General features: G+C 74.4%; 50 protein-coding genes and 1 tRNA gene (2 of these 51 running past the window's edge). 24 read left to right on the top strand and 27 right to left on the bottom strand.

The annotated features are described in order from the left end of the window. Together typA and HDA31_RS07770 are read left to right on the top strand one after the other, a co-directional pair. Positions 1-54, top strand: the 3' portion of a protein-coding gene (gene typA, locus HDA31_RS07775) for a translational GTPase TypA (RefSeq protein ID WP_178065783.1). It extends 1,815 nt beyond the left edge of the window; only the last 54 of its 1,869 coding nucleotides appear in the window; the start codon falls outside the window, past its left edge; its stop codon occupies positions 52-54. A gap of 57 nt (positions 55-111) precedes the next feature. Beyond that, positions 112-978, top strand: coding sequence for a serine hydrolase (locus HDA31_RS07770; RefSeq protein ID WP_178065784.1), 867 nt, complete (start codon positions 112-114; stop codon positions 976-978). A 24-nt stretch (positions 979-1,002) separates the two neighbouring features. On the opposite strand, the gene HDA31_RS07765 is transcribed toward HDA31_RS07770, so the two are convergent. Then, complete coding sequence (locus HDA31_RS07765; RefSeq protein WP_178065785.1) at positions 1,003-1,800, bottom strand: tyrosine-protein phosphatase; 798 nt, start codon at positions 1,798-1,800, stop codon at positions 1,003-1,005. A 44-nt stretch (positions 1,801-1,844) separates the two neighbouring features. On the opposite strand from HDA31_RS07765, the gene HDA31_RS07760 reads away from it, so the two are divergent. Further along, a complete protein-coding gene (locus tag HDA31_RS07760; protein ID WP_178065786.1) occupies positions 1,845-2,939 on the top strand; it encodes a mandelate racemase/muconate lactonizing enzyme family protein in 1,095 nt (364 codons plus the stop codon). Positions 2,940-2,971: 32 nt separating this feature from the next. After that, positions 2,972-4,009: a C40 family peptidase gene (locus tag HDA31_RS07755; protein ID WP_246384021.1), complete on the top strand. Its 1,038-nt coding sequence runs from the start codon at positions 2,972-2,974 to the stop codon at positions 4,007-4,009. Between the two features lie 63 nt (positions 4,010-4,072). Here the strand turns inward: HDA31_RS07755 and HDA31_RS07750 are convergent, their stop codons facing one another. Further along, complete coding sequence (locus tag HDA31_RS07750) at positions 4,073-5,071, bottom strand: TerC family protein (RefSeq protein WP_178065787.1); 999 nt, start codon at positions 5,069-5,071, stop codon at positions 4,073-4,075. A 475-nt stretch (positions 5,072-5,546) separates the two neighbouring features. Here HDA31_RS07750 and HDA31_RS07745 point away from each other — a divergent pair, with 475 nt between their 5' ends. Further along, the gene (locus tag HDA31_RS07745) at positions 5,547-5,840 is read left to right on the top strand and encodes an antibiotic biosynthesis monooxygenase family protein (protein ID WP_074474525.1); all 294 of its coding nucleotides are present in this window, start codon (positions 5,547-5,549) and stop codon (positions 5,838-5,840) included. 319 nt (positions 5,841-6,159) lie between these two features. On the opposite strand, the gene HDA31_RS07740 is transcribed toward HDA31_RS07745, so the two are convergent. Both HDA31_RS07740 and uvrB read right to left on the bottom strand, forming a co-directional pair. Further along, on the bottom strand, positions 6,160-7,113 hold the full coding sequence (locus HDA31_RS07740; protein ID WP_074474366.1) for a helix-turn-helix domain-containing protein: 954 nt from the start codon (positions 7,111-7,113) through the stop codon (positions 6,160-6,162). A gap of 100 nt (positions 7,114-7,213) precedes the next feature. Further along, the gene (gene uvrB, locus HDA31_RS07735; RefSeq protein WP_178065788.1) at positions 7,214-9,322 is read right to left on the bottom strand and encodes an excinuclease ABC subunit UvrB; all 2,109 of its coding nucleotides are present in this window, start codon (positions 9,320-9,322) and stop codon (positions 7,214-7,216) included. A 312-nt stretch (positions 9,323-9,634) separates the two neighbouring features. Here uvrB and HDA31_RS07730 point away from each other — a divergent pair, with 312 nt between their 5' ends. Next, the gene (locus HDA31_RS07730) at positions 9,635-11,434 is read left to right on the top strand and encodes a hypothetical protein (RefSeq protein ID WP_178065789.1); all 1,800 of its coding nucleotides are present in this window, start codon (positions 9,635-9,637) and stop codon (positions 11,432-11,434) included. Positions 11,435-11,468: 34 nt separating this feature from the next. Here the strand turns inward: HDA31_RS07730 and coaE are convergent, their stop codons facing one another. Both coaE and rpsA read right to left on the bottom strand, forming a co-directional pair. Beyond that, positions 11,469-12,653: a dephospho-CoA kinase gene (coaE, locus tag HDA31_RS07725; RefSeq protein ID WP_181019395.1), complete on the bottom strand. Its 1,185-nt coding sequence runs from the start codon at positions 12,651-12,653 to the stop codon at positions 11,469-11,471. A gap of 298 nt (positions 12,654-12,951) precedes the next feature. Then, entirely contained in the window at positions 12,952-14,445 is a 1,494-nt protein-coding gene (rpsA, locus tag HDA31_RS07720) for a 30S ribosomal protein S1 (protein ID WP_074474370.1), read from the bottom strand. 400 nt (positions 14,446-14,845) lie between these two features. On the opposite strand from rpsA, the gene HDA31_RS07715 reads away from it, so the two are divergent. From HDA31_RS07715 to HDA31_RS07700, 5 genes are all read left to right on the top strand, one after another. Continuing rightward, positions 14,846-15,664 (top strand): class I SAM-dependent methyltransferase, encoded by an 819-nt coding sequence (locus HDA31_RS07715; protein ID WP_074474526.1) that lies wholly within the window; start codon positions 14,846-14,848, stop codon positions 15,662-15,664. A gap of 118 nt (positions 15,665-15,782) precedes the next feature. Then, positions 15,783-15,965 (top strand): hypothetical protein, encoded by a 183-nt coding sequence (locus tag HDA31_RS32035; protein ID WP_246384024.1) that lies wholly within the window; start codon positions 15,783-15,785, stop codon positions 15,963-15,965. Positions 15,966-15,968: 3 nt separating this feature from the next. Then, positions 15,969-16,421, top strand: coding sequence for a Uma2 family endonuclease (locus HDA31_RS32030; RefSeq protein WP_311774383.1), 453 nt, complete (start codon positions 15,969-15,971; stop codon positions 16,419-16,421). A 41-nt stretch (positions 16,422-16,462) separates the two neighbouring features. Then, positions 16,463-16,684, top strand: a complete 222-nt coding sequence (locus HDA31_RS07705; protein WP_178065790.1) for a hypervirulence associated TUDOR domain-containing protein — start codon at positions 16,463-16,465, stop codon at positions 16,682-16,684. Between the two features lie 49 nt (positions 16,685-16,733). Next, positions 16,734-17,021 carry a DUF3140 domain-containing protein gene (locus HDA31_RS07700; RefSeq protein WP_221487095.1) on the top strand — a complete coding sequence of 96 codons (288 nt, stop codon included), beginning with the start codon at positions 16,734-16,736 and terminating at the stop codon, positions 17,019-17,021. 99 nt (positions 17,022-17,120) lie between these two features. Here the strand turns inward: HDA31_RS07700 and polA are convergent, their stop codons facing one another. From polA to HDA31_RS07660, 8 genes are all read right to left on the bottom strand, one after another. Further along, entirely contained in the window at positions 17,121-19,829 is a 2,709-nt protein-coding gene (gene polA / locus HDA31_RS07695) for a DNA polymerase I (protein WP_178065792.1), read from the bottom strand. Between the two features lie 121 nt (positions 19,830-19,950). Further along, positions 19,951-20,661, bottom strand: coding sequence for an ABC transporter ATP-binding protein (locus tag HDA31_RS07690; protein ID WP_074474374.1), 711 nt, complete (start codon positions 20,659-20,661; stop codon positions 19,951-19,953). After that, positions 20,651-21,556: an ABC transporter ATP-binding protein gene (locus HDA31_RS07685; protein ID WP_260422173.1), complete on the bottom strand. Its 906-nt coding sequence runs from the start codon at positions 21,554-21,556 to the stop codon at positions 20,651-20,653. Before HDA31_RS07685 ends, HDA31_RS07690 begins: the two co-directional genes overlap by 11 nt. 7 nt (positions 21,557-21,563) lie before the next feature. Beyond that, on the bottom strand, positions 21,564-22,718 hold the full coding sequence (locus HDA31_RS07680) for a branched-chain amino acid ABC transporter permease (RefSeq protein WP_178065793.1): 1,155 nt from the start codon (positions 22,716-22,718) through the stop codon (positions 21,564-21,566). Further along, positions 22,715-23,665 (bottom strand): branched-chain amino acid ABC transporter permease, encoded by a 951-nt coding sequence (locus tag HDA31_RS07675; RefSeq protein WP_074474376.1) that lies wholly within the window; start codon positions 23,663-23,665, stop codon positions 22,715-22,717. Before HDA31_RS07675 ends, HDA31_RS07680 begins: the two co-directional genes overlap by 4 nt. 94 nt (positions 23,666-23,759) lie before the next feature. Further along, positions 23,760-24,929 carry a branched-chain amino acid ABC transporter substrate-binding protein gene (locus HDA31_RS07670; protein WP_074474377.1) on the bottom strand — a complete coding sequence of 390 codons (1,170 nt, stop codon included), beginning with the start codon at positions 24,927-24,929 and terminating at the stop codon, positions 23,760-23,762. A 265-nt stretch (positions 24,930-25,194) separates the two neighbouring features. Beyond that, positions 25,195-26,544 (bottom strand): hypothetical protein, encoded by a 1,350-nt coding sequence (locus HDA31_RS07665; RefSeq protein WP_178065794.1) that lies wholly within the window; start codon positions 26,542-26,544, stop codon positions 25,195-25,197. 120 nt (positions 26,545-26,664) lie between these two features. Further along, positions 26,665-27,285 (bottom strand): ANTAR domain-containing response regulator, encoded by a 621-nt coding sequence (locus tag HDA31_RS07660; RefSeq protein WP_074474379.1) that lies wholly within the window; start codon positions 27,283-27,285, stop codon positions 26,665-26,667. Between the two features lie 94 nt (positions 27,286-27,379). Between HDA31_RS07660 and HDA31_RS07655 the strand changes: the two genes are divergently transcribed. Then, positions 27,380-27,454 (top strand) — tRNA-Leu (locus tag HDA31_RS07655). A gap of 35 nt (positions 27,455-27,489) precedes the next feature. Beyond that, positions 27,490-28,239 (top strand): transcriptional regulator, encoded by a 750-nt coding sequence (locus HDA31_RS07650; RefSeq protein WP_178065795.1) that lies wholly within the window; start codon positions 27,490-27,492, stop codon positions 28,237-28,239. Between the two features lie 64 nt (positions 28,240-28,303). On the opposite strand, the gene HDA31_RS07645 is transcribed toward HDA31_RS07650, so the two are convergent. Continuing rightward, positions 28,304-29,482, bottom strand: a complete 1,179-nt coding sequence (locus HDA31_RS07645; RefSeq protein ID WP_178065796.1) for a trans-sulfuration enzyme family protein — start codon at positions 29,480-29,482, stop codon at positions 28,304-28,306. A 102-nt stretch (positions 29,483-29,584) separates the two neighbouring features. Between HDA31_RS07645 and HDA31_RS07640 the strand changes: the two genes are divergently transcribed. The 3 genes from HDA31_RS07640 to HDA31_RS07630 all read left to right on the top strand — a co-directional run bounded on the left by HDA31_RS07640 (position 29,585) and on the right by HDA31_RS07630 (position 32,822). After that, a complete protein-coding gene (locus tag HDA31_RS07640) occupies positions 29,585-30,064 on the top strand; it encodes an Lrp/AsnC family transcriptional regulator (RefSeq protein WP_074474382.1) in 480 nt (159 codons plus the stop codon). Between the two features lie 192 nt (positions 30,065-30,256). Continuing rightward, positions 30,257-31,840, top strand: a complete 1,584-nt coding sequence (locus HDA31_RS07635; RefSeq protein ID WP_178065797.1) for an MFS transporter — start codon at positions 30,257-30,259, stop codon at positions 31,838-31,840. Continuing rightward, the gene (locus HDA31_RS07630) at positions 31,812-32,822 is read left to right on the top strand and encodes an LLM class flavin-dependent oxidoreductase (RefSeq protein ID WP_074474384.1); all 1,011 of its coding nucleotides are present in this window, start codon (positions 31,812-31,814) and stop codon (positions 32,820-32,822) included. The genes HDA31_RS07635 and HDA31_RS07630 overlap by 29 nt, the downstream gene beginning before the upstream one ends. A gap of 223 nt (positions 32,823-33,045) precedes the next feature. Here HDA31_RS07630 and HDA31_RS07625 read toward each other — a convergent pair whose 3' ends face one another. After that, positions 33,046-35,328 carry a rhamnogalacturonan lyase family protein gene (locus HDA31_RS07625; protein ID WP_178067659.1) on the bottom strand — a complete coding sequence of 761 codons (2,283 nt, stop codon included), beginning with the start codon at positions 35,326-35,328 and terminating at the stop codon, positions 33,046-33,048. A gap of 223 nt (positions 35,329-35,551) precedes the next feature. Here HDA31_RS07625 and HDA31_RS07620 point away from each other — a divergent pair, with 223 nt between their 5' ends. Then, entirely contained in the window at positions 35,552-36,970 is a 1,419-nt protein-coding gene (locus tag HDA31_RS07620; protein WP_246384028.1) for a pyridoxal-dependent decarboxylase, read from the top strand. Between the two features lie 4 nt (positions 36,971-36,974). Here HDA31_RS07620 and HDA31_RS07615 read toward each other — a convergent pair whose 3' ends face one another. Next, positions 36,975-38,069, bottom strand: coding sequence for a sulfite exporter TauE/SafE family protein (locus tag HDA31_RS07615; RefSeq protein WP_246384030.1), 1,095 nt, complete (start codon positions 38,067-38,069; stop codon positions 36,975-36,977). 121 nt (positions 38,070-38,190) lie between these two features. After that, positions 38,191-38,661: an RrF2 family transcriptional regulator gene (locus tag HDA31_RS07610; RefSeq protein ID WP_074474387.1), complete on the bottom strand. Its 471-nt coding sequence runs from the start codon at positions 38,659-38,661 to the stop codon at positions 38,191-38,193. 233 nt (positions 38,662-38,894) lie between these two features. Between HDA31_RS07610 and HDA31_RS32020 the strand changes: the two genes are divergently transcribed. Both HDA31_RS32020 and HDA31_RS07605 read left to right on the top strand, forming a co-directional pair. Continuing rightward, a complete protein-coding gene (locus HDA31_RS32020) occupies positions 38,895-40,214 on the top strand; it encodes a serine/threonine-protein kinase (protein WP_246384032.1) in 1,320 nt (439 codons plus the stop codon). Next, complete coding sequence (locus HDA31_RS07605; RefSeq protein ID WP_246384034.1) at positions 40,211-41,998, top strand: vWA domain-containing protein; 1,788 nt, start codon at positions 40,211-40,213, stop codon at positions 41,996-41,998. Before HDA31_RS32020 ends, HDA31_RS07605 begins: the two co-directional genes overlap by 4 nt. Positions 41,999-42,030: 32 nt before the next feature. Here the strand turns inward: HDA31_RS07605 and HDA31_RS07600 are convergent, their stop codons facing one another. The 3 genes from HDA31_RS07600 to HDA31_RS07590 all read right to left on the bottom strand — a co-directional run bounded on the left by HDA31_RS07600 (position 42,031) and on the right by HDA31_RS07590 (position 45,008). Continuing rightward, on the bottom strand, positions 42,031-42,915 hold the full coding sequence (locus HDA31_RS07600; protein ID WP_178065799.1) for an acyl-CoA thioesterase: 885 nt from the start codon (positions 42,913-42,915) through the stop codon (positions 42,031-42,033). Continuing rightward, positions 42,912-44,360: a pyruvate kinase gene (gene pyk / locus HDA31_RS07595; RefSeq protein ID WP_178065800.1), complete on the bottom strand. Its 1,449-nt coding sequence runs from the start codon at positions 44,358-44,360 to the stop codon at positions 42,912-42,914. The genes HDA31_RS07600 and pyk overlap by 4 nt, the downstream gene beginning before the upstream one ends. Positions 44,361-44,651: 291 nt before the next feature. Further along, positions 44,652-45,008 carry a YciI family protein gene (locus HDA31_RS07590; RefSeq protein WP_221487087.1) on the bottom strand — a complete coding sequence of 119 codons (357 nt, stop codon included), beginning with the start codon at positions 45,006-45,008 and terminating at the stop codon, positions 44,652-44,654. Positions 45,009-45,183: 175 nt separating this feature from the next. On the opposite strand from HDA31_RS07590, the gene HDA31_RS07585 reads away from it, so the two are divergent. The 3 genes from HDA31_RS07585 to HDA31_RS07575 all read left to right on the top strand — a co-directional run bounded on the left by HDA31_RS07585 (position 45,184) and on the right by HDA31_RS07575 (position 50,226). Then, complete coding sequence (locus tag HDA31_RS07585) at positions 45,184-47,640, top strand: GAF domain-containing SpoIIE family protein phosphatase (RefSeq protein WP_178065802.1); 2,457 nt, start codon at positions 45,184-45,186, stop codon at positions 47,638-47,640. A gap of 54 nt (positions 47,641-47,694) precedes the next feature. Then, entirely contained in the window at positions 47,695-49,287 is a 1,593-nt protein-coding gene (locus HDA31_RS32890) for a GMC family oxidoreductase (RefSeq protein WP_178067663.1), read from the top strand. A gap of 66 nt (positions 49,288-49,353) precedes the next feature. Next, on the top strand, positions 49,354-50,226 hold the full coding sequence (locus HDA31_RS07575; RefSeq protein WP_074474394.1) for an aldo/keto reductase: 873 nt from the start codon (positions 49,354-49,356) through the stop codon (positions 50,224-50,226). Positions 50,227-50,264: 38 nt separating this feature from the next. Here HDA31_RS07575 and HDA31_RS07570 read toward each other — a convergent pair whose 3' ends face one another. The 3 genes from HDA31_RS07570 to HDA31_RS07560 form a co-directional block, all read right to left on the bottom strand. Continuing rightward, on the bottom strand, positions 50,265-51,119 hold the full coding sequence (locus HDA31_RS07570; protein ID WP_178065803.1) for an esterase/lipase family protein: 855 nt from the start codon (positions 51,117-51,119) through the stop codon (positions 50,265-50,267). A gap of 239 nt (positions 51,120-51,358) precedes the next feature. Further along, the gene (locus HDA31_RS07565) at positions 51,359-51,784 is read right to left on the bottom strand and encodes an effector-associated constant component EACC1 (RefSeq protein ID WP_178065804.1); all 426 of its coding nucleotides are present in this window, start codon (positions 51,782-51,784) and stop codon (positions 51,359-51,361) included. 14 nt (positions 51,785-51,798) lie between these two features. Continuing rightward, positions 51,799-53,967, bottom strand: coding sequence for a M48 family metalloprotease (locus HDA31_RS07560; protein WP_178065805.1), 2,169 nt, complete (start codon positions 53,965-53,967; stop codon positions 51,799-51,801). A gap of 362 nt (positions 53,968-54,329) precedes the next feature. Between HDA31_RS07560 and HDA31_RS07555 the strand changes: the two genes are divergently transcribed. Beyond that, entirely contained in the window at positions 54,330-55,094 is a 765-nt protein-coding gene (locus tag HDA31_RS07555; RefSeq protein WP_178065806.1) for a class I SAM-dependent methyltransferase, read from the top strand. Here HDA31_RS07555 and HDA31_RS07550 read toward each other — a convergent pair. Both HDA31_RS07550 and HDA31_RS07545 read right to left on the bottom strand, forming a co-directional pair. Continuing rightward, positions 55,015-55,299 carry a hypothetical protein gene (locus HDA31_RS07550; protein ID WP_178067664.1) on the bottom strand — a complete coding sequence of 95 codons (285 nt, stop codon included), beginning with the start codon at positions 55,297-55,299 and terminating at the stop codon, positions 55,015-55,017. The genes HDA31_RS07555 and HDA31_RS07550 overlap by 80 nt on opposite strands. Positions 55,300-55,355: 56 nt before the next feature. After that, positions 55,356-55,631 (bottom strand): hypothetical protein, encoded by a 276-nt coding sequence (locus HDA31_RS07545; protein ID WP_246384038.1) that lies wholly within the window; start codon positions 55,629-55,631, stop codon positions 55,356-55,358. Between the two features lie 78 nt (positions 55,632-55,709). On the opposite strand from HDA31_RS07545, the gene HDA31_RS07540 reads away from it, so the two are divergent. Next, entirely contained in the window at positions 55,710-55,925 is a 216-nt protein-coding gene (locus HDA31_RS07540) for a helix-turn-helix transcriptional regulator (RefSeq protein ID WP_219824937.1), read from the top strand. A gap of 945 nt (positions 55,926-56,870) precedes the next feature. Here HDA31_RS07540 and HDA31_RS07535 read toward each other — a convergent pair. Beyond that, positions 56,871-57,100, bottom strand: the 3' end of a protein-coding gene (locus tag HDA31_RS07535) for an SAM-dependent methyltransferase (RefSeq protein ID WP_178065807.1). The gene runs 604 nt beyond the window's last position; the window shows 230 of its 834 coding nt (coding positions 605-834); its start codon lies beyond the right edge, outside the window; its stop codon occupies positions 56,871-56,873.

Here is a 57,100-nt window from a genome sequence, read left to right as displayed (position 1 = left end):
CTCGACCAGACCCAGCGCGCCCGCGCCACGGCCCGCCGCAAGCACGCCGGCTGACCCCCTGCCGATCCGGCCCCCGGACGTCCGGGGGCCGGATCGGCTACCGTCACCCGCATGATCTGGGACGAGCTCGACGCCCGCCTGGACGCCCTGCCGGGCACCGTGTCGGCGTACGCGGGCCGGGTCGACGCCCCGGCGACCTGGACCCGGCAGCCCGACACCACCCACTACGCGGCCAGCACCATGAAGGTCGCCGTGCTGCTGGCCCTGCACCGGGCCGCCGAGGCCGGCACGCTCGACCTCGACGCCCCCGTCGAGGTGCGCAACGAGTTCGACTCCGCCCGGCCCGACGCCCCCCGGTTCGCGTGCGCCCGGCACTACGACAACGACGGGGCCGTCTGGGAGCGGGAGGGCGGGCACGCGCCCCTGCGCTGGCTGGCCGAGCGGATGATCGTGCGCTCCAGCAACCTGGCCACCAACCTCTGCCTGCGCCACGTCGGCCTGCCCACCGTCGCCGAGGCGTGGGCGGCCGCCGGCGCCCGGCACAGCGTCACCGGGCGCGGCATCGAGGACTTCGCCGCCCGCGAGGCCGGCATCACCAACCTGGTCACCGCCGCCGACCTGGCCGCCCTGCTCGGCGGGCTGGCCGTCGGGGCGACCCGGCCCGGCCCGCTCGCCTCCCCCGCCGGCTGCGCCGCCATGCTGGACGTCCTGTTCGCCCAGGAGTTCCGCGAGGACCTCGCCGCCGGCCTGCCCGACGGCGTCCGCATCGCCCACAAGAACGGCTGGGTACGCGGCGTGCGGCACGGCGCCGGCGTGGTCTACCCGGCCGACGCCCCGCCGTACGCGCTGGTCGTCTGCACCACCGGCGACCCCGCCGGCGGCGGCGCGGCGGACGGGGACGCCTGCCTGCTCCTCGCCGACATCTCCGCCCGGGTCTGGGCGGCCCGCCACGACCTGCGCCCGGCCGACGCCGCCTGAGGCCGGGCCCGGCGACGACGGGGCTCAGTCCAGCAGGTTGTCCCGCAGCGCCGCCAGGTGCGCCCCCGTCAGCCCCAGCCCGTCGCGCAGGTACGCGTCGAACGAGCCGTGCACCCGCCGGACCTCCGCGTACGCGGCGTCCAGGTACTCCCCGCGCACCTCCATCAGCGGCCGGATCGCCGCCTCCGCCAACTCCGGCTGGCGGGCCCGCATCGCGGCCAGGACGACCTCCTTGAGGCTCTCCGTCTGCGCGTTGGTCCGCAGGTAGTCCGCCCGGATCGCCGCCTCGTCCACCCCCAGCGCGGTGAGCAGCACGACCGACAGCCAGCCGGTGCGGTCCTTGCCGGCCGAGCAGTGGAACAGCAGCGGCAGGTTGCCCGCGTCGGCGGCCAGCCGGACCGCCCCGCCGAAGCCGGCCCGGGCCGCCCCGCCGGTGACGAACCACCGGTAGATCTCCGCCATCGCCGCCGGGGTGCCCTGGAGGGCCAGCGCCGTCTCCGCGCGCAGGTCGTGCCCGAGCAGCACCTCCGACACCGCCGTGAAGACCGGGTGGGCCGGGTCGTACACCGGCAGGCGCACCACCCGGGGCGCGCCGGGCAGCCGGTCCGGCGGGGCCGTCGCGATCTCCGAGTCGTCGCGCAGGTCGACCACGCAGGCCGGGGCGATCCTCCCCAGCACCGGCAGGTCCTCGTCGGTCAGCCGGCCCAGCGCCGGGGTGCGGATCAGCCGGCCGGCCCGCACCCGGCGGCCGTCGAGCCCCACCATGCCGCCGAGGTCGCGCGCGTTCGGCGCCCCCACCAGCTCCCAGTCCCGCCCGCCCATTCGGCCTCCCCTGTCGTCGCCGGGTCGCGTATAGGGTGCCGCACATGACGATCACCGCGGTACGCACCCACCGGCTTTCCGCGCCCCTGCACACCCCGTTCGTCACCGCGCTGCGCCGCACCACCACCACCGACACGCTGATCGTGGAACTCGTCGACGACGACGGGCGGTCCGGCTTCGGCGAGGCCCCGCAGGTGTGGCAGGTGACCGGGGCGTCGCTGGCCGGGGCCGAGGCGTGCGTGCGGGAGATGCTCACCCCGGGGCTGATCGGCCGGGACGCCGACGACCTCGTGGCCCGGTGCGCCGAGGTGCGCCGGGCGGTGGCCGGCAACGAGGCCGCCAAGGCGGCGGTGGACACCGCGCTGCACGACCTGGCCGCGCGCCGGCTCGGCGTACCCCTGGTGCGGTTGCTCGGCGGCACGGCCCGGCGCGTGCCGACGGACGTCACCCTCGCCGCGGGCGACGCCACCGACCTGGCCGCCGCGGCCCGGCAGCGGCGCGGCGAGGGGTTCTCCGTGCTCAAGCTGAAGGTCGGCACCGACGCGGCGGGCGACCTGGAGCGGGTCCGGGCGGTGCGGGCGGCCGTCGGCCCCGACGTGCGCATCCGGCTCGACGCCAACCAGGGCTGGACCCCCCGCGAGGCGGTCCGGGTGATTCGCGGCATCGAGGACGCCGGCCTCGGCGTCGAGCTGGTGGAGCAGCCGGTGTCGCGCTGGGACCTCGACGGGCTGGCCTGGGTCAGTGACCGGGTGGGCCTGCCGGTCCTGGCCGACGAGTCGGTGTTCGGCGTGCGCGACCTGGTCGAGGTGATCCGCCGACGCGCCGCCGACATGGTCAACGTCAAGCTGGCCAAGTGCGGTGGCCTGCACGCCGCCCGCACGCTGCTGGACCTGGCCGCCGAGCACGGGATCGGCACCGTCGTCGGCTCGATGATGGAGAGTCAGGTGGGGCTCGGCGCGGCGGCCAGCCTGGTCGCCGCCCACGGCACCAGCGCCGTCTCCGACCTCGACGCCGCCTGGTGGCTGGCCTGGTCGCCGGTGCGGGGCGGCATCCGGTACGACGGCGCGACCGTGGTGCTGCCGGACGCGCCCGGCCTCGGCATCACCTCCATTGAAGCAAAGATTCAACCGGATGGTTGATGGGTGGCGCTTTCTTTCCTAGGGTCGCTGTCGTGAGGGCGCGGCAGGGAAGCCGTGAACTGGGGGTGGACGTGGAGCTGCAACCGGGCCGCGAGGCCGTCGTCCGGGTCGCGGTCGCGACCCTCTGGTCCTGCCCCGAGGCGGTGCGCCCCGTCGACCGCCCCGCCCTCGACGCGCCCGCCGACGTCGCCGCCTGGATCTCCGGCATGGACGCCGACCAGCAGGTCGGCGAGTGCGTGCTGAGTCAGCTCCTGCTCGGCGAACGGGTGCTGGTCACCGCCCTGCGCCCCGACGGCTGGGCGCACGTCGTGGCCGTCGAGCAACCGGCGGCCCGGCTCGACCCGCGCGGCTACCCCGGCTGGCTCCCGGCCGCCCAGCTCGCCCCGCGCCCGGCCGACGCCGCGACCCCGCCCGCCGACGCCGCCCGCTCCCCCGCCGACGCCGCCCCCGCCCCGGCCGACGCCCCGGCGCACCCGGTCGCCCCGGCCGCCCCCTGGGTCGTCGACGCGACGCTCACCGCCCTGCGCGCCGCCCCGGCCGGCGAGCCGGTCGTGGCCGGGGTCGTCCTCGGCACCCGGCTGACCCCGGCCGGCCCCCCGGTGGACGGCTGGCGGCCGGTGCGCGCCCCCGGCCACGACCGGCCGCTCTGGCTGCCCGACGCGCACCTCGTGCCGGCGCCCGCCGCGCCCCCGTCCCCGGCGGAGGTGCTGGCCGTCGCCGCCCGGCTGCGCGACGTGGCCTACGTGTGGGGCGGGGTGTCGGCGTACGGGATCGACTGCTCCGGCCTGGTGCACCTGGCCTGGCGGCGGTTCGGGGTGGTGCTGCCCCGCGACGCCGCCGACCAGGCCGGCGCGACCACCCCGCTGCCCCTGGGCACCGAACGCGTCGGCGACCTCTACTTCTTCGCCCGCCCCGGCCGGCGGATCCACCACATCGGCTTCGTCAGCGCCGCCCCGGGCGGTGGCGCCGACCGGCGCATCCTGCACGCCTGCTACCGCCACCGCCGCGTCCTGGAGGAGGCGATGCCGGCCGAGCGGGCGGCCACCCTGGTCGGCGCGCACCGCGTCTGAGCCGCCCGGGACGGCGGAAGGGGCGCTCCCGGTGCCGGAAGCGCCCCTGCTCGCGTGGTCGGGTCAGCCGCGCGCCGACGCCAGCTCGCGCCGCCGGTCGCGGGCCGACTTGACCAGGCTGGCCACGGTCGCCACCGCGAGGGTGCCGAGGATGACCGTCAGGGACAGCCAGATCGGGATGTGCGGGGCCCAGGCCACCGGGTCGCCGCCGTTGACGAACGGCAGGTGGTTGTCGGCCAGGGCCTCCAGCACCAGCTTGACGCCGATGAAGCCGAGCACCACCGCCAGGCCGTAGCTGAGGTAGATCAGCCGGTCCAGCAGCCCGCCGAGCAGGAAGTAGAGCTGGCGCAGGCCCATCAGCGCGAAGACGTTCGCGGTGAAGACCAGGTACGGCTCCTGGGTGATGCCGAAGATCGCCGGGATCGAGTCCAGCGCGAAGATCAGGTCGGTGGTGCCGATGGCGATCATGACGATCAGCATCGGGGTGAACAGCCGCCGGCCGGCCTCGTGCGTGGTCATCTTCGCGCCGTCGTAGTCCCGGGAGATCGGCAGCGCCTTGCGGCTCCACCGGATCAGCAGGTTCTCGCTGAACTCGTCCTCGTCCGGCTCGCCCTGCCGGGCCAGGTTGACCGCCGTGTAGATGAGGAACGCGCCGAAGATGTAGAAGACCCAGGAGAACTGGGAGATCAGGGCCGCACCGGCGGCGATGAAGCCACCGCGCATGAGCAGCGCCAGCACGATGCCGATCAGCAGCACCTTCTGCTGGTACTGCCGGGGCACCCCGAACCGGGCCATGATGATCACGAAGACGAACAGGTTGTCCACCGAGAGGCTGTACTCGGTGAGCCAGCCGGTGTAGAACTCACCGGCCACCCCGGGACCGGAGAAGATCCACAACCCGGCGCCGAAGAGCAGGGCCAGCCCGACGTAGAAGCTGACCCACAGGCTCGACTCACGGACGCTCGGCTCGTGTGGTCGCCGGCCGATGATCAGCAGGTCGACGACGAGAACCGCAGTCAGTGCGACGAGGGTCCCCGCCCACACCAATCCGGACACGTTCAATCCCATCCTCCGGCAGACACACGGCGTCGGGCACACCGTACGCCCGCCGGGGCGGGTGGGTGTGGCGACGCGGACACTGGTGACTGTCGGAGGTCTCTTCCGTCGCCGACCCGCGAGCGGGCCGACAACCTACGGAGCCGGGTCGCGCCGCCCGGGGGCGGTCGACCGTGCTGACGACTCCGTCGCGGGGGAATACTCCCCTCCTTCGCGCCCATTCTTCACCATCGCGAGGCCGGAGCGCATCTCCTGCTTTTGTGCCGGGGCTCTCAGCGGGCGCCCAGTGACGGATCTCTCCACCGGCCTCGCCCCCCTGGCCCCCTCTTCACGCAGGTCCCCCATCACGTAGGTCCCTCACCACGCGTAGAGCGTCCTAGGAGGCCAGCTCGCATCGATGCCGGCGCGAGTCGCCGTCCCTGCGGTGGACACGGCCACCCCGGCGGCCCGGGCCCGGCCGGCGTCGTGCGAGGCTCTCGGCATGGTGCTTGAGGTTGCGCTCATCGACGTGACGCCCGGACACGAGGACGACTTCGCCGCCGCGTACGCGCGGGGCCACGAGATCCTGGCCGGCACGCCCGGCTGCCGCTCCGTCCGGATGACCCGCGGCGTGGAGTCGCCGACGCGGTTCGTCCTGCTGGTCGAGTGGGACTCCGTGGCCGCCCACGAGGAGAACTTCCGCGAGACCGAGCGGTTCGACCAGTGGCGGGCGCTGATCGGCCCCCACTTCGCCGGCCCGCCGCTGGTCGAGCACTTCGTCGACGTCCCCGCCTGAGCCGACGCCCCTGCCTGAGCCGACGTCCCGGCGTCGCCACCGCGGCCCGACCGGTCCCCGCCCCGCCGGAGTGTCACACCCCCCGGCTACCGTGCGCTCGCGCGCGGCCACCGGCCCCGGCGGGCTCGGGGTCGCCGGGGCCGGCGGCCGCGCGGGCAGCACCGGGCGGGTCACCGGCTCCGGGGCGGCTTCGAGCGCTGCGCCGGGTCGGTGAGTGGCGGAGGTTGCCGGTCACGCGGCACCGCCGCCGGCAGGCCCGCCCGCCGCCGGAGAACGGGCCCGGCGCGACACGGCGGGCCGACGGGCCGGGGCCGCGCCGTCAGTCCTGCGGCTGGCGGGGCCGGGGCAGCGCCGCGCCCTCCGGCCGGGACCGCACCGACGGCTGACCGCCGAGGTCGACCGCGGCCGGCAACGACGGGTCGTCGGCTAACCGGCCCAACAGCGCCGCCGTCTCCGCCGCCGGGAGCGCGGCGTCGAGCAGCCGGTCGATCACCGCGTCGTACCAGCCGAGGTCCGCCGGAGAAACCAGCCGCACATCGGTGGTCAGGGCTTCCAGCATCACCGTGCGCGGGTCGGCCGGGTCGGGGAACGAGTAGCGGGTGAACGGGGTCAGCGGATGCGCGCCCCCGGCCGTCGCCCCCGGCGGGACCACCCGGATGGTCACGTTCGGCCGGCCCGCCAGGTGGACCAGGTGCCGCAGCTGCTCGCGCCAGATGCCGTCGGGCACGCCGCCCGGGTCACAGGCCGCGAGCTCCAGCAGCGCCGTGTAGCGGGGCGGCTCCGGCCGGTGCAGCACCTCCTGCCGGACGAGCCGGGCCCGCACGTCGGCCTCCACGTCCACCTCGGGGTGCAGCAGCCGGGCGACCCCGAGCCGCAGCCGCGCGTACGCCGGGGTCTGCAACAGCCCCGGCACGACGGCGGGCTGGTATTCCACCACGGTGGCGGCGCCGGCCTCCAACTCGGCGTAGGCGCGCTGCCGCTCCCCCATCCCGCCGAGCGTCTTCCACCAGCCGCGGCCCGTCGCCGCGTCCCGGGCGATGACGATCAGCGCGTCGCGCTCGTCGGGCCCGACCCGGTAGACGTCCAGCAGGTCGAGCACGTCGGCGAGATCCGGCCGGCTCTGCCCCAGCTCGATGCGGGACAGCTTCGAGGTGGACGCCCAACCCAGCCGGTCACAGACCTGCTCCAGCGTCAGCTCCTCCCGCCTGCGCAGTTGGCGCAACTCGGCTCCGAGTCGCGCCCGTCGAATCACCGGACTCGTTGGCAACGGCATCCCCGCCTCCCCAGGACGGAGAGTACGCAGATCGATCACTCGCTGCAATACCTTGCTTGCTTACGGCGACGACATCCGACGCCGCGGAGAGGCACGACGGTCACTTCACGCCCGCCGCGTCCATCCCCCGCAGCTCCTTCTTCAGGTCGGCGACCTCGTCGCGGATGCGGGCGGCCAGCTCGAACTGCAACTCCCGGGCGGCGGCCAGCATCTGGTCGTTGAGCTCCTGGATGAGCTGGGCGAGATCGGCCCGGGCCATCCCCTCCCGCGACGGACCGGCCGCGCCGGCCCGGCTGCGGCTGCGGGTCTCCTTGACCGGCGCCTTGCCCCGCGACAGTTGCCGCGCCGCACCGCCGACCCGGGAGCTCTCGGTGTCCTCCGCCTCCCGGTAGATGTCGTCGAGAATGTCGTGGATCTTCTTGCGCAGCGGCTCGGGGCTGATCCCGTGCGCCTCGTTGTGGGCCACCTGCTTGGCCCGGCGTCGGTTGGTCTCCCCGATCGCCTCCGCCATCGACGGGGTGATCTTGTCGGCGTACATGTGCACCTGGCCGGAGACGTTTCGCGCCGCCCGGCCGATGGTCTGGATCAGCGACCGGCCGCTGCGCAGGAAGCCCTCCTTGTCCGCGTCGAGGATCGCCACGAGGGACACCTCGGGCAGGTCCAGGCCCTCGCGGAGCAGGTTGATGCCGACCAGCACGTCGTATTCGCCCTTGCGCAGCTCGCGCAGCAGCTCCACCCGGCGCAGCGTGTCGACCTCGGAGTGCAGATAGCGCACCCGGATGCCGTTCTCCAGCAGGTAGTCGGAGAGGTCCTCGGCCATCTTCTTGGTCAGCGTGGTGACCAGGACCCGCTCGTCGCGCTCGGTGCGCAGCTTGATCTCGTGCATCAGGTCGTCGATCTGCCCCTTGGTGGGCTTCACCACCACCTCGGGGTCGATCAGGCCCGTCGGGCGGATCACCTGCTCGACGAACTCGCCCTGGGCCTGCTCCAGCTCCCAGGAGCCCGGGGTGGCGGAGAGGAAGACCAGCTGCCCCACCCGCTCCAGGAACTCGTCGAAGCGCAGCGGCCGGTTGTCGGCGGCGCTGGGCAGCCGGAAGCCGTGGTCGATGAGCATCCGCTTGCGGGAGGCGTCGCCCTCGTACATGCCGCCGATCTGCGGGATCGTCACGTGCGACTCGTCGATGACGGTGAGGAAGTCGTCGGGGAAGTAGTCGAGCAGACAGTGCGGCGGGCTGCCCGGCAGCCGGCCGTCGATGTGCATCGAGTAGTTCTCGATGCCGGAGCAGAAGCCGACCTGCCGCATCATCTCCAGGTCGTAGGTGGTGCGCATCCGCAGCCGCTGGGCCTCCAGCAGCTTGCCCTGCCGCTCCAGCTCGGCGAGGCGCTCGGCCAGCTCCGCCTCGATGTCGCGGGTGGCCCGCTCCATCCGCTCCGGGCCGGCGGCGTAGTGGGTGGCCGGGAAGATCATCAGGCTGTCGACCTCGCGGACCACGTCGCCGGTCAGCGGGTTGAGGTAGTAGAGCTTCTCCACCTCGTCGCCGAACAGCTCGACCCGGACGGCGAGCTCCTCGTACGCCGGGATGATCTCCAACGTGTCGCCGCGGACCCGGAACGTGCCCCGCTGGAACGCCATGTCGTTGCGGGTGTACTGGATGTCGACGAGCCGGCGCAGCAACTGGTCGCGGTCGAGCTCCTGCCCGACGGCGACCCGGACGGCGCGGTCGAGGTATTCCTCCGGGGTGCCCAGGCCGTAGATCGCCGAGACGGTGGCCACCACCACCACGTCTCGGCGGGTCAGCAGCGACATCGTCGCCGAGTGCCGCAGCCGCTCGACCTCCTCGTTGATCGAGGAGTCCTTCTCGATGTAGGTGTCGGTCTGCGGGATGTAGGCCTCGGGCTGGTAGTAGTCGTAGTAGGAGACGAAGTATTCCACCGCGTTGTGCGGCAGCAGCTCGCCGAACTCCTTCGCCAGCTGCGCGCAGAGCGTCTTGTTGGGGGCCAGCACCAGGGTGGGCCGCTGCAGCCGCTCGACGAGCCAGGCCGTCGTGGCGCTCTTGCCCGTGCCGGTCGCGCCGAGCAGCACGGTGTTGCGGTCGCCGCGCCGCACCCGACGCTCCAGGTCGTCGATGGCGGCCGGCTGGTCGCCGGCCGGCTGGAACTCGCTGACGACCTGGAAACGGCCGTCGAGCCGGGGAATGTCGAGCGCCATGACACCCACCGTACGCCCGGGGTCCGACAGCGCGGCACGACTACCGTCGGTCCGTGATCGGCTTCGATATTCGCATTGTGTGGCGGATTTCACCGCGCTAGGGTATGGCCGTAGGCCGCTCGCGGCGGCCGTCCGGGCCGGCGGCTCGGCCCTCGACGGCCGACACGCCCCCGGCACAGGGGTCGCAGCACCTGGGACATCACCCGGCGTGCGCACCCGACGTGGTCGCGCGCAGGCGCAGACCGGCCGCCGCGAGCGCCCCACGCAACCGGCGGGCGTCACCTGTCCCGCACGCCGCACGTTCATCCTCGCGTGGAGAACTCCCCCGGGCCGACGCCCCGGCCCGCCCGGCCGACGCACCCGCGCGCCGAGGGTCCGGCCCGGTCCACGGCGACGCTCCCCCTCGTCGTCGCGCCCGTCCGGGGCCGGCGCGGCGACCGGGGTCCCGCCGCGCACCGCGCCCGGCCGGGCCGCGGGAGCCGGGGCAGGGGCGGCCGCGGCGGCGGGGACGGGGACGGGCCCGCCGGGCGGCGACGCACCGCCGTGGTCGTGCTGGGGGTGGTCGCCGCCGCCGCGGCAGCGGCCCTGGTCGTCGGGCTGCTGACCTGGGTGCCTGCGGCACCGGAGCCGTCCCGGCCGCTGACCCCGGCGGAGGCGGAGCGCCTCGCCGCGGTGCGGGTCACCAACCACCGGGACGTCCGCTCCGGCGTGCGCCTGACCGTCGGCGAGGCCGGCGCGCGCACCGACGTCGTGGGCTGGGTCGACTGGTCCCGGCCGCTGGCCTACCTGGACGTGGGCGGGCCCGGGGCCGGCCCGGACCGCGGGCTGGTCCAGGCGGTCCCGGGGCTGCTGCTGACCCGGCCCGACCCGACGGCGGTGCCCGCCCCGGCGTATCCGCCCCTGGTGCCGCCGGCCGACGGCTGGCGGGTGGGCGACGTGGCCGCCGCCCGGCCCCTACGCCCCGCGGTCGACCTGCTCCTCGCGCTCGCCGCGCCCCGGCCCGAGCCGGCCGGGGACTTCCCGGCCGACGACGCCCGGTGGCTGGCCCCGGCCGAGGCAGGCGGGCTGCCGGTGGACGTCTTCCAGTCCCGCCTGCCCGGTCCGACCCCCGGGCCGGTGCCGGGAAGCGTGACACCGACGACAGGGCGGCGGAGCGCGTCGACGGCGGCGGGACGGAGCGCCCCGACGACGGCGCGGCAGGGCGCGCCGGGGAAACCGGGACGGAGCACGCCGGCCGGGTCGGGGCCGGCGGCGTCGACCCCGGGCGCGTCGGGTCCGGCCGGGTCCTGGCCCGGGCCCGCGATCAGCCTGCCGGCCGCGGTCCGCCCGCCGGCCGGGCCGGCGCTCGACGGGGCCGCCCGCTGGTGGGTCGACCGGGACGCCCGGCTGCACCGGCTGGAGGGACGCCTGCGGGGCGGCGTGCCGGTGACGCTGGAGTTGCAGCGGGCCAACCGGCCGGTGCTGTGGCCGGTGGCCGCGCTCGGCGGCCGCGCGGGGCTGCCCCGGGCGCTCACCGGCGCCGAGGAGGACCGGCTGGCCCGGGTGGCCACCCGGCTGCGGGCCCAGGGCGGTGCCGCCGCCACGCTCACCGCGCCCGTGGCCCCGGGCCGGGCCGTGCGCGGCACCGGCTGGCTCGACTGGACGGCCCGGGCGGCGTACCTGTCGGTCGGCGGCACCGGCGCGTGGCCCGGCCGGACGCTGCGCCGCTACGACGCCGCCGGGGTCTGGTCCGCCGCCGCCACCGGCGACCCGACCGCCCCTCCGCCGCTGCCGCCGCCGCGCACCGGGTACGCCTGGCACCACCGCCCGCCCGGGGCCGACGGCGCGGACGACATCGACCTGCTGCTGGCCGCCGCGCTGCGCGCCGGCGCGGCGACGAAACGGACGGCCCGCCCGGCGAGCCGGATCCGCGGGGACCGCCTCGCCGACCGGGCCGTCGACGTGATCGAGGTGGACGCGGGGCGCGGCCCGCTGCGCTACTGGATCGACCGGTCCGGGCTGCTGCGCCGGCTGGAGCTGCGCACCCGGCTCGGCACGTACGCCCAGCTCGACCTGTCGCCGGAGGCCGTGCCGGCGCTGCCGCCGGTGGCCCCGGCGCGCGCCCCGCGCTGACCTTGGCGGGACCGGTCCGTGGCCGGCAGCGGGCTCAGGGCCGCCAGCCGGTGCGCGCGGCCCACTCCTCGGCCCGGTGGTGTTCCTCGTCGAACCACGGGTCGCGCGCCGTGGCGTTGGGTGACCCCCCGTCCGGCGCGCTGGCCGCCAGGTCACCCTTGAGCGTCAGGTACGCCGCCCGCCGGGCGGGGTCGGCGCGCAGGTGGTCGCGCATCAGCAGCGCGTACCGCCAGCCGGGCGAGCCCTCCGGCCGCAGGTGCAGGCGCACCGGGCGGCCCGGGTCGGCGTTGCCGTGCAGCCGCTTCTCCCAGCGGCCGCTGCCCGCCGGGCGGGGGCTGTCCCACCACTGACCGGGCACGCGCGGGAAGCCGGCCGCGGCGAGCCGCTCGGCGAGCGCGCCGTCCGCCTCCGCGAGACTCGGCACGGTCACCTGGATGTCGACGACGTCCCGGGCGGCGAGGCCGGCGACGGCCGTCGAGCCGACGTGGTCGATCCGCGGATCGGCCGGGGCGAGCGCGTGCCGGAGCCGGGCGGCCAGCCGGGCGTACTGCTGCGGCCAGGTCGGGTCGGGGCCGGTCAGGGCGGCCCCGTCGGGTTCGGCCGCCCGGCGGAGCCGGACGTTCTCCTCGTACGGCAGCAGCCGGTCCCGCCACAGCCCGTCCACCTGGACGTGCAGCTCGTCGAGGGTGGCGTCGTTGCGCAGGACCACGTCCGCGGCCGCGTCCCGGCGGGCGTCGTCGGCCTGCGCGGCGATCCGCCGCTCGGCCTCCGCCCGGCTCATCCCCCGGTCACGCGCCAGCCGGGCCAGCCGCACGGCCACCTCCGTCTGCACCACGACCACCAGGTGGTACGTCGGCGCGAGCCCGACCTCGACCAGGAGCGGCACGTCGTTGACCACCACGGCGTCGGGCGCCGCCGCGGCGGCCAGCTCGGCGGTCCGCGCGCGGACCCGGGGGTGGGTGATCGCCTCCAGCCGGCGGCGGGCCGCCTCGTCGGCGAAGACCAGCCCGCCCAGCGCGGCCCGGTCCAGGGCCCCGTCGGGGCCGACGACCCGGTCGCCGAAGGCGGCCACGACCTCTCTGAGCCCTTCGCTGCCCGGGGCGACCACCTCGCGGGCGATCCGGTCGGCGTCGATCACCACCGCGCCGAGCGCGGCCAGCCGGGCCGCGACGGCGCTCTTGCCGGAGCCGATCCCGCCGGTCAGTCCCACCATCAGCACCGCAACAGTCAACCGGATCGACGCCCGCACCGCCAAACCGGCCGTCGACGCCCGTCGGGGCGGGGCAGGCGGGGCCGCCGGGCGAGGCACGCGGTGCGGTGCGGCATGCGGTGCGGGGCGGGTCCCGCCGGGCGGTGCGCGAAGGAGGGACCGGGCGGGACCGGGCGGGCGGCAACGACGACGGGCCCCGCCCGGCGGCCCGGTGGAACCGGATCGCGGGGACAGGGCCCGTCGTCGTCAGCGGCGGCTCCGGACCGGGGGCGTCGTCGAACGCGCCCGGCGGGGAGTCGTCACGGGGTCACTTGCCGCCGGCGAGCTTCTCCCGCAGCGCGGCGAGCGCCTCGTCGGTGGCCAGGGTGCCGGCCGGCTCCTCGGCCTGCCGGCTCGGGGCCGTGCTGGTCGAGGTGGTGGTGCCGCTGGTCGACACGGCCGGAGCCGGGTTGGCAGCGGCCTCGGCGTCGGCGGCCCGGGAGGTCTGCACCTGCTTGGTGTGGGCCTCCCAGCGCTGACGGGCCTCGGCGTACTGGTTCTCCCAGGTCTCGCGCTGCTTGTCGTACCCCTCGAGCCACTCGCCCGTCTCCGGGTCGAAGCCCTCCGGGTAGATGTAGTTGCCCTCGGCGTCGTACGTCGCGGCCATGCCGTAGAGGGTCGGGTCGAAGTGCTCCTCGCCCTCGACGAAGCCCTCGTTGGCCTGCTTGAGCGACAGGGAGATCCGGCGGCGCTCCAGGTCGATGTCGATGACCTTGACCATGACCTCGGAGCCGACCTGGACGACCTGCTCCGGGATCTCCACGTGGCGCTCGGCCAGCTCGGAGATGTGGACCAGGCCCTCGATGCCGTCGTCCACCCGGACGAAGGCGCCGAACGGCACCAGCTTGGTGACCTTACCCGGCACGATCTGCTGGATCGCGTGGGTGCGGGCGAACTGCCGCCACGGGTCCTCCTGGGTCGCCTTCAGCGACAGCGAGACCCGCTCGCGGTCCAGGTCGACGTCCAGGACCTCGACCTCGACCTCCTGGCCGACCTCGACGACCTCGGACGGGTGGTCGATGTGCTTCCAGGACAGCTCGGAGACGTGCACCAGGCCGTCCACGCCGCCCAGGTCGACGAACGCGCCGAAGTTGACGATCGAGGACACGACGCCCTTGCGGACCTGGCCCTTCTGCAGCTTGTTGAGGAACTCGGTGCGCACCTCGGACTGCGTCTGCTCCAGCCAGGCCCGGCGGGACAGGACCACGTTGTTGCGGTTCTTGTCCAGCTCGATGATCTTGGCTTCGAGCTCGCGGCCGACGTACGGCTGCAGGTCACGCACCCGCCGCATCTCGACCAGGGACGCGGGCAGGAAGCCGCGCAGCCCGATGTCGAGGATGAGACCACCCTTGACCACCTCGATGACCGAGCCGCGGACGACGCCGTCCTCGTCCTTGATCTTCTCGATCGTGCCCCAGGCCCGCTCGTACTGCGCCCGCTTCTTGGAGAGGATCAGACGACCCTCCTTGTCCTCCTTCTGGAGGACCAGGGCCTCGATGTGGTCACCGACCGAGACGACCTCGGCGGGGTCCACGTCGTGCTTGATCGACAACTCCCGAGAGGGGATGACACCCTCGGTCTTGTAGCCGATGTCGAGCAGGACCTCGTCCCGATCGACCTTGACGACGGTGCCTTCGACAATGTCGCCGTCGTTGAAGTACTTGATGGTCTCGTCGATCGCGGCGAGGAAAGCCTCCTCGGAACCGAGATCGTCGTGGGTGACCCGGGTGGCGCTCGAGGGGGCCTCGATGCTGCTCGTCATGTGGGCGGTTGCTCCGGTCGGATGGGTTGTCACAGCAGGCTGGTGTCGCGGTGACCTGTTCGCGCCAGCGGATCCGTCGCCGGGCACACAGAAGATCACTAGTGAGGTCCTGATGTGGCTCCGTCTGGAACTCCGCGACCGCGCGCCTTCTCCCTGCCGAGGCACGCGACCCGCGAGCGCATCGTCTAGCCTACCGTGCGCATTACCACAGCGTGCAAGCCCCGGGAGAAGTGATCCAGCCCGCTTTCGCGACGGACTGCACCTTTCGTGCCCGAACCGGGGGTTTACGGGCGGGGACCCGGCGGCCACCCCGCCCCCACCGGCAGTCGCGCCGCAGCGGGCCGGCAGCCGGGGCCACCACTAGACTGCCGCGGTGACCGACGACCTGGCCAACCTCACCGTGAGCGCCGAGCCGGACGCGGCGCCGGGGGTGCTGCGACGCCCGGTGACCGACGCCGACGCCCGGCGGGCCAGCCGCGGCTGGTGGGACTCCGACGCCGACGACTACCAGGCCGAACACGGCGCGTTCCTCGGCGACGTGGACTTCGTCTGGTGCCCCGAGGGGCTGCGCGAGGCCGACGCCCGGCTGCTCGGCGACCTCGCCGGACGCCGGGTGCTGGAGGTGGGCGCGGGGGCGGCCGCCGCCGCCCGGTGGCTGGCCACCCAGGGGGCCCGCCCGGTGGCCCTGGACCTCTCCGCCGGCATGCTGCGGCACGCGGCGGACGCGGCCGGGCGCAGCGGCGTACGGGTGCCGCTGGTGCAGGCCGACGCGCTCGCGTTGCCCTTCGCCGACGCGGCCTTCGACACCGCGTGCACGGCCTTCGGGGCGATCCCGTTCGTGGCCGACTCGGCGGCGGTGATGCGCGAGGTGTTCCGGGTGCTGCGCCCCGGCGGCCGGTGGGTGTTCTCGGTGACCCACCCGATGCGGTGGATCTTCCTCGACGACCCCGGGCAGGGCGGGCTCACGGCGGTGCACTCGTACTTCGACCGCTCCCCCTACGTGGAGCAGGACCGCACGGGCGCGGCGACGTACGTCGAGCAGCACCGCACCCTCGGCGACCGGATCCGGGAGCTGGTCGGCGCGGGGTTCCGGCTGGTGGACCTGGTGGAGCCGGAGTGGCCCGAGGGACACGAGGGGATCTGGGGCCAGTGGAGCCCGCTGCGCGGCCGGCTCTTCCCCGGCACGGCCATCTTCGTCGCCGAGAAGCCGGCGGGCTGAACCCGGGGACCACCGACGCACCGGGCCGCGAACCGGCCGGGTGGCCGGGACACTGGTCGGTCGGCACGTCGCACCGCCGGTGCGACGCCCCGGCCGGCGGGTGGCGTTAGCTGACCGGGTGAGCGCCGAGCCGATCCCGACACCACCTGACCCCTGGTGCCCGGACCCGATCCGGCAACAGCGTGCCGACTACACGCTGGAGGACCTGCCCCACCTGCCGGACGACGCCCCCCGCGTCGAACTCGTCGACGGAGTCCTCCGACTCATCCCCTTCCCCACTCTGGGCCACCAGGACATCTGAAGCCTGCTCACGCTGTGGCTGCGCGCGCACGCCCCCGATCACCTGCGGGTCACACAGGCCGTCGGGGTCGCGCTGGACGCGAAGAACACCCGGCAGCCGGACGTGCTGCTGCGCCGCGCGGACGTGCGCGCCGACCGGTCCCTGCTCCAGCCAGAGGACGTGGTCCTCGCGGTGGAGGTGGTCTCCCCCGGCACCCGGCGGATCGACCGGTTCGCCAAGCCCGCCGAGTACGCCGCCGCCGGCATCCCGTTCTACTGGCGCGTCGAGTTCTACTGGCGCGTCGAGTTCTACTGGCGCGTCGAGCAGGACCCGGTGCACGTGTACGCGTACCGGCTCAGCGACCGGCTCAGCCTCGGCGGCGAGCGGCAGTACGAGCTGGTCGCCGACAGCGCGGAGCTGATCGCGCTGGCCGAGCCGTTCGAGATCAAGCTGCCGGTCGCCGAGCTCGCCGGCTGACCCGGCCCGTTTCGCCGCACCCGCCCCGGGTAGCCAGGCGCATGGCCGAGCAGAGGGAGTTCCGCGCGGGCGACCACGTGTCCTGGGCCAGCCACAGCGGCCGGGCGCACGGCGTGGTCGAGGAGAAGCTCACCGAGCGCACCCACGTGCGGGGGCACACCGTGAACGCGTCCCCCGAGCAGCCGCAGTACCGCATCCGCAACGACGACTCGGTGCGCGACGTCGCGCACCGGCCGGAGGTGCTGCGCCGTGAGCGGGACTGACGACGACCGGCGCGGCGAGACGTACCGGGAGTTCACCGAGGCGGTGAACATGCGGCCCGGCGAGCTGTCGACGTGGCTGGAGACCGACGAGTCGAAGCACGTCGGCTGGCGGAAGAAGGGCACCGCGGGCGGCGAGTCGGTGGGGCACTCGTCCGGCCGGCGGATCATCGACCTGCTGCGCCGCAGACGCGCCGAGCTGACCGAGGCCGACTACCGGCACATGCGCAAGGTGATCGGCTACGTGCACCGGCACCTGGCGCAGCGCCCCTCGGGCGACGTGCGGGACACCAGGTGGCGCTGGTCGCTGATGAACTGGGGCCACGACCCGCTCCGGTGAGCGGGCCACGGCCCCGGCCGCCACCCGGCCGCCGACACCACCTCGGGACACGCCGCCGGCACAGCCCGGCACGCGGGGCATGGCGGCCGGGCGCGCCGGTCAGTGGTCGGCGCTGTTCCAGTCCCGGCCCTCGCCGACGGAGACCTCCAGCGGCACCGACAGCGGGTACGCCCCGCCCATCTGGCCGCGCACCAGCGCCTCCAGGGCGTCGCGCTCGCCGGGGGCGACCTCGAAGACCAGCTCGTCGTGCACCTGGAGCAGCATCCGCGAGCGCAGCCCCGCCTCGCGCAGCCCGGCGTCGACGCGCAGCATGGCGACCTTGATGATGTCGGCCGCCGAGCCCTGGATGGGGGCGTTGAGCGCCATCCGCTCGGCCATGTCCCGCCGCTGCCGGTTGTCGCTGACCAGGTCGGGCAGGTAGCGGCGGCGGCCCAGGATGGTGGAGGTGTAGCCGTCGTGCCGGGCCCGGGCCACCACCTCCTGGAGGTAGTCGCGGACCCCGCCGAACCCCGCGAAGTAGTTGTCCATCAGGCCGCGCGCCTCCTCGGCGGTGATGCCGAGCTGCTGGGACAGGCCGAACGCGCTCAGCCCGTACGCCAGGCCGTAGTTCATCGCCTTGATCTTGCGACGCTGGTCGGCGGTGACCTCGGTGACCGGCACCCCGAACACCGACGAGGCGGTGGCGGCGTGGAAGTCGTGGCCGGAGTTGAACGCCTCGATCAGCTTGGCGTCCGACGACAGGTGCGCCATGATCCGCATCTCGATCTGGCTGTAGTCGGCGGTGAGCAGGCACTCGAACCCCTCCCCCACGACGAAGGCGCGGCGGATCCGGCGGCCCTCCTCGGTGCGGATCGGGATGTTCTGGAGGTTGGGGTCGGTGGAGGAGAGCCGGCCGGTGGCCGCGACGGTCTGCTTGAACGTGGTGTGGATGCGGCCGTCCTCGGAGACCGACTTGAGCAGGCCGTCGACGGTCGTCTTCAGCTTCGCCACGTCCCGGTGGCGCAGCAGGTGCTCCAGCACGGGCAGCGGGTTCTGCGCGTAGAGCCACTGGAGGGCGTCGGCGTCGGTGGTGTAGCCGGTCTTGATCTTCTTGGTCTTGGGCAGCCCCAGCTCGCCGAAGAGGAGCTCCTGGAGCTGCTTGGGCGAGCCCAGGTTGAACTCCCGCCCGACTGCGGCGTACGCGCCCTGCGCGGCGGACTTCACCTCGCCCGCGAAGTGGGCCTCCAGCTCGTGCAGGTAGTCCAGGTCGGCGGCGATGCCGACCCGCTGCAGGGCGGCGAGCACGTCCGACAGCGGCAGCTCCACCTCCGCCATCAGCCGGGCGGACTGCTCGCCGTCGCGGGACAGCTCGGCGTCGATCGCGTCGGCCAGGTCGAGGGTGGCCCGCGCCTGGAGCATCAGGTTCTGCTCGGCCTCGCCCTCGTCGCCGAGCCCCTCGAAGGTGAGCTGCCCGGTCTCGGGGGCGTCGACCCGCAGCTCGCGGTGCAGGTAGCGCAGCGCCAGGTCGGTCAGGTCGTAGGAGCGCTGGTCGGGGCGGGCCAGGTAGGCGGCCAGCTCGGTGTCCCGGGCGACGCCGGCCAGCGACCAGCCCCGGGCGGCGAACGCCAGCCGGGCGTGCTTGCTGTCGTGCAGCACCTTCGGGCGGGCCGGGTCGGCCAGCCAGGCCGCGAGGGCCCGCTCGTCGGCCTCGGCCAGCGCCGCCGGGTCGAGCCACGCCGCCGGGCCGGTGGACAGCGCGAGGGCCAGGGCGTCGAGCTGCGGCTCGTAGCGCTCGCGGGGGGCGGTCGGCTTGGCCGGGGTCTTCACCGCCACGCCGACCTGGGCGCCGGCGGGGGCGTGCCGGTCGAGCCAGGCGACGACCGCCCCCGGCTCGGTGAGCCGCTCGGCGGTCAGGTCGAACCCCGCCTCGGCCTCCGGCTCGACGGCCTCCAGATACTGGTAGAGGCGGTCGCGCAGGATGCGGAACTCCAGGGTGTCGAAGACCTGGTGCACGGCCTCGCGGTCCCAGCCGGTCCAGCGGGCGTCCTCGGGACGGACCGGCAGCTCCAGGTCGGAGACCAAGCGGTTGATCTCGTAGTTGCGGATCACGTCGGCGAGCCGCTCGCGCAGGCTGTCGCCGGCCTTGCCCTTGATCTCGTCGGCGCGGGCCACCACGCCGTCGAGGCCGCCGTAGAGGTTGATCCACTTGGCGGCGGTCTTCGGGCCGACGCCCGGCACGCCGGGCAGGTTGTCGCTGGTCTCGCCGACCAGCGCCGCCAGGTCGCGGTAGCGCTGCGGGCCCACGCCGTATTTCGCCTCGATGGCGGCGGCGTCCATCCGGGCCAGGTCGGAGACGCCCTTGCGGGGGTAGAGCACGGTGACGTGGTCGTCGACGAGCTGGAAGGCGTCCCGGTCGCCGCTGGAGATCAGCACCGACATGCCCTGGTCGCGGGCCTGGCAGGCGAGGGTGGCGATGACGTCGTCGGCCTCGTAGCCCTCCTTCTCCACCACCGGCACGCGCAGCGCCGCGAGGACCTCCTTGACGAGGCTGACCTGGCCCTTGAAGTCGGCCGGGGTCTCGCTGCGGCCCGCCTTGTACTCCGCGTACTTCTCCGTGCGGAAGGACTGCCGGGAGACGTCGAAGGCCACGACGATGTGGGTGGGCTGCTCGTCGCGCAGCACGTTGATCAGCATCGAGGTGAAGCCGTAGACGGCGTTTGTCGGCTGCCCCGTCGTGGTGGAGAAGTTCTCCACCGGCAGGGCGAAGAACGCCCGGTATGCCATGGAGTGTCCGTCGACGAGGAGCAGGCGCGGCGTCGTAGCTGTCACGGCAGCGACTCTAGCCCGTACGGCTGACATCCCCGCCGCACGGCACGGCGACGGCCCCGGCACGGCCACGAACGCCGGCGGCCGGCCGCCCGCGAGGGACGACCGGCCACCGGGGCGCGCGTCAGGCCACGCCGAGGTACGCCTCCTTGACCGCCGGGTCGTGCAGCAGCTCCTGGCCGGTGCCCTCCTTGACGATCCGGCCGGTCTCCAGCACGTAGCCCCGGTGGGCGCGGGACAGCGCCTGCTGGGCGTTCTGCTCCACCAGCAGGATCGTGGTGCCCTGCTCGTTGATCCGGGTGATGATCTCGAAGATCTGCTGGATCAGCTTCGGCGCGAGACCCATCGACGGCTCGTCGAGCAGCAGCAGCCGGGGCCGGGCCATCAGCGCCCGCCCCACGGCCAGCATCTGCTGCTCGCCGCCGGAGAGGGTGCCGCCGGCCTGCTTGCGCCGCTCTGCCAGCCGGGGGAACAGGTCCAGCACCATCGCCATGTCCTTGGCGATCTCCGCCCGGTCCCGGCGGGTGTACGCCCCCATCTCCAGGTTCTCCAGCACCGTCATCCCCGGGAACACGCCCCGGCCCTCCGGCGCCTGCCCGATGCCCCGGGTCACCCGCAGGTCGGCCCGCATCCGGGTGACGTCGGTGCCGTCGAAGACGATCGAGCCCCGGGCCACCGGGCGCAGCCCGGAGATCGCCCGCATCGTGGTGGTCTTGCCCGCGCCGTTGGCGCCGATGAGCGCGACCACCTCGCCCTCGTTGACCACCAGGCTGATCCCGTGCAGGGCCTGGATGCGCCCGTAGAGCAGGGTCAGGTCCTTGATCTCAAGCAGCATCGGTCGGCACCCCCAGGTACGCGGCGATCACCTTCGGGTCGTCCCGGACCTCGGCCGGCAGCCCCTCGGCGATCTTCTTGCCGAACTCCAGCACGACGATCCGGTCGGTCACGCCCATCACCAGCCGCATGTCGTGCTCGATCAGCAGCACGGTCGTGCCCTTGTCCCGGATCTCGCGGATCAGGCCGAGCAGCTCCTCCTTCTCCGCCGGGGTGAAGCCGGCGGCCGGCTCGTCCAGGCAGAGCAGGGCGGGGTCGGTGGCCAGCGCGCGGGCGATCTCCAGGCGGCGCTGCTCGCCGTACGACAGGTTGCGGGCCAGGTCGTTCGCGCGCCGCTCGATGCCGACGAACCGCAGCAGCTCGCGCGCCTTCTCCCGGCCCTCCCGCTCCTCGCGGAAGTGCCGCGGCAGCCGCAGCATGGCCGAGATGACGCTGGTCTTGTGGTGGACGTCCGCGCCCACCATCACGTTTTCCAGCGCCGTCATCTCGGGGAAGAGCCGGATGTTCTGGAACGTCCGGGCGATGCCGGCCTTGGTGATCCACGACCGCCGCTTGCCGTTGGTGCGCTGCCCCTTGAACCGGATCTCGCCCTCGGTGGGCCGGTAGACGCCCGTCATCGCGTTGAAGCAGGTGGTCTTGCCGGCGCCGTTCGGGCCGATCAGGCCGAGGATCTCCCCCTTGTAGAGGGTGAAGTTGACCTTGTCGAGGGCGACGACGCCGCCGAAGCGCAGCGTGACGTCGTCGACCTCCAGCAGCGGTTCCCGCCCCGCGGCGTCGGGCCCGGCCGGGCCGGCCGCCGTCGGCGCGCCGGAGCCGGGCTCCGGCGGCACGCCGACCGTGCTGCGGCCGTCGGCGGTGATGTCGCGGTCGCTGCTGGCGTCGCGTTCGCTCTTCATCTGCGGATCACTCACTGGGCACCTTCTCCTGCGGAACCGCCTCCTGCCGCCGGTCGGCGAACTCCGCCGCCCGCCGCCGGTTGGGCACGATGCCCTGTGGACGGAAGATCATCATGACGATGATGACCACACCGAACACGAGGATCCGGTATTCGGCCGCGTCGAACTCCACCCCGACCAGGTCGCCGACGCCGCGCAGCCACTCCGGCAGGTACCAGGTGACCGCGCCGCCGACGATCGCGCCCTTGATGTTGCCCGCGCCGCCCAGGATGACCGCCGCGAGCACCAGGATGGAACTCTCCAGCACGAACTGGTCCGAGTTGATGAACGTCTGCTTGCCGGCGAAGACGGCGCCGGTGAGGCCGGCCACCGCCGCCCCGATGGCGAACGCCCACAGCTTGTACTTGAACGTGGGCACGCCCATGACCTCGGCGGCGTCCTCGTCCTCGCGGGTGGCCACCCAGGCCCGGCCGACCCGGCTGTTGGCCAGGTTGCGCACCAGCACGATCACCAGCAGGATCAGCGTCAGCATCAGCCAGTAGTAGGGCCGGGCGTCGACCACGCCGAACAGCGGCTTGCCGTCGGAGCCGGTGCCCGGCGGGTGCGGGATCGCCGGGATGCCCCGCTGCCCCTGGAGCACGCCCTCGTTGCGGGCGGCGTAGAGCCGGATCATCTCGGCGAAGCCGAGGGTCACGATGGCCAGGTAGTCGCCGCGCAGGCGCAGCGTCGGGCCGCCGAGGATCACGCCGGAGACCATCGCCACCATGACCGCGATCGGCACCGCCGCCAGCCACGGCCAGTTCGTCCCCAGCCGGCTCTCCGGCGAGGTCAGCAACGCCACCGTGTACGCGCCGAGCGCGTAGAAGCCGAAGTAGCCCAGGTCGAGCAGGCCGGCGAAGCCGACCACCACGTTGAGCCCGACGGCCAGCAGCACGAACACGGCGGTGTCGAAAAGCACGCCCGCGAAGTCCGAGCGGGTGGTGTAGAAGGCGAAGTACTCGCTGCCGACGGGGAAGCCGAGGTACTCGTAGAACCACCGGTTCGGCAGGATGTAGAGCAGGACGATCAGCGCCGCGATCGCGGCCCAGCGGACCTGCTTCGGCATCGCCGCCCAGCGGCCCTTGAGGGCCGGGGCGCGGCCCTTGTCCACGGTGGCGGTCATGCGCGCGCCCTCCCGAGAGATTCGCCGAGCAGGCCGGTGGGCCGGAACATCAGCAGCACGATCAGCAGCACGAAGCCGGTGAAGTCCTTCCAGTCTCCACCGAACAGGCCGGCGGCGTAGTTCTCCGCCACCCCGAGCAACAGGCCGCCGAGCAGGGCGCCGCGCAGATTGCCGATGCCGCCGAGCACCGCCGCCGCGAACGCCTTGAGCCCGATCAGGAAGCCCACGTTGAACTTCGTGTAGCCGTAGCGGACGTTCCACAGCAGCGCCGCGACGCCGGCCATCAGGCCGCCGAGCACGAAGACCAGCAGGATCACCCGGTTCTTGTTCACGCCCATCAGGGCCGCCGTGTCCGCGTCCTGGGCCACGGCCCGGATGCCGCGGCCCAGCCGGCTGCGGTTCACGAACTGGTCCAGGCCGACCATCATCACCAGCGTGACGCCGAGGATGAGCAGCTGGATGTTGGTCACGGCCGCGCCGAACACGGTGAAGGCCGTCTCCGAGGGGATCAGCACGGGCATGCCGAACGGCGCCCGGGCGGTGCCGATGCCGAAGGACTCGGCGAGCACGAACGACGCGCCGATCGCGGTGATGAGGAAGGCCAGCGGCGGCGCGTTGCGGCGGCGCAGCGGCCGGTAGGCGACCAGTTCCACGGTCACCGCGGTCGCCGCCGAGGCGACCGCCGCCACGACCAGGCCGGCCACCAGCGCGAGGATCAGCGGGCCGATGGCGGGCGAGGGGGAGTTCTGGTCGTAGCCGAGGGCCTCCCAGGTCCACAGGGCGGTGAACGTACCGACCATGAAGACCTCGGAGTGGGCAAAGTTGATCAGGCGCAGGACGCCGTAGACGAGGGTGTACCCGAGGGCGACGAGCGCGTAGATCGCGCCCTGTTCCAGCCCGGTGATGGTCAGGGCCGGGAAGTTCCCGAACAGCTCATCGAAGTTCAAGTGGGGGCTCCAACTGTGCGGTCAAACGACGCGGCCGGGAGGAACCACTCTCCCGGCCGCATCGTCTGTGTCCCTGGCGGGACCGGCGAACCGGTCAGGCCTTCGGGATCTCGATGTCGGGGACGACCTGGCCCGCGTTGACCTTGAACGCCCAGACCAGCACCTGGGCCGGGTCCAACTCGCCGTTGGACTCGAACTTGTACGTCACACCGGTGGCGGTGCCCGCCTTGTTGTAGGCCTTCACGAAGGCGAGCAGGTCGGCGCGGGTGGACTTGCCGGCCTTGATGCCCTCGAGGAAGATCTTCGTGATGTCGAACGACACGTCGGCGTAGGTGCCCGGCTCGGCGTTCTCGAAGGCCGCCTTGTAGTCGGTCACGAAGGAGCCCTTGGCCGCGGTGGCCGGGGCGCAGGGGCAGGTCAGCACGGTGCCCTCGGCGACCTGCTGGCCGGCGACCTTGATGAAGTTGGCGTCGTTGACGCCGTCGCCGGCGACCATCGTGCCCTTCCAGCCGGCGCCCTTGAGCTGCTTGAGCAGCAGGCCCGCCTCGGTGTAGTAGCCACCGAAGAACAGCACCGTCGCGCCGCTGCCGACGATCTTGGTGACGACCGCGGAGAAGTTGGTCTGCTTGACCTGGACCTTGTCCTCGCCCGCCACCGTGCCGAGGACCTTCTTGACCTCGTCCACCAGGCCCGCGCCGTACGCCGACTGGTCGTCGACGACGTAGACCTTCTCGGCCTTCAGCACGTTCTTGATGTACCGGCCGGCCGCCGGGCCCTGCGAGGTGTCGTTGCCGACGCCCCGGTGGAAGATCTTCCAGCTCTTGGTGCTCAGGCTCGGGCGGGTCGCCGACGGGGTGATGATCGGCAGGCCGGCCTCGTCGAAGATCGGGTCGGCCACCTCGGACTCGCCGGAGAACGCCGGGCCGATGATGCCGACGACCTTGGTGTCGCCCACCGCCTGCTGGGCCAGCGCCGGGGCCTTGGCCGGGTCACCCTGCGAGTCGTACTCCGCGAGGTTGACCTTACAGTCCGCGTTGTCCTTGTTGTACTGGTCGATCGCCAGCTTCGTGCCGTTGCGCATGTGGATACCGAGACCCGCGGCGTCGCCGGTCAGCGGGCCGAAGAAGCCGATCTTGAGGTCGCAGGCCGCCTTGTCGCCGCTGCCACCCTCCGTGCCACTGTCGGCCTTACACGCGGCCGCGCCACTGATAACGAGCGCGCTGATGGCCACGCCACCCAGCACCCGTGCGAGCTTCTGCCTCACGGCTCGTACCCTCCTCAGTCCGAAGGCCCGAACCACCCGCCGCGACTTGCGAATTGGACCTTGCAGGGGGTGGACGAACCGACCGCGTACCCGGTCTGGGCCGGGACGTTATCCCACAGGTAGGGCACGCCGTAAGACCTAGAAAGCGGGGTTGACCTAACCGTTACGTTGAGTGGCCAGATCCGCCGAAGTGCTGTAACACACACCCCGGCGCAAGGACGAAATCGGACATCCGACACCGACCGGAAACAGACCGGTGGCACGCTCAGCCGGGCCCGCCCGGCAGCCGCGCCGACCACAACCGGGCCTCCTCGGCACCGCCGTCCACCAGCAACAACAGCCGGTCACCCGCCCCGGCCACCGCGACCGACCGGTCCGGCGCCGACGCCAACGCCACCGGCAGCGGCACCGACGCCCACCCCCCGCCGTCCGCCGAGAACCACGCCGAGGAGCCCGCGGCGGCCACCACCACCGCCACCACCCCGCCGTCGACCGCCGCCAGGCCCGCCACCTGCCCCGACCCACCCGTCGCCGGCCCCAACGCCCCGCCCGGCCGCCACTGCGCCACGCCCGGCCCCGCCGGGGCGCTCCCCACGCCGCCCGACTGCCCGCCGGCCGCCGCATCCCGCACCCACGCCGCCAGGGCATCGCCGCGCCGACCCACCGCCACCAGCCGCTCCCCCGCCCGGACCACCCGCTGGAGGTCACCCGCCGCGCCCCCGGCCGTCAGGACCAGCCGCCGCCAGTCCACACCGTCCGGCGACACCCACACCGCCGGGTCACCGCCCGGTCGCCCCGGGGCACGCACCGACCCCACCAGCACCCACCCCGACGCCGCCGCCGTCACGTCCGCCGCCCACGTGCGCCCCGCCGCGTCCGACGCCAACTCGGGAACGCCGCTGACCAGCCGGAACTCCCGCCCGTCGGCCGACGACCAGGCCGCCGCCCCGGTGCCCCGGTTGCCGGCGACCACCCACCCCGCCGGGCCGCCCGCGATCCGCCCCACGTTCACCGCGTCGGGGCCGCCGAACACCTCGAACTCGGCCGGCACCTCCACCACCGAGCCATCGGCGAGCTGCCGCCACGTGCTGACCCGGGGATTGCCGTGCACCCCGCCGCTCTTCGCGCCCACCGCCGCCAGCCGGCCCCCGCGGCAGCCGGCCGCCGTGAGCACGTTCTCCGCGCCGTACGCGGTGCGCGACGCCAACCTCAGCGGCGACCACGCGAACCCGACGCCGCCCGGAGCGGCCGACGCCGCCGGGGACGACCCCGCCGAGACCGGGCTGGACCACGCCGCCGGCCGCGTCACGCCCGCCGCGTCGACGACCGCGCCCACCACGAACCAGCGCCCGCCGCACGCCGCCGCGTCCCGCAGCAGCAGCCGGCCCGGTGCCCCCGGCGGCGTCGGCAGGGTCAGCGCCCGCCAGTCGGGGCGCGGCGGCTCAGGGACGGGCGCGGAACTCCCCGGGGCGGGCGTGCCGCCCCCCGGCGCGGGCGCGACGCGCTCGGGCGACCGGCAGCCCGCCAGCAGCACCGCCAGGCCGGCCGCCACGCCGAGCAGGACACGCAACGCCCGCGACGGTCCCGACGCCAGGCGCGGACGGTGACGAGGCATGCATCCGATCGTATCGATCAACCGGGACGCCGGGGACCCCGCGCGCCCGTCCCCCGACGACCGCGGCCCCGGACGGGCACCACCCACGCGGCGCGCCCGAGGGCACCCGGACCGGGCCCGTCAGGACGCCGGCTGGGTGACCTCGCCGCCGGCCGTCTCGGCGAGGATCCGCTCGGCGACCTCCTTCATGGTCATCCGGTGGTCCATCGCCGTGCGCTGGATCCACTTGAACGCCTGCGGCTCGGTCATGCCGTACGTCGTCATCAGCGCGCCCTTGGCGCGCTCCACCGTCTTGCGGATCTCCAGCCGGTCGGTCAGGCCCGCGACCTCGGCCTCCAACGCGGCGATCTCCGAGTAGCGCGACAGGGCGATCTCCACGGCCGGCACCAGGTCGCTCTTCTGGAAGGGCTTCACGAGGTACGCCATCGCGCCGGCCGCCCGGGCCCGCTCCACCAGGTCCCGCTGGCTGAAGGCGGTCAGGATGATCACCGGGGCGATCCGGGCGCCGGCGATCCGCTCGGCGGCGGCCAGCCCGTCCATGATCGGCATCTTGATGTCGAGGATGACCAGATCGGGCTTCAGCTCCTCGGCGAGCCGGACGGCGGTCTCGCCGTCGCCGGCCTCCCCGACGACCTCGTAGCCCTCCTCGACGAGCATCTCGGCCAGGTCGAGCCGGATGAGCGCCTCGTCCTCGGCGATCAACACCCGCCTGCGCTCGGCATCCGTCTGCGTCTCGGCCACGAGCCACTCCCACCAGTCTGCGCCCGACACCCGCCGTGCCGGGTGTCGCCGTCCCTAGCGTAGTGGGTAGTCTGTCAGGGCCGAATCATGGAAGGCCCTCGTAGCCCAACCGGCAGTAGGCAATGCACTCAAACTGCATACAGTGTGGGTTCGAATCCCACCGAGGGCACAAAAACTGTCATACAGGCGTTCGAAGATAAGCGGGTGCACCCGCCTGAGATCCGCGCCCGCGTCCGCGCGCTCCACCTGTCCGGCTGGAGCATCGCCGAGGCCGCCCGCAGCGTCGGGTTGCCTTACACGACGGTCCGCCACTGGTGCAGGGACCGGCCCGAGAGCAGGCAGCAGGCCAGCGCCCTGCGGTGTTTCCGCTGCCGCCCGGGCGTCGACAATCCGACAGATCCGGGTGCCTACGCCTACCTCCTCGGCCTCTATCTCGGCGACGGCCACCTCGTCACCACTGCGCGGATCCCGGTGCTGCGCGTCTACTGCACGACGTCCTGGCCGGGGCTGATCGACGCCTGCGAGACCGCCATGAGGGCGGTCCTGGCCAACAGCGTGCAGCGGGTCCGGAAGCAGGGCTGCGTGGCGGTCCAGAGCTACGGCCTGCACTGGCCGTGCCTGTTGCCGCAGCACGGGCCGGGCAAGAAGCACGAGCGGCCGATCGTCCTCGCCGACTGGCAGCGCGCGCTGGTCGCCGCCCGCCCCGGGGACTTCGCGCGCGGCCTGTTCCACTCCGACGGCTGCCGGGTGACCAACCGGGTGACCGTGCGCTGCAGGGGCTACGTCTACCCGCGCTACCTGTTCAGCAACGAGTCCGCCGACATCATGGGGCTCTGCCAGTGGACGCTGGGCCTGCTCGGCGTCGCCTGGCGGATGAACCGCCCCAACTCGCTGTCAGTGGCCCGGCGCGAGGCGGTCGCGGTGCTGGACCGGCACGTCGGCCCGAAGTCCTGACCGGCCGGGCGGGGCGGCGGGGTCCGGCAGCGGCAGCAGTCAGCGGCAGCGGTCAGCGGCGGCGTCAGCCGAGCGCGGCGAGCGCCTGCGCCAGGTCCGCCCGCAGGTCCTCCGGGTCCTCCAGGCCGACGGAGAGGCGCAGCAGCCCGCCGGCGGGCCGGGCGTCGCCGGCGACGGGCCGGTGGGTGAGCGAGGCGGGGTGCTGGACGAGGGTGTCGACGCCGCCGAGGGAGACGGCGTGGGTGATCAGCCGGCAGGCGGCGGCGACGGTGGCGGCGGCGGGCGCGCCGCCGCGTACCTCGAAGGCGAGCAGGCTGCCGGTGCCGGTCATCTGCCGGCCGACGAGCCCGGTGGGGTCGTCGAGGCCGGGGTGGTGCACGCGGGCGACGGCGGGGTGCCGGGCGAGCCAGGCGGCGAGTTTCTCGGCCCCGGCGGACTGGGCGCGCACCCGCAGGGGCAGGGTCTGCAGGCCGCGGTGCAGCAGGTACGCGCCGAGGGGGTGCAGGATCGCGCCGGTGAGGGCGCGGACCTGGCGCAGCCGGGCGGCCCAGTCCTCGCCGCAGGCGACGACGCCGGCGAGGACGTCGCCGTGGCCGCCGATGCTCTTGGTGGCGCTGTGCAGGACGAGGGCGGCGCCGTGCCGGGCGGGCCGCTGGAGCACGGGGGTGGCGACGGTGTTGTCGACCAGCAGCGGGGTGTCGCCGGCTGCGGCGGCGAGGGCGGCGATGTCGACGAGGTCGAGGGTGGGGTTGGCGGGCGTCTCGACGACGACGAGGGCGGTGTCGGGGCGGATCGCGGCGGCGACCTGGTCGGGGCGGGCCCAGGTGACGTCGGTGTGGAGCAGGCCGGTGGCGAGGACGTGGTCGGTGCCGCCGTAGAGGGGGCGGACGGCGACGACGTGGCGGTTGCCGTCGCGGGTGGCGGCGAGCAGGGTGGCGGTGAGGGCGGCCATGCCGCTGGCGAAGGCGACGGCGGCGGGGGTGTCTTCGAGCTCGGCGAGGGCGGTCTCGAAGCGGGCGACGGTGGGGTTCCAGAGCCGCTGGTAGACGGCGCTGTCGCCGGGCGGGAGGGCGTTGCCGGTGGCGAGGAGCTCGTAGGCTTCGCCGCCGGTGGCGACCGAGGGCAGCGGGTTGGTGGTGGACAGGTCGATGGGCGGGGCGTGGACGCCGAGGGCGGCGAGGTCGGCGCGGCCGGCGTGCACGGCTGCGGTGTCGACGTTGCGGGGGTCCACGGCGCTGGGCATGACCGGAAGCGTCGAACATAGTGGCGGATCCGGGCAACAGATCCGCAGAAGATTCTGTGAGTCGGCCTTCAGTTACGCGGTGATTCGGAGCAGGATGGGTGGATGCCCGTTGCACCGAATGATGTGCGGCCCTTCGCCGCCCTGGACGACGTCGACCGCGCGATCCTGACCGAGCTGGCGGCGGACGGCCGGCTGCCGAACAACGCCCTCGCCGAGCGGGTGGGGGTGGCCGCGTCGACCTGTCTGACGCGCACGAGGGCGCTGCGGGAGTGCGGGGCGATCCGGGGGTTCCACGCGGAGGTGGACCCGGCGGCGGTGGGCCTGCCGTTGCAGGCGTTGGTGTCGGTGCGGTTGACGGCGCACGAGCGGGCGGCGGTGGACGCGTTCCGGGCCCGCTCGGTGCGGCTGCCGGGGGTGGTGTCGGTGTTCCACGTGGCGGGCGCGGAGGACTACGTGCTGCACGTGCGGGCCGCGTCCGGGGACGCGTTGCGGGACTTCGTGCTCGACCATCTGGCGGTGGATCCGGCGGTGCAGCACACCCAGACGAGCCTCATCTTCGAGCAGGTGCGCGGCGCGGGCTGAGGGCCGAACCGGGCGGGGGCCGGCGGGCCGGCGCGGCAACAGGTTGGCAGGTCGGTTCGGCAACAGACCGGCGGGCCCGTACGCCAATGGGCCGGCGGGCCGGTGACGTGACCGGGCCGGCCGCGTTGTACGGGGTGAGGCGCACCGGCCCACCGGCCGTCGCGCGGGGCCGGGAGAGACACGGGTGTCGGCATGCGCAGATGGTTTCCCCTGACGGCGGTCTGCCTGGGCACGTTCATGCTGCTGGTCGACGTGACGGTGGTGACGGTCGCGCTGCCGGACATGGTGCGGGACCTGGACGCGTCGTTCGGCGCGGTGCAGTGGGTCGTCGACGCGTACGCGCTGGCCCTCGCCGCGCTGGTGCTGGGGGCGGGCGCGGTGGCCGACCGGGTCGGACACCGGGTGACGTACCTGGCGGGGGTGGTGGTGTTCGCGTCGTCGTCGCTGGCGTGCGGGCTCGCGCCCGGCGCGGGGGCGCTGGTCGCGGCGCGGGCGGCGCAGGGCCTCGGCGCGGCGGCGATGTTCGCGACGACGTTCGCGCTGCTCGACGGGGCGTACGCGGGTCGGGACCGGGGCACCGCCTACGGGGTGTGGGGCGCGGTGTCGGGGGCGTCGGCGGCGGTGGGCCCGGTGCTGGGTGGGCTGCTCACCGAGGGCGTGTCGTGGCACTGGATCTTCTTCGTGAACCTGCCGGTCAGCGCGGTCGCGCTCGGGCTGGGCGCGCGGACGCTGCCGGCGGGCCGCCCGGCGGCGGGTGGGCGGGTGGACGTCGGCGGGGTGGTCGTGTTCGCCGTGGCGGCGGGCTGCGCGACGTACGCGCTGATCCGCGCGGCCGGGGCGGGCTGGTCGGACGCCGTGGTGTGGGTGTCGGCGGGCGCGGCGGCGGTGCTGCTGGCGGGGTTCGCCGTGGTGGAGCGGCGGGTCCGGCAGCCCCTGTTCGACCTGGCGCTGCTGCGGGACGGGGCGTTCGTGGCGGTGCTGCTGGCGGGGCTGCTGTTGACGTTCGCGGCGTTCGCGCCGCTGGCGTACTCGATGATCTGGTTGCAGTCGGTGCTGGGGTTGGGGCCGGTCGGCGCGGGGCTGACCGGGCTGCCCATGTCGGTGGTGGCGTTCGTGGTGTCGGCGGTGTCCGGGCGGGCGCTGCACGGCCGGCGGCCGGGCCTGGTGATCGGTGGGGGGCTGCTGTGCGTGGGGGTGGGCAGCGCGGTGACGGCGGTGCTGGCGCGGGGGGCGGCGGGCTGGCCGGTGCTGGTGCCGGGTGGGGCGGTGATCGGCGTGGGGGTGGGGCTGGCGACGCCGGCGCTGGGCGCGGTGGCGATGTCGCTGGTGCCGGCGGCGCGGGGCGGGATGGCGGCCGGCGCGGTGAACACCTGCCGGCAGCTCGGGTTCGCCTTCGGCATCGCCGCGCTGGGCAGCGTCTTCGCGGCGGGGGCGCGGGGCGTCCTGCACGCGCGGGGGGTCGCCGACGCGGCGGGGGTCGCCCACGCCGTCGCCGGTGGGCGGGCCCCGGGCCTGCTGGGGGCGGTGCCGCCGGAGGGGCGGGAGCTGCTGGCGGGGGCGACGCGGGCGGCGGCGGTGGGCGGGGTACGGGCGAGCTTCGCGGTGGCGGCCGGGGTGGGCATCGGGGCGGGCCTGCTCGTGCTCGGGCTGCTGCGGGGCGGGGCGGGCGGGCGGCTCCCGGACGCCGGGGCGGGCGGGGGCGGGGCGGGCGGGAACAATCCGGGTGCCGCCGGGGTTGGTTCCAGCCGTGATCAACGTACCTCTGTCAGTCCTTGACGTCGCCCCGGTCGCCGCCGGCTCCACGGCCGGCGAGGCCCTGCGGCACACCACCGAGCTGGCGCGGCGGGCCGAGGAGCTGGGCTACCGGCGGTTCTGGGTGGCCGAGCACCACAACATGCCGGCGATCGCGAGTTCGGCGCCGGCGGTGCTGATCGCGCACCTGGCCGCCCACACGAGCACGATCCGGCTGGGCTCGGGCGGGGTGATGCTGCCCAACCACGCGCCGCTGGTGGTGGCCGAGCAGTTCGGCACGTTGGAGGCGCTGCACCCGGGCCGGATCGACCTGGGCATCGGCCGGGCGCCGGGGACCGACCAGGTGACGGCGCTGGCGTTGCGCCGGACGATGGAGGGGCTGTCGGCCGAGGGGTTCCCCCGGGAGCTGGCCGACCTGATGGGCTACTTCACCGGCGAGCACGCGGGCCCGATCGTGGCGACGCCGGGGCGGGGCGAGCAGCCGCAGGTGTGGCTGCTGGGCTCCAGCGGGTTCAGCGCGCAGCTCGCGGGGCTGCTGGGGCTGCCGTTCTCGTTCGCGCACCACTTCAGCGCGCAGCACACGCTGCCGGCGTTGGCGCTGTACCGGCAGCACTTCCGGCCGTCGCGGTGGCTGTCGCAGCCGTACGCGATGGTGGCGGTGAACACGATCTGCGCGGAGACCGACGAGCGGGCGCAGTGGCTGGCGGGGCCGTCGGCGCTGGCGTTCCTGAAGCTGCGTTCGGGGCGGCCGCAGCCGTTGGCGTCGCCGGAGGAGGCGGCGGCGTACCCGTACACGGCGGCGGAGCGGGAGTTCGTCGTGCAGCGGCGGGAGGGGCAGGCGATGGGCTCACCGGAGACGGTGGGCCGGCAGTTGACGGAGTTGCTGGCGCGGACCGGCGCGGACGAGTTGATGCTGACGTCGATGGTGTACGACGGGGCGGACCGGGTGCGCTCGTTCGAACTGGTCGCCGAGAAGGTGGCGGGCGGGTTGCGCCGGCAGGGGTGAACCCGGTGGGCCGGTAGGGGTGGACCCGGTTGGAAACGCCCGAAACACGATCTTCATACCGGCGTCACCGGTGCGTTGCGGTCGCCGCGTAACTTTGGTTCCGGTGGTGGTACGGCACTCCCCGGTCGGGACGGGTCGGGGGTGCTGCGGTGTGGTGCACCGGGCCGGAGCTGTGCGGATTCCGCGGCTGCGGCCCGGTGCCTGCCACCTTACCTAAGCGCGGTCAGCGCAGGTAGATGTTGGGCGTGGGCGGGTTGCCCATGCCGTCTCCGATGAAGAACCCCGGATGCGGCGGCTGGTTGTAGGCCGTGTTCTGCCAGGCGATCGCGGCGCGGTACTGCGGGTCGTGCATGAGGGTGTAGATCCGGGTGCTGGTCTGGGTCGGGGTGCTGTAGATGCGCAGGGCGCGGCTGTCGCCGGTGCGCCAGATCACCTCTTCCCGCCAGTCGCCGAGGATGTCGCCGGAGAGCGCCGGGGTGGCCTTGGTGCCGTTGTTGGCGGCGACGTCGCTGCCGGTGAGCAGCCGGGTCTCGCCGGAGGTGCCGTACTTGTCGATCTTCGTGGCGTCGAGGAGCTCGCGGACCGGGTCGCCGTCCCACCAGGCGAGGAAGTTCGTCGACGACGGCTTGCGGCCGACGTTCTGGCCCCGGGTGTTGGCCAGGTAGCTCACCGCCGCCGACCAGGACTCGGCGCCGGGGCTGCCGGCCCAGATGTCGCCGGAGACGCCGCGGCCGTTGTCGCCGGACGCGGGGGTGGACCAGATGACCTGGCCGGTGCGGGCGTCGGCGAAGTAGGAGCTGGGCTTGCTGCCGTCCTCGTCGACCTTGAAGACCTCCAGGCCGGAGCGGCTCGGGTCGAGGTCGCCGACGTGCAGGGCGTCGCCGTGGCCGTTGTTGGTGGAGTACAGCAGGCGGCCGTTGTCGTCGATGGTGGCGGCCCCGTAGACGATCTCCTGCCGGCCGTCGGCGTCGACGTCGGCGACGGACAGGTTGTGGTTGCCCTGGCCGGCGGCGGCGGAGTTGCCGGAGGAGTTGGAGTCGAACGTCCACCGCTTGGTGAGGGCGCCGTTGCGGAAGTCCCAGGCGGCGATGACGGCGCGGGTGTAGTAGCCCCGGGCCATGACCAGCGAGGGACGCTGGCCGTCGAGGTACGCGGTGGCGGCGAGGAACCGGTCGACGCGGTTGCCGTAGCTGTCGCCCCAGGAGGAGACGGTGCCGCGCGGCGGGTCGTAGTTGACGGTGGACACCGCGGCGCCGGTGCGGCCGTCGAACATGGTGAGGAACTCGGGGCCGGACAGGACGTAGCCGCTGGAGTTGCGGTAGTCGGCCGACGACGAGCCGATCACCTGGCCGGTGCCGGACCGGGTGCCGTCGGCGGTCTTCATGGCCACCTCGGCGTCGCCGTCGCCGTCGTAGTCGTACACCTGGAACTGGGTGTAGTGGGCGCCGGCACGGATGTTGCGGCCGAGGTCGACGCGCCACAGCCGGGTGCCGGTGAGGGTGTACGCGTCGACGTAGACGTTGCCGGTGTAGCCGGACTGCGAGTTGTCCTTGCTGTTGGACGGGTCCCACTTGAGGACGATCTCGTAGTCGCCGTCGCCGTCGAGGTCGCCGACGCTGGCGTCGTTGGCCGAGTAGGTGTAGGCCTCCCCGGTGGGGGTGGTGCCGCCCGGCGGGACCTGCAACGGCACGTCGAGGTAGCCGTTGGCGAACTGGAGCGCCGGCGCGGACGCCGCCTGCTCGGCACCGCCGACGACGGCCCGCACGGTGTACGCGGAGCCGGCCGCCGCCCCGGCGTCGAGGTAGTTGGTGGCGCCGGTGATCGGGCTGGCGTTGACCTTGGTGGAGCCGCGGTAGAGGTTGAACGACACCCCGGAGGTCTCGGTGCCCAGCAGCCGCCAGGAGACGAGGTTGCCGCTGCCGGAGCGGACGCTGATCAGCCCCCGGTCGAGGTCCTCCAGCTGCTTGGCCCCGGCGGGCGGGTCGGTGGGGGGCGGGGTCGTCGGCGGCGGGGTGGTGGGGGGCGGCGTCGTCGGCGGCGGGGTCGTCGGCGGGGCGCTCGTCGGGGGCGTGGTGGTGGGGGCGGTGCCGCCCGTGCAGGTGGTGCCGTTGAGGGCGAAGCTCGCCGGCACGGGGTTGCTGCTGTCGTTCCAGGAGGCGTTGAAGCCGAAGTTCGCGGCGCCGTTGGTGCCGAGCGCGGCGTTGTAGCCGGCGTCGCGGGCGGTGACCTGCGCGCCGGACTGGGTGACGGTGGCGTTCCACGCCTGGGTGACCTGCTGGCCGGCGGTGTAGGACCAGGTGAGGGCCCAGCCGTTGATCGGGTCGCCGAGGTTGGTGACGGTGACGTCGGCGCCGAAGCCGCCGCCCCACTGGCTGCTGATCTTGTAGTCGACGCGGCAGCCGGCGGCGGCGGCCGAGGCGGCCACGGTGCCGAGTGCGCCGGCGGCGAGGGTGGTGGCCGCGACGGCGGCGGCCAGGAGGGTGCGGCGGGATGCGGTCAGGTGCACGGGGATGCCTCCGGGGGAGGTCGGGCGGGCGCGGCGACGCGTCGGCCCCGGCAGCCTGCCCTTGGCCGCCGGGTCGCGTCCGCCGCGCTGGCGGCGGTGATCGGACATCGCATCGACGTCCATGGTTCGGCTCGCGCCTCTGGGATGCTAGGACACCGCTTTCCCCGCCGCAACAACGTCCCGGTCCCTTGCGTCCGCCCGGGCGAGTTGGTCGACTCGTCGGATGGCTGAGCACATGGACCCCGAGGAGTTCCGCCGCGCCGGGCACGCCGTGGTCGACTGGATCGCGGACTACTGGGCCACCCTCGGGCAGCGCCCGGTGACCTCGCAGGACCCGCCCGGCGCGGTGGCCGCCGCGCTGCCGGCCGGCCCGACCGCGCACGGCGAGCCGGTCGCCGCGCTGCTGGCCGACCTGGACGCGCTTGTCGCGCCCCGGCTGACCCACTGGCAGCATCCCGGCTTCTTCGGCTACTTCCCCGCCAACACCTCCGGCCCCAGCGTCCTGGGCGACCTGGTCAGCTCGGGGCTCGGCGTGCAGGGCATGCTCTGGGCCTCCGCGCCGGCCTGCACCGAGCTGGAGACGGTGATGCTGGACTGGCTGGCGGGGCTGCTCGGCCTGCCCGAGCGGTTCCGCTCCACCGGCCCCGGCGGCGGGGTGATCCAGGACTCGGCGTCCTCGGCGACGCTGGTGGCCACCCTCGCCGCGCTGCACCGGGCCAGCGGGGGCCGCTGGCGGGAGGTGGGGGTCGACCGCCGCTACCGGGCGTACACGTCCACCGAGGGGCACTCGTCGATCGAGAAGGCGGCCCGCATCGCCGGGCTGGGCCGCGACGGGGTGCGGATGGTCGCCGTCGACCCCGGGACCCTCGCCATGGACCCCGACGCGCTGCGGACGGCGATCCGGGCCGACCTCGCGGCCGGCGACGTGCCCGCGATCGTGGTGGCCACGATCGGCACCACCTCCACCACCGCCGTCGACCCCGTGCCGCAGATCGGCGCGATCTGCGCGGAGTACGGCGTCTGGCTGCACGTCGACGCCGCGTACGCGGGCGCGGCGGCGGTCTGCCCGGAGCTGCGCTGGTCGCACGCCGGCCTGGAGCACGCCGACTCGTACTGCTTCGACCCGCACAAGTGGCTGCTCACCGGCTTCGACTGCGACGCGTTCTGGGTGGCCGACTCGGCGGAGCTGGTGGCGGCGCTGACGGTGCTGCCGGAGTTCCTGCGCAACGCGGCGAGCGACTCCGGGGCGGTCGTCGACTACCGCGACTGGCAGGTGCCGCTGGGCCGGCGGTTCCGCGCCCTGAAACTGTGGTTCGTGCTGCGCTGGTACGGGGTGGAAGGGCTACGGGCGCACGTGCGCTCGCACGTGGCGCTCGCCGACCGGTTCGCCGCCCGGGTCCGCGCCGACGACCGGTTCGTCCTCGCCGCGCCGCACCCGTTCTCGCTGGTCTGCTTCCGGCTCGCCGCCGGCGACGAGGCGAGCGCCGGGCTGCTGGAGAAGGTCAACGCCACCGGCCGGGTGTTCCTCACCCACACCCGGGTCGCCGGCCGGTTCACCCTGCGCCTGGCGATCGGCTCGCCGCTGACCACGCAGGCCCACGTGGACGACGCCTGGGAGCTGATCGCCTCGGCGGCGGGGTGAGCCGTCAGCCGGCCACCGGGGCGGCGGCGGGCTGGTCGGTGGTCGGCTGAGTCGGCTGGGCCGGTGCCGACGGGACCGGCTGGGTCGGGATCGACTGGGCCGGAGCCGGGGCCAGCGGGGCCGGGGTCGACTGGTCGGCGACGGGCTGCTCGGCGACGGGCTGGTCGGCCACGGTCTGCTCCAGGGGGTGCTGGTCGGCGACGGACTGGTCGGCGAGGGCCGCCGCGACCGTGGCGCGGGCCCGGCGGGTGCGGCGCAGCGCACGGACGGCCAGCACGACGGCGGCGACCCAGCCGGCGGCCAGCAACGCGTATACCGTCCACTGGACGCCGCCGGGCAGCTCGCCGGCCCGCACCAGGGTGCGGGCGTTGGTCAGCACGATGACGCCGCCGATGACCGCGCCGAGGAGCTGGGCGGGGACGATCCGCACCAGCCAGGCGGCGATCGGGGCGGCGATGAGGCCGCCGATGAGCAGGGCGGCGACGGTCGGCAGCAGGAAGCCCTCGGTGCCGAGGCCGATCAGGAAGCCGGCGCTGGCCGCGCCCGCGACGACGAACTCGGAGGTGTCGACCGAGCCGATGACCTTGCGGGGCTCCATCCGGCCGGAGACCAGCAGCGCCGGGGTGGCGACCGGGCCCCACCCGCCGCCGCCGGTGGCGTCGACGAAGCCGGCGACCAGGCCGAGCGGGCCGAGGAAGCGGGCGCGCAGCGGCCCGGCGGCGCGGCTGGCGCGCAGCGGCCGGGAGAAGCGCACCAGCAGGTACGCGCCGAGGGTGAACAAAATGGCGGCCATCCAGGGCGCGGCGGCCTCGGTGGAGATCGAGCTGAGGAAGGTGGCGCCGGCGAACGCGCCCACCGCGCCGGGCAGCGCGATGCGGGCGACCACCCGCCAGTCGACGTTGCCGAACCGCCAGTGGGCCACCCCGGCGGCGAGCGTGGTGCCGATCTCGGCCAGGTGCACCGACGCCGACGCCGCGGCCGGGGCGACCCCGGCCACCAGCAGCAGGGTCGACGAGGTCAACCCGTACGCCATGCCGAGCGAACCGTCGACCAGCTGCGCGACGAGCCCGACGAGGGCGAGGACCAACAGCTTGCGCACGAGCGCCCCCTGACTTTTCGGCATCTCCTATCGACTTGGTCGACAATGCGGCACGAGACGGCCTCGGGTCAAGTCCCTATCGGTTAAATGTCGGGACGCTTGCGACGGGTGGGGTCGCGGGTCAGCTCCAGGCGCCCGGGTCGGCCGCCAGCTCGCTGACCCGCTCGGGCAGGGTGCCGTTGGCCACGTCGGCGACGGTGACCAGCTCGAGGATCTGCCGCTCGCTGGCCCGCAGGGCGATCCACACGTCCTGCAACGCGCGGGCCGCCCCCCGGTAGCCGAGCTGCTCCGGGCGCTGCCCGCGCACGTGCGCCAGCGGCCCGTCGATCACCCGGATCACCTCGGCGAGCGAGATCTCGGCGGCGGGCCGGGCCAGCCAGTAGCCGCCCTCGGGGCCGCGCTGGGCGTGCACGACGCCGCCCCGGCGCAGCTGCAACAGGATGCTCTCCAGGAACTTCGGCGGGATCTCCTGGGACTTGGCGATCTGCTCGGCGGTCACCGGGCGGGACCGCACGGCGCCCCCGCCGTCGGCGACCGCCGCCAGCTCGGCGGCCGCGCGGAGGGCGTAGTCGACCCGGGCGGAGAGACGCATGCCGGTCAGGTTAGCCGCCCGCCCGCCCGGCCGGGCTGCCGCCCCTCATCCGAACGGGGGAACCGGGGCCGCCAGGGCGTCCCACGCGCCGTCCCACGGGGCGGACCGCCGGCCCACCGGCCCGCTCCGACGGTGGCGCGGGCGTGGCACCATACCCGTGTCGACGGATCGACGCCGACCGCCCGGACGCCACGCGCTCGGGACCGCCAGCGGCGATGGGGGCAGCCACAGCGATGCCGGAGACCACTCCGCTCGGTCCACGGGATCCGGGCCGGGCCGGGCCCTACGAGCTGCTCGGCAGGCTGGGCTCGGGCGGGCAGGGCGTGGTCTACCTGGGCCGCGACCGGCAGGGCCGGCTGGTCGCCGTCAAGATGCTCGACCTCTCCGCGCCGCCCGACCCGCGCGCCCGGGCCCGGTTCGCCAAGGAGATCGACGCCGCCCGCCGGGTCGCGCCGTTCTGCACCGCGCAGATCCTCTTCGCCGACGTCGACGACGACCCGCCCTACGTGGTGAGCGAGTACATCGAGGGCCCGACCCTGCACCGGCACGTCCAGGAGCGGGGCCCGCTCGCCGGCAACGTCCTGCACCGGCTGGCCGTGGGCACCGCCACCGCGCTCGCCGCGATCCACCAGGCCGGCGTGGTGCACTGCGACCTCAAGCCGGACAACGTGGTCCTCGGCGCGGACGGCCCCCGGGTGATCGACTTCGGCATCGCCCGGGCGCTCGACGTCACCGCCACGGTGACCGGCCGGATCATGGGCACCGCCGCGTACCTGGCGCCGGAGCGGTTCCGCGACGACGAGGTGGGCCCCGCCAGCGACGTGTTCGCCTGGGCGGCCACCATCGCGTACGCCGCGACGGGCCGCCCGCCGTTCGGCACCGGGGCGGTCGCGGCGGTGCTGCACCGGGTGCTGCACGATCCGCCGGACCTGACCGGCTTCTCCGGCCCGCTGGCGGTGCTGGTCGCCGAGTGCCTGGCCAAGGACCACCGGGCCCGGCCGCCGGCCGACCAGGTCCTGCTGCGGCTGCTGGGGCACGGTGGCGCGCCGGTGCCGCTCCGGGCGGCCCTGCAACAGGGCACCGACACGGCGGCCACCCAGCCGGTCCCCCGCCAGCCGACGCCGCCCGCCCCGGCGGCCTGGCAACCGCCGCCGACGGCGGCGTGGCAGCCGGCCCAGCAGCCGGACGGCCCGGCGGCGTACGGGCCGGTGACGTACGAGCCGACGGCATATGGGCAGACGACACACGAGCCGACGGCGGTGGCGTACGGGGCGCGGCCCGAGCGCTGGGCGCGGCGGCTGCGCCGGGAGTCCACCGACGCGTGGGGCGTCTCCACGGCGATCTTCCTCGGCGCCGTCGGCGGCGCCGTGGCATACGTCGCGTCCACCGCCGTGGGCACCGCCGCCGCCGTCGGGGCGGTGACCTTCGTCGTGGTCTACGGCGTGCGCCTGCTCGTCGCCGCGGCGCTGCCGCCGGCCGCCGCCCCGCCCGGGGAGGGCGTCGGCGCGACGTCGCAACCCCCGTCCGACCCGTACCCCTGGAGGAGCCCTTGACCGCCGGCCAGCGTTCCGCCCGGCCGTGGCTGCCGTACTCGGTGGCCGTCGTCGCCGGCCTCGCGGTCATCGCCGCGGCGTACGTGATCGTGCGGCCCGCAACCGGCCCGGACCGTTCCGGGTGCGTGGCGCTGGAGGTCAACTCCTCGACGGAGAAGGCCGACCTGGTCGCCCAGCTCGCCGCCCGGTACAACGCCGCCGACCGGCGCTTCGCCGGGCGCTGCGCCGAGGTGACCGTGCACGGGCTCAACTCGGGCAAGGCGATGGAGGCCCTGGCGGCCGGGAACTGGTCCGGCCGGCAGCCGGGCGTCCCGGCCCCGCAGGTGTGGCTGCCGACGTCGTCGCTGTGGACGGGCCGGCTGCGGCTGCTCGACGAGCAGGCGGGCCGGGCGGCGCAGACCCCCGGCCGGTACCCGTCGATCGCCAACAGCCCGCTGGTCATCGCGATGCCGCTGGAGAAGGGCGAGCTGGTGCGCCAGCGCGGCAAGCTCGGCTGGGCGGACGTCCTCGGGCTCTCCGGCGACACCGGCTGGTCGGCCTTCGGGCGGCCCGAGTGGGGCCGGTTCACCTTCGGCAAGGACAACCCGAACCTGTCCACGTCGGGGCTGGCGGCCACCATCGCCACCTACTACGCGGCGGTGCGGCGCTCCAGCGACCTGACGAAGGCCGACCTGGCGAAGCCCGCGGTGACCCAGTTCGTGCGCCGGATCGAGGCGAACGTGTCGCACTACAGCGACGACTCGGTGGACCTGCTGCGCGACCTCGCCGAGGCGGACCTGGGCGGGGCGGCTCTGGGCGCGGCCGGCGACGCGCGGGCCCGGGACATGAGCGCGGTCGTGGTGCAGGAGGAGCTGGTCTACCAGTACAACGAGGGGCAGCTCAGCCCCACCCCGGGGCAGAAGCCGCGGGTGCCGCTGGTGGCGGTGCACCCCAGCGAGGGCACGTTCAACCTCGACCACCCGTACGTCGTGCTGCCCTCGGCGGACGCGGCGCAGCAGGCGGCGGCCCAGGACTTCCTGGCCTTCCTCCAGGACGACCCGCAGCAGCGCAGCTTCGCCGACCTCGGCTTCCGCGACCACGAGCGGCGGGCGTCGGACGCGCTGACCGCCGCCGTCCGGGGCGGCGCGGACGGGCAGCTGACCTACTTCGACCCGCCGGCGCCCGAGGTGGTCGACGCGATCCTGCGCGGCTGGGGCACGCTGCGCAAGAAGGCGAACATCCTGCTCGCCGTGGACACCTCCGGCTCGATGAACGCCAAGGTGGGCAGCCGCACCCGGTTCCAGGTGGCCACCACCGCCGTCGACCGGGGCGTCGGCCTGCTCAACTCCGCCGACCGGGTGGCGCTGTGGTCGTTCTCGTCGGAGACGCCGCAGCGGCCGGGGAAGCCGTACAGCGAGGAGGTCCGGCTGGGCCCGTACGACCGGGCCGCGTTCGCGCGCCGGCTCACCGGGCTGCGGGTGGGCGGCAACACCGCGTTGTACGCGACGGTCCGCGCCGCGCACCGCCGGCTGCTCGCCGACTACGATCCGGACCGGATCAACGCGGTGGTGGTGCTCACCGACGGCAAGAACGAGTACCCGAAGGACAACGACCTCGACCGGCTGCTCGCCGACATCGAGCTGGACCCGGACCGGCCGGTGAAGGTCTTCTGCGTGGCGTTCGACCGGGAGTCGGACCTGGCCGCGCTGGACCGGATCGCCGGGGCCAGCGCCGGCAAGGCGTTCGACGCCACCGACCCGGCGACGATCGACGAGGCGTTCGTGAAGCTGGTCAGCAGCTTCTGAGCCGGCGGCCGGGGCCGCGGGCGGGGGCCGCCTCAGCCGCCGACGCGGCGCAGCAGGCCCTCCTGCACGGCGCTGGCGATGTGCCGGCCCCCGGTGGTGAACATCCGGCCGGTGGCCAGCCCCCGGGCGCCGGAGGCCGACGGGCTCCAGCAGTCGTAGAGGAACCACTCGTCGGCCCGGAACGGCCGGTGGAACCACAGGGCGTGGTCGAGGCTCGCGCCGACCACGCCGCCGGGGCCCCAGACCTCGCCGTGCACCGACAGCACCGAGTCCAGCAGGGTCAGGTCGGAGGCGTACGTCAGGGCGCAGGCGTGCAGCAGCGGGTCGTCGGGGAGCTTGCCGTCGATGCGCATCCACACCCGCTGGTGGGGGTCGGCGGGGCGGTCGCCGGGGCGGACCCAGCCGGGCTCGCCGACGTAGCGCACGTCGATCGGGCGGGGGATCTGCCCCCAGATGCCGAGCCGCTCGGGGTAGCGGGCGAGACGGTCGCTCATGGTGGGCACGTCGTCGGGGGCCGGCACGTCGGGCGGGGTGGGGGCGTGGTGGTCGAGCCCCTCCTCCTCGTGCCGCTGGAACGACGCCGACATGAAGAAGATCGGCTTGTCGTGCTGGAGCGCCACCGACCGGCGCACGGAGAACGACCGGCCGTCGCGGACGTTCTCCACCTGGTAGGTGATCGGTTCGGCCGGGTCGCCGGGGCGGACGAAGTAGCCGTGCAGGGAGTGGACGAACCGTTCGGGGGCGACCGTGCGGCCGGCGGCGACCAGGGCCTGACCGGCGACCTGACCGCCGTACACCCGTTGCGGGCCGACCGGGGGACTCATCCCCCGGAAGGCCATCGCGCCGGTGTGTTCGAGGTCGAGGACCTCCAGCAGCTGGTCGACGGCCGCCTGGCCGACGGTCGCCCCGTCGGTCACTGCAACGCCCGCGCGGACGCCGCGTCGACCAGCGAGCCGAGCTGGTGCACCCGCAGGGTGTTGGTGGAGCCGGGGGTGCCGGGCGGGCTGCCGGCGACGATGACCACGTAGTCACCGGGGTTGGCCCGGTCGAGGCCGAGCAGCGCCTGGTCGACCTGGCGGAACATGTCGTCGGTGTGCTCGACGAACGGCATCAGGAACGTCTCGACGCCCCAGCAGAGGGCGAGCTGGCTGCGCACCTCGGGCACCGGGGTGAACGCCCACAGCGGCAGGTCGCAGTGCAGCCGGCTGAGCCGCTTGACGGTGTCGCCGGTCTGCGAGAAGGCGACGAGGGCCTTCGCGCCGATGGCCCGGGCGATCGAGGACGCGGCGACGGTGAGCGCCCCGCCGTGGGTGCGCGGGTCGTGCTGGAGGCGGGGCACCCCGATCGAGCCGGCCTCGGTCGTCGTGATGATCTTGGCCATCGTGCTGACCGTGAGCACCGGGTACTTACCGACGCTGGTCTCGCCGGAGAGCATGACCGCGTCCGCGCCGTCGAGCACCGCGTTGGCCACGTCGGACGCCTCGGCGCGGGTCGGCCGCGAATTCTCGATCATGGAGTCGAGCATCTGGGTGGCCACGATGACCGGCTTGGCGTTCTCCCGGCACAGCTGCACGGCGCGCTTCTGCACCAGGGGGACCTGGTCCAGCGGCAGCTCGACGCCGAGGTCGCCGCGGGCGACCATGACGCCGTCGAAGGCCAGGACGATCGCCTCCAGGTGGTCGACCGCCTCCGGCTTCTCGACCTTGGCCAGCACCGGGCGGCGGACGCCCTCCTCGTCCATGATGTTGTGGACGAGCTTGATGTCCTCCGCCGAGCGGACGAAGGACAGGGCGATCATGTCGACGCCCAGGCCGAGGGCGAAGCGCAGGTCCTCGGCGTCCTTGTCCGACAGGGCCGGGACGCTGACCGCCACGTTCGGCAGCGAGACGCCCTTGTTGTTGGAGACCGGGCCGCCCTCGGTGACCAGGCAGCGGATGTCGTTGCCGACGACCTCGCTGACCTCGACGGCCACCCGGCCGTCGTCGATGAGCAGCCGGTCGCCGGCCTTCACCTCCTGCGGCAGCTTGCGGTAGGTGCAGGAGACCCGCTCCTTCGTGCCGAGGACGTCGTCCCCGGTGATCACGACCGAGTCGCCGGTGCGCCACTCGTGCGGGCCGTCGGCGAACCGGCCGAGCCGGATCTTCGGGCCCTGGAGGTCGGCGAGCACGGCCACCGGCCGGCCGGCGGCGTCGGCGGCCTCGCGGACGAGTCGGTAGACCGCCTCGTGGTCCGCGTGGCTGCCGTGGCTGAAGTTGAGTCTCGCCACGTTCATGCCCGCGTCGACGAGCCCCCGGATGCGCTCCGGTGACGAGGTGGCGGGGCCAAGGGTGCAGACGATCTTCGCGCGGCGTGTCACGCCCATCAGGCTAGTCTCTCCTCCGGGTCGGTCTGCGGGCCGACCCCTTTCGGACTTCGGAACAGGATCCGACGACGCGTCTCGCCCCGGGTAGGGAAATCGGGCGAAACCGCACCGGAGGCATCGTCCGGAGTCGTCGTGTGTCGGCGGGCATCGGCGACCGCGCGCCGGGAATCCTACCGCCCGGTGTCACCTCCCATGGGCGCGCTCCCCGCCGCCGGGGCCGACGCTAGCAGCGCGCGGCCGGTGACCGCCGTCACGATCACGACAGCGGCCGGCACCGGCGGGCCGGGCGGGTCAGCTCTGCATGCGGGCGAGCGGGAACTCCACCGAGCCGGCCGGGCAGAGGAACGTCATCACGTCGACCGCGTAGAGCCCCGCCTGCACCGCCGGGTCGGCCTCCATCACGCTGCGCACGTCGTCCACCGAGCCGGTGCGGGCCAGGCCGAAGCCGATCGGCGGGTCGGGCTCGCGCCCGGGGCCGTCGATCGAGCCGGCGACCAGGACGATCCCCCGCCGCTGCAACGCGCGCATGTGCTCGGTGTGCTCGGCCTGCAACCGCTGGACCGTCTCGTCGGGCAGGGCCCGCCCGGACGGGCCCGGGTAGAGCACGATGCACTCGTAGGTGTCGAGCGCGAAGTCGACCTGTGGCATCCCGGTCACGGCGTCCCCCTGCCCCGCTGCCGGCCCGCGCCCCGCCCGCGGACCCGCCCCGACCCAGCCTCGCACGCGCCGCCCCGCCGCCGGGGCCGCTCGGCGCAACTGCCGGGCGGCAGCCGCCGGATCGCCCCGGGGTGACGGGCCGGGCCCGCTGGTACGGTCCGAGGGGATGGCAAAGGCGCCGGGGGCAGCGAGCGGAGGCCGCGGGGGGACGACGTCCCCGCCCGCCGGACCGCCGCCGGACGACGCGCAGCGGGCGGACGACGCCCCGGGCCCGCCCGTGCGTCGCCGCCGGCAGCCGGCCCAGCGGCGGGCGGACGACGCGCACTGGCGGGCCGTCTTCGCCGCCGCCGGCGAGACGGGCGTCCGCGTCGCCCGCCACGACTGGGCGGCCACCCCGCTGGGCCCCGTGCACGCCTGGCCACAGAGCCTGCGCACCGCCGTGGCCAGTTGCCTGCGCTCCCCCGTTCCCGTCCTGCTGTGCTGGGGCGGGGACCTGGTGGTGCTGCACAACGACGCGTGCCTGCCCCTGCTGGGCGACGCCGGGCCCACGGCGCTCGGCCGACCGGGCGCCGAGGTCTGGCCGGGCTGCTGGGACGTGCTCGGCCCCGTGCTGCGCGACGTCCTGGCGGGGGCGACCGTCACCCGCTCGGCGCGGTGGTCGCCGCCGGGCGGCGACGGCCCCGCCGGCGGGCGGCGGCCCACCTTCGCCCACAGCCCGGTCATCGACGAGTCGGGCACGCCCGGCGGGGTCCTCACGGCGGTCACCGTGAGCCCGCGCGCCCCGACCGCGCCGGACACGGCGGGCCCCTCCCGCGCCGCCGACGCGCCGGCCACCGCGGAGCCGCCGGCCGGCGGGGGCGTGTCCGGCGTCGGCGGCCGGCCGGTGCCGTCGCCCCGGCCCGCCGGCTCCGCGCCGCGGGCCGACGCCCCGGCGGCCCGGGAGGTCGACGACCGCAGGCGCGCGCTGCGTCAGGCGGAGGCGTTCGCCCGGCTCGCGGGCGCGCTGAGCTTCGCCCGGGGCCGGGCGGGGATCGTGGACGTGGTGTGCCGCACCGCCCCGGCGCTGCTCGGGGCCGGCGCGCTGCGCGTGGCGACGGCCGACCCGGGCGCGGTCGTGCTGGAGGTGGCCGGCGACGGCGGGCCCGGCCGGCTGGACCTGGCCGCCGACGACCCGCTGGCCCGCGCGGTACGCCACAACGTGCCGGTCGTCGTCGCCGCCACGAGGGACGGGGACGGCGGCACCGCCCTCCCGCTGCGCTACGCCGACGGCGGCGCGCTCGGCGCGGTGGACGTGCGCTGGGCGCACCCGGTGGCCGCCGACGAGGAGCCGCGCACCCTGCTGGACGCGGTCGCCGGGCTGGTCAGCCAGGCGTTGCAGCGGGCCGAGCTGACCGGCTCGGCGCAGTTGATGGCGGACTTCGCCGCGCGGCTCAGCGCCACCCGTTCCACCACGGAGGCGATCGGGGTCGTCCTCGCCGGCGCGCCGGCCGTGCTCGGGGCGCGGCTGCCGGGGCTGGCGGTGCCCGGCCAGGGGCGGCGGCTGCGGCTGTGGGCGGGCGGGGACGTGCCGGCGGGGCTGCTCGCCGCGTACGACGAGATGACGGTCGACGACCCCCGTCCGCTGGCCACCGCGCTGCGCACCGGGGAGCGGGTGGTGATCCACGACCGGGCCGAGTTCGCCGACCGGTTCCCGGAGGGGACCGACACGGCGGGGGCACACGGCATGGTGACCACGGTCGCGCTGCCGCTGTTCGACGCCCAGCGCCGGCCGATCGCCGCGCTCGGGTTCGGCTGGCCCCGGCGACGCCCGCTGCGCGAGAGCGACCTGGCCCTGCTGGACACCGTCGCCGACCTGTGCGAACAGACCCTGGAGCGGACCCGGCTGGCCGCCGCCGAGCACGACCTGGTCACCCGGCTGGCCGGGCGGCTGCGCACCTCGGCGCGGACCGCGCCGCCCACCCTGGACGTCGCCACCCGCTACCGGCCGGCGGTCAGCGGCATGCACCTCGGCGGCGACTGGTTCGACCTGATCCGGCTCGACGGCGACCGGCTGGCCGTGGTCGTCGGCGACGTGGTCGGCCACCAGGTCGAGGCCGCCGCCGACATGGCGCAGCTGCGCACCATCGTGAACACGCTGATCCGGCTCGGGGTGCCGCTGGGCGAGGTCTTCCCCCGGCTGACCGACCTGATCGGCGCGGGGTTCCTCGGCACCTGCGTGGCGATGGTCGTCGACCCGGCCGCGGGCGAGGCGGCGGTGGCCCGGGTCGGCCATCCGCACCCGGTGCTCGCGCGCCCCGGCGGGGCGCCGACGCCGATCGAGACGGCCGCCTCGCTGCCGCTGGGCATGGTGCGGGAGCCGGTGGCCGTGACGACGGTGCCGTTCCGGCCCGGTGACCTGCTGGTGGCGTACACCGACGGGCTGGTGGAGCGGCGCGGGCGGACGTACGACGCGGGGCTCGCGGAGCTGTGCGGCGTGGTCGACGCGGTCCGCGACGCCCCGGTGGAGGCGGTCGCCGACGCGCTGCTGGGCAGGCTGGCCGGAGCCGAGGACGACCAGGCGCTGGTGGTGCTGCGGCACGTCGACCCGGCCGCCCGTTCCCCCACGCCCTTTCCCCCACAGTGATCAAGCCACTACCTTCTGAGGGATTCTCGTAACCGGTGGTGAGTGAGGGATCGCGTGGAGGAGTTCGACTACGTCGTGGTGGGCGCGGGCGCGGCCGGGTGCGTGCTGGCCAACCGGCTCAGCGCGGACCCGGCGACCCGGGTGCTGCTGGTCGAGGCCGGCGGGTGGGACCGCAGCCCGTTCGTGCGCATCCCGAAGGCGTTCAGCCGGCTGATGGACGACCGGCGCACCGCCTGGCACTACCCGGCCGAGGCGGCGCCGGGGCGGCGGGAGGTGTGGCAGCGCGGCCGGCTGGTCGGCGGGTCCAGCTCCCTCAACGGCATGGTCTACGGCCGGGGCGACCGCCTCGACTGGGACGGCCTGGAACGCCTCGGCAACCCGGGCTGGGGGTGGGACACCATGCTGCCGGTCTTCACCCGGCTGGAGGACCATCCGCTGGGCGCGTCGCCCGCGCGCGGGGCCGGCGGGCCGCTGCGGCTGTCGACGGCGACCGGCACCGACGGGCTCTGCGAGGACGTGATCGCCGCCGGTCAGGCGCTCGGCTGGCGTCGGTCCGACGACCTCAACGCCACCGAGGACGAGCGGATCGGGTATGTCACGGCGACCATCCGCGACGGCCGCCGGGTCAGCGCCGCCGACGCGTTCCTGCACCCGGTGCGGGACCGGCCGAACCTGACCGTCGCGGTGGGCACGGCCGTGCGGCGGATCCTGGTGCACGGCGGCCGGGCGATCGGCGTACGGGCCGGCAGCGGCGGCCGCACCGTCGACTACGCGGCCTCCGCGGAGGTGATCCTCGCCGCCGGGGCGATCGCCAGCCCGCAGCTGTTGCAGGTGTCGGGCATCGGGCCCGCCGACACGCTGCGCCGGGCCGGCGTCGACGTGCTGCTCGACCGCCCCCGGGTGGGCCTCGGCCTGCGCGAGCACCGGTCGACGCCGGTGCAGTTCCGGCTGGTCGGCGACGGCGGCTACAACCACATGCTGGGCAGCCTGCTCGGGCAGGGCCTGGCCACGCTGCGCTACGCGCTGACCCGGCGGGGCCCGCTGAGCCTGCCGGTGCACGACGTGGGGGCGCACATCCGGTCCGCCCCGGACGTCGACCACCCGGACGCCCAGTTGCTGATCGCGCCGTTCTCGGCGGCCCCGCCCCGGCCGGGTCACGCGCTGGAGCTGGAGACCGAGGCGGGGATGATGGGGCTGTGCACGGTCACCCGGCCCGACAGCGAGGGCAGCCTGGCCATCTCCTCGGCCGACCCGGGCACGCCGCCGCGGATCGCGGCCAACTACTTCGCCACCGGGCACGACCGGCGGGTCCTGGTGGACGCGTTCCGCCGGATGCGGGAGCTGTTCGCCACCGCGCCGGTCGCCGGGCGGATCGCCGCCGAGACGGTGCCCGGCCCGGCCGTGCGCGGCGACCGGGAGATCGTCGAGGCGGCGCTGGCGCTGGGCTACTGCGGCTACCACGCCGTCGGCACCTGCGGCATGGGCCCCTCCGACGAGCACGTCGTCGACGCCCGGCTGCGGGTACGCGGCGTTGACGCGCTGCGGGTGGTGGACGCCTCGGTGCTGCCGGTTCTGGTGTCCGGGTACCTCAACGCGCCGGTGATGGCGCTGGCCTGGCGGGCGGCCGACCTGATCCTGGCCGACTGACTCCGGGCGGGCCGGGTACGGGAGCACAATCGACCGGACGACACGCACAGGATTGGGGTTCGACTCATGGGTGACGACGCTGGCAGGCAGCCCGCGAAGGCCTCCGGCACCTACCGGATCGGCGGCGACCTCCAGGTGGACCGGCTCGGCTACGGGGCGATGCAGCTCACCGGGCCGGGCGTGTGGGGCGACCCGCGGGACCCGGAGGAGGCGGTGCGGGTGCTGCGCCGGGCGTACGAGCTGGGGGTGACGTTCATCGACACCGCCGACTCGTACGGGCCGTTCGTCTCCGAGCTGCTGATCCGACGGGCGTTGCACCCGTACGCCGACGACCTGGTCGTCGCGACCAAGGCCGGGCTGACCCGCTCCGGGCCCGGCGACTGGCGGCCGGTGGGCCGGCCGGAGTACCTGCGCCAGCAGTGCGAGCTGAGCCTGCGCCACCTGGGCCTGGAGGCCATCGGGCTCTACCAGCTGCACCGCATCGACGCGAAGGTGCCGCTGGCCGACCAGCTCGGCGAGCTGGCGCTGCTGAAGCAGGAGGGCAAGATCCGGCACATCGGGCTGTCCGAGGTGACCGTCGCGCAGATCGAGCAGGCCCGCCGGATCACGCCGATCGTGTCGGTGCAGAACCTCTACAACCTGGCCGACCGCAGCGCCGAGGACGTGCTCGACCACTGCGAGCGCAACGACCTGGCGTTCATCCCGTGGTTCCCGATCGCCACCGGCAACCTGGCGAAGCCGGGCGGCCCGCTGGACGCGATCTCCACCGACCACGGCGCGACGCCCGCGCAGCTCGCGCTCGCCTGGCTGTTGCGGCGCTCGCCGGTCGTGCTCCCCATCCCGGGTACGTCGTCGGTGGCGCACCTGGAGGAGAACGTGGCCGCCGCCCAGGTGCAGCTCACCGACGACGAGTACGCGGCCCTCGCGAAGGCGGCCTGAACCCGCCGGCGCGGCCCGAGGGCACCCGTGGACCAGAGTCAGAGCGCGTAGCAGTCGGGGCGCACCGGGGAGTCGGTGAGCGCGCCCCGGATGACGGTGTAGGTGGTGCCGTCGAGGACGAGGCCGAGGTGCCCGACGAGCCGCAGCGGGCACCACGACTGGATGAGCACGTTGGTGGCCCCGTCGGCGAGGGTCGCGTTGTCGACGGGCCGGACCAGCTCGTCCTGGAGGGTGCGCACGGCCGTCCACCGCACGTCGCCCGGGGTGTCGTCGCCGTCGTTGAGCGCGGTGAGGAAGCTCGACCCGATCGCCATCTGCTGGCAGGCGACGATGCCGAGGCAGCTGCCGAGACCGAGGAACTTCGCGATGTCGGCGACGTAGGTGCCGTAGTGCGGGGTGCCGAGGCTGACGTACCGGCCCACCTTCGTGCCGCCGCCGAGGTTGCGGATGAGATAGCGGGACACCAGGCCGCCCTCGGAGTGGGCGACGAGGTCGACGCGGGCCGCTCCGGTGGCGGCGCGCACCTGGTCGACGTACGTGGAGAAGGCGCGGGCGGAGTCGGCGATGTCGCCGAGGCCGAGGCCGGGCAGCTGGAAGATCGACACCCGGAAGCCGTCGGCGCGCAGGCGGGCGGCGAGCGGCTCGTAGCCGAGGGCGGGGGTGCTGAGCCCGGCGACGACGATGACGGGGTTGCCGGCAGCGGCGGCCCGGGCGGTGGCGCTGGTCGGCGTGGCTGCCCGGGCCCCGGCCGGGGCGGCGGCGGGCCCGGCAGCCTGGGCGGCGGCGGGCCCGGCCTCGGTGGCGGCCCGGGCGGCGGCCGGGGACGGGGCGGCCAGCGCGGCGGCGGTGGCGGTGGACGCGGCGAGGGCGACGAGGATCTTTCGGAGCAGCATGGCTGCACCTCCCGGTGGGGTGTCCCGGCGGGGCCGGGCGGAGGCGAGGGGCGGTCCGATCGATCGTGGAAAGATGATGGGGCAGTCGATCCAGATACGTCAATGGAAAGTTACGCGCGAGTAACAGAATGTCGCACCCAGGGCGAATTCCGGCCAACCGGATTCATGATCGACTTCATGTCGGGGAGGTGGCGGTATCCACGCGTCCGGATGCCGCCACCTCCCCGACATGATCTTGGCTACTCGCCAGCGCCCACCTCGCCGGCCGCCTCGCCGGACTGGGCCGCTTGGCGGAGCGCCCGGGTCGCCTGGTCGATCAGCTTCGTGGCGTCCGTGCGGCCGTTGACCTGGATCTCCACCTCGGACTCCCCCGCCTGCACCCGGACGCTCACCTCGGTGCGCTGCTGGTCCACCCAGCTCTGCAACAGGTTGAACAGCCCCGGCAGCAGCGCCTGCGCCACCACCGCGATGATCACGGCGTCACTGAACCCGGGCCGCCCGCCGGAGCGCCCGCCCCCGGCGTCGCGCACGGCGGCGCGGAACTCGGGGCGCTGGTGGATCCAGCTCAGCAGCGGCACCCGGGGCGGCCGGGCGGCGCGCGGCGTCAGCACCAGCCGCACCGGCTGCCGCGCCCCGGCCGACGCCCCAGTCGAGGTCTCCGTCACGTGGTCGCTCTCCTTCACTCGCCGTTGGGCACGAACGTGATCTTGCCGTCGACCACCGACAGGACGCCCTCGACGCCGAACGAGTCGTCGTCGCTGAACGGGCTGGCCCCGAAGTAGCCGTCGGTGGTGCCGGTCGCCAGCACCGACCCCTGCGCGTCGTACGGGGTCGACACCCGGGCCGTGGCGGGACCGGTCAGCTCCACCGCGATCCGCGGGTACTCGGTGATCTTCCAGGCGATCTTCTTCACCGTGCTGCCGTTGTAGTAGCGGAAGGGGCAGCCCTCCGGGGCCGCCACCTTCTGCGCCGCGCAGTCGTCCAGGTGCCTGCGCACCTCCGCCTCGGCCGCCTCCCGCGCGCCCGAGGCCAGCACCGGCTCCAGCCGCACCTGGCCCGCGCTGTCCATCCCGGGGACGATGGCGACGGCCTGCGCCGGGGTCTCCGCGAGCACCGTGCTCTGCCCGCCGACCGTGTAGACGCCGGGCAGCAGCGCGAGGGTGTCCCCCTCCGGGGGCGTCTCGACCGGCACCCCGTTGACCGTCAGGCCCGCCTGCCCACCGGGGACGCCCAGCGCGACCGGCCCGCCGGTGAGCCGCCACTCGTGGAACAGGCCCAGCGTCGCCGACTCCTCCCGGCGCAGCGACAGCTCGGCCGGCACCCGCTGGCCGGCGAGGGTGAACTCGACCTTCGCCGTCGCCTCGTCGCCGTCCCGGTCGACCGAGAGCACGTCGACGTCGTCGGGCGGCTGGTAGCCCTCCGCCTCGACCAGCGCGGCGAGCCGGTCGACGTCGCCGGCTGCCGACCGCGCGTCGGGGGTCACCAGCGCCAGGGCCGCCCGGGCGTCGTGGTCGGCCAACGCCGAGAAGTAGCCGTCGACGGCCTGTGCCGGGCGGAACAGGGCCCACTGCGTCACCCCGAGCAGGGTGCCGCCGAAGGCGCAGGCCAGGGCCAGCGCGCCGGCCACCAGCATCGCCCGCGGGGACGCGACCGCCCCCGGCCGCCCGAACAGGCCCTCGGCCGTCACCGGGGCGGCGGCGACGCCGTCGGCAGCCGCCGGGGTGAGCGCCTCCAGCCGGTCCAGCCGCAGCTCGGAGGCCGGATGCGTGGCGCAGACCGCCTCGTCCCAGCCGCTGCGCCCGCTCTCGAACGACTTGCGCCGCTCCAGCATGTCCCGCAGGCCCTGGGCGTGGCCGGCGAGCACCGCGCCCGCGTCGGCGCGGTACTCGGCGGCCCGCACGTCGCGCGAGTGCAGCGGCAGCACCACGTACTTCATGGTGAGCAGCACGGGCCAGAAGAAGACGAACACCACGAAGTTGGTCGCCGGGTGCGGGAAGGTGCGCATCAGCCACGTCGGCACGGCGTGCACCAGCACCAGGGGCAGCGCCACGCCCCGGACGAACGCGCTGGTCACCTCGTCGCCGGTGCGCCAGTGCACCAGCTCGTGGCTGAGCAGCGCCGCGACGTTCTCGTCCGGTTCGTCGAGCAGGCCGGTGGTGACGACCACGTGCCGGGCGTACGCGCGGGCGTTGGTGAGCACCGGGTCGTCCTCGATGAGCAGCCGGGGCACGGTGGGCAGGCCGAGGGCACGCGCGCAGTCGTGCAGGACGGGTTGGAGCCGTTCGGCCTCGCGGCGGCTGAGCCGGCGCGCGCCCGAGATGGCCAGCAGGCGGGGCTCCCACATGATCCGGTACAGGGTGTAGAGCACGCCGATCAGCACGGCGGCGCCCACCATCCCGGCCAGGCCGGTGAACAGGTTCGCCGGCTCGTCGAGGGCGTCGAGCCAGGGCAGCACCAGCACGACCAGGAAGCCGGCAAGGAAGCCGAACGCGACGCCCACGAAGCTGCCGAGCACTCCGCCGGAGCGGGCGAGGAACGCGTCGAGCAGCGCGCCGACCAGCGGCGCGTCCCGCACCGGCTCCGGCAGCACCTCGCCGAGGTTGCCGCCCCCGTTGACGATGCCGGCCACGCCGGCCACGATCGCGCACAACACCCCGAGGAGCAGCGCGGCGGGCACGTAGAACCAGGTGGCCAGGAACGCGCCCAGCACGCCGCGCCAGTCGCGCAGCACCCCGGCGCGCAGCCAGACCAGCACGCTCGGGTATCCCGGGGGCCGGGCGGCGAAGCGCTGCGCGAGGCCGGAGGGGCCCCCGCCCCCGGTGGCGGACGCGGGGTCGGTGGGTGTCACGGGTGCAGCCGGTGTGTCGGCTGCGGCAGGTCTGACGTGCGGGTCAGCGTCCGGGTCGCGCACGGCGGCTCCTCGGCTCGACCGCCACCGCGGAACGGGTGGCGAAGGGGAACGGATAAGGGCACGGCGTATCGGACGGGCGGCTCGGCCGACCGTCGGAGGAATTGCGCAGGTGCGATGAGAGCCGCCGATCCCATGAACGGGAGCCGACGACGACGCAGCACGTTACCCGTCCATAGTGGATCTCGCCAGCAGATTACCGACAATGGTTCGTGACCGGAGTCAGGGGCGACCGACAATGGAGTTCCGCAGAAGGTGAAAACCGCTCGCCATATTGGGCGGAGACATCGACACTGTTCGCCGTGGACGACGCCGTGCGACGCAACCGGGCCGCCTGGGAAACCGCCGCCGGGAAGTACGTCCGGGAGCACGACGACCTGCTGCGCGAGGCGCGGGAGGGCACGTCGCTGAACCCGTCCGAGATCGAGCTGCTGCGCCCGTTGCTGCGCGCCGCGCCGGTGGTGGTGCACCTGCAGAGCGGCCACGGCCTCGACGACGTGGCCCTGGTCGCGGCCGGCGCGCGTACGGTGATCGGGGTCGACTACAGCGCGGTGACGACCGGCGCGGCGCACCGGCGCGCCGCCGCGCTGGGGCTGGCCTGCCGGTACGTGGTCGCCGAACTTCCCGGCGCCCCGTTGTCCGACGGCTGCGCGGAGCTGGTCTACACGGGCAAGGGCGCGCTGATCTGGATGCGGGACCTGGCCGCCTGGGCGCGCGACGTCGCCCGGCTGCTGCGGCCGGCGGGTCACCTGTTCGTGTACGAGGCGCACCCGGCGGCCGCCCTGTGGAGCTGGGACGCCGACGAGCCCCGGATCCGGGCCGACCGGAGTTACTTCGGTGATTGCTTCGTCAACGACACGTTCCCGGGGAACGGGGCGGTGGAATTCCAGTGGACCCTGGGGGAAATCGTCAACGTGGTGCTCGCCGCCGACCTGGAGCTGCTCCACCTGGCCGAACACCCCGAACCGTTCTGGCGGCCGGGCGGAATCACGGCGGCGGCCTGGTCCGGGCGACTGCCGAACGCGTTCTCCCTGCTCGCCCGCCGCCCGCCGGAGCCGGCAGACTAGCCAGCACCCGCAGCCCGGCCGGCTGCACGAAGATCGAGCGGCGCGCGACCGCGTCGCCCCGCGCGTCGATCTGGTAGCCGTCGAGCCAGGTCCAGCCGTGGTAGGTGACCCAGTCGGCGTGCACGCGGATCAGCCGGAAGAAGATCGGCTGGACGAACTGCGGGCTCGCCGCCCGGGTCACGTGCAGCAGCGTCCCGGCCCGCAGCGGGGCTTCTCTCGACGCATAGGGAGCTGAGTCAACGGCGACATCACGCACCGCGCTCACAGTCTCCCGCCCTCGCTGTCACCGTCGCCGCCGTCCCCCGCCCCACCTCCAGCCCCGCCCACGGCGTCGGCCGCGCCCCCGGCCTCGGGCTCCGGGCCGTGCGGCCAGTGCCGGTGGTTGATCGGCAGGCGGTGGCGGTGCCGGCAGGGCAATTCGTTGCCGCACGCGCAGACGTATCGCCACCGGACCCACGACCACACGGGCTTGTGCCGACAGACCAGGGTCAGGGCGGTGGCGAGCAGGTATTCCTGGTAGGACACTCGTCGTCGCATAGGGCCACCATTGCGGCAGGCCAACCGGTCAATTGGCTATTGCCGATCGGACAGCGACGATCGCCCTACCGTCGGCGCATGGGTCGTGGCTCGGTGCTCCTGATGGGGCCCTACGAGATCGCAGAGCGCCTGGGCGTGTCGCGGCAGCGGTTCCAGCAGCTCGCCAGGTATCCCACCTTCCCGAAGCCCTACCAGGAGCTACGCGGCATGAAGGTGTGGCTGGCCGAGGACGTCGAAGAGTGGATCAGGAAGTACCGCCAGCCGCGCCCCACCGAGGACGACACCCCGGAATGATCCGTGCGGCCGGACGGTTGGCTTGCTCCCCTGCAAGGTGGCCTTACCCACGGCCGCGAGCCGCGTCGGTCGCAGTGCCTGGCCCCTGTTGCTGCAGGTCCGGCACCCCGCAGGGCCAGCCCCTGGCCTTCCGTGCTCCAGGTGCTCAATGCTGCTGTCCGCCAGCCGTCACACCCCACTCGCATAGGGCGCTTGAATAGCATCCATGAGGAATGCGCCCAAGCTGCTGATTGCAGCAGCGGCAGTGACGGGAACCGTGGCCTACAGCCTTCCGCAGCCATGGTCACTTGTGGCGGCCCTAGCCGACCTGTTCTTGATCGGCCTCGCCGGTGGGCTTTGGCGGAGGGCACACGAGCGGGAATCCCTCCAGCACGCGCCCGGCAGGTCCGAAGACCGGCCGATCCCGCAACCGGGAGCGTACTTTCCCTTCCCCTACGACCCAGAGAACGAAAGCGCGCGTGCAGCGCCTTTATCAGCTCGGCGCAGGCGCTGGCGCGGCTCTACCATCAAGGACACGCCATCACGTACCAGCCGTTTAGGACGACAGCTGCGACTTCGACTCAACAGGATTGTCAGCGCGGAGGATGGCGCGACGAGTGGGAGTGAGAGCTTGGTGGATCTGGCAGCCAGATTGCAGCGAACGAACAGACGGGGTCAGCTGTGGTGGTTCCTGGCCGGCGTAGCTGCTTCCATCCCCACAGGTGTCCTGGTCAACCTTCTGACGGGCTAGCGGCAAGCAGCACCGGCCAACACGGCCGCCACAGTTGCCGGCCGTCCGGTCCGGACCGCCGGCGGTGAGCGTCCGGCAGGCCAGCTGCGACCTCCTGTCAGGATCAGCGAAGTGCGCCCTGTCGGCGAGGTCGACCACCATGCCCCTGACCCGGCCCGAACCACTCCATCCACCGCTGCCTTGGCCGCCGGGGCGGCCAAGGCAGCGGTCACGGATCAGCTGGCGATCCGGCCCATCGCGCCGTAGCCGAGCTGCCGCGACGGCGTCTGGACATCCACGTCCAGGCCCGGGTCCGGACGCCAGTCCGCCATCAGGGTCACCCCCGGATCGATCAGCTCCATACCTTCGAACCAGGACGCGAACGTCGCCTTGTCCCGCACGTGGAGGGTCGCGCCGACCCCGGCCTGGTAGGCGGCGACCATTCGGTCGACCTGTGCTCTTGTTT

It is taken from the genome of Micromonospora carbonacea, assembly GCF_014205165.1.
GTDB lineage: Bacteria > Actinomycetota > Actinomycetes > Mycobacteriales > Micromonosporaceae > Micromonospora > Micromonospora carbonacea.
Note: the sequence above shows the minus strand (reverse complement) of the source record. Positions and strands in the feature narration are given on the sequence as shown.

Coding starts and splice junctions, on each gene's coding strand:
- HDA31_RS07770 (WP_178065784.1), top strand. CDS start 112: ATGATCTGGGACGAGCTCGACGCCCGCCTGGACGCCCTGCCGGGCACC.
- HDA31_RS07765 (WP_178065785.1), bottom strand. CDS start 1,800: ATGGGCGGGCGGGACTGGGAGCTGGTGGGGGCGCCGAACGCGCGCGAC.
- HDA31_RS07760 (WP_178065786.1), top strand. CDS start 1,845: ATGACGATCACCGCGGTACGCACCCACCGGCTTTCCGCGCCCCTGCAC.
- HDA31_RS07745 (WP_074474525.1), top strand. CDS start 5,547: ATGGTGCTTGAGGTTGCGCTCATCGACGTGACGCCCGGACACGAGGAC.
- HDA31_RS07740 (WP_074474366.1), bottom strand. CDS start 7,113: ATGCCGTTGCCAACGAGTCCGGTGATTCGACGGGCGCGACTCGGAGCC.
- uvrB (WP_178065788.1), bottom strand. CDS start 9,322: ATGGCGCTCGACATTCCCCGGCTCGACGGCCGTTTCCAGGTCGTCAGC.
- rpsA (WP_074474370.1), bottom strand. CDS start 14,445: ATGACGAGCAGCATCGAGGCCCCCTCGAGCGCCACCCGGGTCACCCAC.
- HDA31_RS07705 (WP_178065790.1), top strand. CDS start 16,463: ATGGCCGAGCAGAGGGAGTTCCGCGCGGGCGACCACGTGTCCTGGGCC.
- HDA31_RS07700 (WP_221487095.1), top strand. CDS start 16,734: ATGCGGCCCGGCGAGCTGTCGACGTGGCTGGAGACCGACGAGTCGAAG.
- HDA31_RS07690 (WP_074474374.1), bottom strand. CDS start 20,661: ATGCTGCTTGAGATCAAGGACCTGACCCTGCTCTACGGGCGCATCCAG.
- HDA31_RS07685 (WP_260422173.1), bottom strand. CDS start 21,556: ATGAAGAGCGAACGCGACGCCAGCAGCGACCGCGACATCACCGCCGAC.
- HDA31_RS07680 (WP_178065793.1), bottom strand. CDS start 22,718: ATGACCGCCACCGTGGACAAGGGCCGCGCCCCGGCCCTCAAGGGCCGC.
- HDA31_RS07665 (WP_178065794.1), bottom strand. CDS start 26,544: ATGCCTCGTCACCGTCCGCGCCTGGCGTCGGGACCGTCGCGGGCGTTG.
- HDA31_RS07645 (WP_178065796.1), bottom strand. CDS start 29,482: ATGCCCAGCGCCGTGGACCCCCGCAACGTCGACACCGCAGCCGTGCAC.
- HDA31_RS07640 (WP_074474382.1), top strand. CDS start 29,585: ATGCCCGTTGCACCGAATGATGTGCGGCCCTTCGCCGCCCTGGACGAC.
- HDA31_RS07635 (WP_178065797.1), top strand. CDS start 30,257: ATGCGCAGATGGTTTCCCCTGACGGCGGTCTGCCTGGGCACGTTCATG.
- HDA31_RS07620 (WP_246384028.1), top strand. CDS start 35,552: ATGGCTGAGCACATGGACCCCGAGGAGTTCCGCCGCGCCGGGCACGCC.
- HDA31_RS07610 (WP_074474387.1), bottom strand. CDS start 38,661: ATGCGTCTCTCCGCCCGGGTCGACTACGCCCTCCGCGCGGCCGCCGAG.
- HDA31_RS32020 (WP_246384032.1), top strand. CDS start 38,895: ATGCCGGAGACCACTCCGCTCGGTCCACGGGATCCGGGCCGGGCCGGG.
- pyk (WP_178065800.1), bottom strand. CDS start 44,360: ATGGGCGTGACACGCCGCGCGAAGATCGTCTGCACCCTTGGCCCCGCC.
- HDA31_RS07590 (WP_221487087.1), bottom strand. CDS start 45,008: ATGCCACAGGTCGACTTCGCGCTCGACACCTACGAGTGCATCGTGCTC.
- HDA31_RS07585 (WP_178065802.1), top strand. CDS start 45,184: ATGGCAAAGGCGCCGGGGGCAGCGAGCGGAGGCCGCGGGGGGACGACG.
- HDA31_RS07575 (WP_074474394.1), top strand. CDS start 49,354: ATGGGTGACGACGCTGGCAGGCAGCCCGCGAAGGCCTCCGGCACCTAC.
- HDA31_RS07570 (WP_178065803.1), bottom strand. CDS start 51,119: ATGCTGCTCCGAAAGATCCTCGTCGCCCTCGCCGCGTCCACCGCCACC.
- HDA31_RS07545 (WP_246384038.1), bottom strand. CDS start 55,631: ATGCGACGACGAGTGTCCTACCAGGAATACCTGCTCGCCACCGCCCTG.
- HDA31_RS07540 (WP_219824937.1), top strand. CDS start 55,710: ATGGGTCGTGGCTCGGTGCTCCTGATGGGGCCCTACGAGATCGCAGAG.